62 protein-coding genes, 3 tRNA genes and 1 rRNA gene (1 of these 66 running past the window's edge) are annotated in these 57,671 nt (G+C 36.3%); 30 read left to right on the top strand and 36 right to left on the bottom strand.

What is annotated here, in order from left to right:
* Positions 1-1,486, top strand: the 3' portion of a protein-coding gene (locus CHB58_RS02940) for a hypothetical protein (RefSeq protein WP_089322617.1). 122 nt of this gene lie to the left of the window's left edge; only the last 1,486 of its 1,608 coding nucleotides appear in the window; the start codon falls outside the window, past its left edge; its stop codon occupies positions 1,484-1,486.
* Positions 1,487-1,596: 110 nt separating this feature from the next.
* On the top strand, positions 1,597-2,064 hold the full coding sequence (bcp, locus tag CHB58_RS02935) for a thioredoxin-dependent thiol peroxidase (RefSeq protein ID WP_089322616.1): 468 nt from the start codon (positions 1,597-1,599) through the stop codon (positions 2,062-2,064).
* 59 nt (positions 2,065-2,123) lie between these two features.
* Here the strand turns inward: bcp and CHB58_RS02930 are convergent, their stop codons facing one another.
* From CHB58_RS02930 to CHB58_RS02920, 3 genes are all read right to left on the bottom strand, one after another.
* Complete coding sequence (locus tag CHB58_RS02930; RefSeq protein WP_089322615.1) at positions 2,124-3,338, bottom strand: OmpP1/FadL family transporter; 1,215 nt, start codon at positions 3,336-3,338, stop codon at positions 2,124-2,126.
* A 72-nt stretch (positions 3,339-3,410) separates the two neighbouring features.
* Entirely contained in the window at positions 3,411-6,509 is a 3,099-nt protein-coding gene (locus CHB58_RS02925; protein ID WP_180706414.1) for an FAD-binding and (Fe-S)-binding domain-containing protein, read from the bottom strand.
* Positions 6,510-6,530: 21 nt separating this feature from the next.
* Positions 6,531-6,806: a metal-sensitive transcriptional regulator gene (locus tag CHB58_RS02920; protein ID WP_180706413.1), complete on the bottom strand. Its 276-nt coding sequence runs from the start codon at positions 6,804-6,806 to the stop codon at positions 6,531-6,533.
* A 259-nt stretch (positions 6,807-7,065) separates the two neighbouring features.
* Between CHB58_RS02920 and CHB58_RS02915 the strand changes: the two genes are divergently transcribed.
* Complete coding sequence (locus CHB58_RS02915; protein WP_089322612.1) at positions 7,066-7,419, top strand: NifB/NifX family molybdenum-iron cluster-binding protein; 354 nt, start codon at positions 7,066-7,068, stop codon at positions 7,417-7,419.
* Between the two features lie 29 nt (positions 7,420-7,448).
* Here CHB58_RS02915 and CHB58_RS02910 read toward each other — a convergent pair whose 3' ends face one another.
* From CHB58_RS02910 to CHB58_RS02900, 3 genes are read right to left on the bottom strand one after another with little or no spacing between them, the layout of a single operon-like run.
* Positions 7,449-7,781, bottom strand: a complete 333-nt coding sequence (locus CHB58_RS02910; RefSeq protein ID WP_089322611.1) for a class II SORL domain-containing protein — start codon at positions 7,779-7,781, stop codon at positions 7,449-7,451.
* A 56-nt stretch (positions 7,782-7,837) separates the two neighbouring features.
* Complete coding sequence (locus tag CHB58_RS02905; protein WP_089322610.1) at positions 7,838-8,764, bottom strand: SufB/SufD family protein; 927 nt, start codon at positions 8,762-8,764, stop codon at positions 7,838-7,840.
* Positions 8,764-9,513 (bottom strand): ABC transporter ATP-binding protein, encoded by a 750-nt coding sequence (locus CHB58_RS02900; RefSeq protein ID WP_089322609.1) that lies wholly within the window; start codon positions 9,511-9,513, stop codon positions 8,764-8,766. The genes CHB58_RS02905 and CHB58_RS02900 overlap by 1 nt, the downstream gene beginning before the upstream one ends.
* 191 nt (positions 9,514-9,704) lie before the next feature.
* Here CHB58_RS02900 and CHB58_RS02895 point away from each other — a divergent pair, with 191 nt between their 5' ends.
* From CHB58_RS02895 to CHB58_RS02885, 3 genes are read left to right on the top strand one after another with little or no spacing between them, the layout of a single operon-like run.
* Positions 9,705-11,132, top strand: coding sequence for an NAD-binding protein (locus tag CHB58_RS02895; RefSeq protein ID WP_089322608.1), 1,428 nt, complete (start codon positions 9,705-9,707; stop codon positions 11,130-11,132).
* Positions 11,132-12,304, top strand: coding sequence for a cation:proton antiporter (locus CHB58_RS02890; RefSeq protein ID WP_089322607.1), 1,173 nt, complete (start codon positions 11,132-11,134; stop codon positions 12,302-12,304). Before CHB58_RS02895 ends, CHB58_RS02890 begins: the two co-directional genes overlap by 1 nt.
* Positions 12,285-13,967 carry a radical SAM protein gene (locus CHB58_RS02885; protein WP_089322606.1) on the top strand — a complete coding sequence of 561 codons (1,683 nt, stop codon included), beginning with the start codon at positions 12,285-12,287 and terminating at the stop codon, positions 13,965-13,967. Before CHB58_RS02890 ends, CHB58_RS02885 begins: the two co-directional genes overlap by 20 nt.
* Before the next feature lie 107 nt (positions 13,968-14,074).
* Here CHB58_RS02885 and CHB58_RS02880 read toward each other — a convergent pair whose 3' ends face one another.
* The 13 genes from CHB58_RS02880 to CHB58_RS02825 all read right to left on the bottom strand — a co-directional run bounded on the left by CHB58_RS02880 (position 14,075) and on the right by CHB58_RS02825 (position 26,321).
* A complete protein-coding gene (locus CHB58_RS02880) occupies positions 14,075-14,398 on the bottom strand; it encodes a type II toxin-antitoxin system PemK/MazF family toxin (protein ID WP_089322605.1) in 324 nt (107 codons plus the stop codon).
* On the bottom strand, positions 14,379-14,615 hold the full coding sequence (locus CHB58_RS02875) for an AbrB/MazE/SpoVT family DNA-binding domain-containing protein (RefSeq protein WP_089322604.1): 237 nt from the start codon (positions 14,613-14,615) through the stop codon (positions 14,379-14,381). The genes CHB58_RS02880 and CHB58_RS02875 overlap by 20 nt, the downstream gene beginning before the upstream one ends.
* 132 nt (positions 14,616-14,747) lie before the next feature.
* Positions 14,748-15,056, bottom strand: a complete 309-nt coding sequence (locus CHB58_RS02870; RefSeq protein ID WP_089322603.1) for a nucleotidyltransferase family protein — start codon at positions 15,054-15,056, stop codon at positions 14,748-14,750.
* A gap of 218 nt (positions 15,057-15,274) precedes the next feature.
* Complete coding sequence (locus CHB58_RS02860) at positions 15,275-15,697, bottom strand: PIN domain-containing protein (protein ID WP_089322601.1); 423 nt, start codon at positions 15,695-15,697, stop codon at positions 15,275-15,277.
* Positions 15,694-15,870, bottom strand: coding sequence for a hypothetical protein (locus CHB58_RS09040; protein WP_180706412.1), 177 nt, complete (start codon positions 15,868-15,870; stop codon positions 15,694-15,696). The genes CHB58_RS02860 and CHB58_RS09040 overlap by 4 nt, the downstream gene beginning before the upstream one ends.
* Before the next feature lie 219 nt (positions 15,871-16,089).
* Entirely contained in the window at positions 16,090-16,611 is a 522-nt protein-coding gene (locus tag CHB58_RS02855; RefSeq protein WP_219350060.1) for an SEC-C metal-binding domain-containing protein, read from the bottom strand.
* A 4-nt stretch (positions 16,612-16,615) separates the two neighbouring features.
* Positions 16,616-18,322, bottom strand: coding sequence for a hypothetical protein (locus tag CHB58_RS02850; protein ID WP_089322599.1), 1,707 nt, complete (start codon positions 18,320-18,322; stop codon positions 16,616-16,618).
* Positions 18,323-18,619: 297 nt separating this feature from the next.
* Positions 18,620-18,790 carry a hypothetical protein gene (locus CHB58_RS09035; RefSeq protein WP_180706411.1) on the bottom strand — a complete coding sequence of 57 codons (171 nt, stop codon included), beginning with the start codon at positions 18,788-18,790 and terminating at the stop codon, positions 18,620-18,622.
* Complete coding sequence (locus tag CHB58_RS09030) at positions 18,787-18,948, bottom strand: hypothetical protein (RefSeq protein ID WP_180706410.1); 162 nt, start codon at positions 18,946-18,948, stop codon at positions 18,787-18,789. Before CHB58_RS09030 ends, CHB58_RS09035 begins: the two co-directional genes overlap by 4 nt.
* Positions 18,933-22,628: an Eco57I restriction-modification methylase domain-containing protein gene (locus CHB58_RS02840; protein ID WP_089322597.1), complete on the bottom strand. Its 3,696-nt coding sequence runs from the start codon at positions 22,626-22,628 to the stop codon at positions 18,933-18,935. The genes CHB58_RS09030 and CHB58_RS02840 overlap by 16 nt, the downstream gene beginning before the upstream one ends.
* Positions 22,609-22,884, bottom strand: a complete 276-nt coding sequence (locus CHB58_RS02835; protein ID WP_089322596.1) for a type II toxin-antitoxin system RelE family toxin — start codon at positions 22,882-22,884, stop codon at positions 22,609-22,611. The genes CHB58_RS02840 and CHB58_RS02835 overlap by 20 nt, the downstream gene beginning before the upstream one ends.
* A complete protein-coding gene (locus CHB58_RS02830) occupies positions 22,877-23,110 on the bottom strand; it encodes a ribbon-helix-helix domain-containing protein (RefSeq protein WP_089322595.1) in 234 nt (77 codons plus the stop codon). The genes CHB58_RS02835 and CHB58_RS02830 overlap by 8 nt, the downstream gene beginning before the upstream one ends.
* 85 nt (positions 23,111-23,195) lie before the next feature.
* The gene (locus CHB58_RS02825; RefSeq protein WP_180706409.1) at positions 23,196-26,321 is read right to left on the bottom strand and encodes a helicase-related protein; all 3,126 of its coding nucleotides are present in this window, start codon (positions 26,319-26,321) and stop codon (positions 23,196-23,198) included.
* Between the two features lie 174 nt (positions 26,322-26,495).
* Here CHB58_RS02825 and gpmI point away from each other — a divergent pair, with 174 nt between their 5' ends.
* Genes gpmI through CHB58_RS02810 form a run of 3 tightly spaced genes read left to right on the top strand, consistent with a single transcriptional unit; the run spans position 26,496 to position 29,372 of the window.
* Positions 26,496-28,070, top strand: a complete 1,575-nt coding sequence (gpmI, locus tag CHB58_RS02820; protein ID WP_089322593.1) for a 2,3-bisphosphoglycerate-independent phosphoglycerate mutase — start codon at positions 26,496-26,498, stop codon at positions 28,068-28,070.
* A 1-nt stretch (position 28,071) separates the two neighbouring features.
* A complete protein-coding gene (coaD, locus tag CHB58_RS02815; protein ID WP_089322592.1) occupies positions 28,072-28,566 on the top strand; it encodes a pantetheine-phosphate adenylyltransferase in 495 nt (164 codons plus the stop codon).
* Positions 28,563-29,372, top strand: a complete 810-nt coding sequence (locus tag CHB58_RS02810; protein ID WP_089322591.1) for an MBL fold metallo-hydrolase — start codon at positions 28,563-28,565, stop codon at positions 29,370-29,372. The genes coaD and CHB58_RS02810 overlap by 4 nt, the downstream gene beginning before the upstream one ends.
* A gap of 5 nt (positions 29,373-29,377) precedes the next feature.
* On the opposite strand, the gene CHB58_RS02805 is transcribed toward CHB58_RS02810, so the two are convergent.
* From CHB58_RS02805 to CHB58_RS02730, 16 genes are all read right to left on the bottom strand, one after another.
* Positions 29,378-30,073 carry a glycerophosphodiester phosphodiesterase gene (locus CHB58_RS02805; protein ID WP_089322590.1) on the bottom strand — a complete coding sequence of 232 codons (696 nt, stop codon included), beginning with the start codon at positions 30,071-30,073 and terminating at the stop codon, positions 29,378-29,380.
* A gap of 2 nt (positions 30,074-30,075) precedes the next feature.
* A complete protein-coding gene (locus CHB58_RS02800; protein ID WP_089322589.1) occupies positions 30,076-31,152 on the bottom strand; it encodes an ABC transporter ATP-binding protein in 1,077 nt (358 codons plus the stop codon).
* A 35-nt stretch (positions 31,153-31,187) separates the two neighbouring features.
* On the bottom strand, positions 31,188-32,069 hold the full coding sequence (locus CHB58_RS02795) for a carbohydrate ABC transporter permease (RefSeq protein WP_089322588.1): 882 nt from the start codon (positions 32,067-32,069) through the stop codon (positions 31,188-31,190).
* Positions 32,070-32,085: 16 nt separating this feature from the next.
* Positions 32,086-33,009, bottom strand: coding sequence for a carbohydrate ABC transporter permease (locus CHB58_RS02790; protein WP_089322749.1), 924 nt, complete (start codon positions 33,007-33,009; stop codon positions 32,086-32,088).
* A 22-nt stretch (positions 33,010-33,031) separates the two neighbouring features.
* The gene (locus CHB58_RS02785) at positions 33,032-34,411 is read right to left on the bottom strand and encodes a sugar ABC transporter substrate-binding protein (RefSeq protein ID WP_089322587.1); all 1,380 of its coding nucleotides are present in this window, start codon (positions 34,409-34,411) and stop codon (positions 33,032-33,034) included.
* A 114-nt stretch (positions 34,412-34,525) separates the two neighbouring features.
* Positions 34,526-35,158 (bottom strand): polysaccharide lyase family 7 protein, encoded by a 633-nt coding sequence (locus CHB58_RS02780; protein ID WP_089322586.1) that lies wholly within the window; start codon positions 35,156-35,158, stop codon positions 34,526-34,528.
* 27 nt (positions 35,159-35,185) lie between these two features.
* Positions 35,186-35,452: a hypothetical protein gene (locus tag CHB58_RS02775; protein ID WP_089322585.1), complete on the bottom strand. Its 267-nt coding sequence runs from the start codon at positions 35,450-35,452 to the stop codon at positions 35,186-35,188.
* A 1-nt stretch (position 35,453) separates the two neighbouring features.
* Entirely contained in the window at positions 35,454-36,086 is a 633-nt protein-coding gene (locus tag CHB58_RS02770; RefSeq protein WP_143340993.1) for a hypothetical protein, read from the bottom strand.
* 109 nt (positions 36,087-36,195) lie between these two features.
* The gene (locus CHB58_RS02765; RefSeq protein WP_089322583.1) at positions 36,196-36,990 is read right to left on the bottom strand and encodes an LpxI family protein; all 795 of its coding nucleotides are present in this window, start codon (positions 36,988-36,990) and stop codon (positions 36,196-36,198) included.
* On the bottom strand, positions 36,981-37,409 hold the full coding sequence (nusB, locus tag CHB58_RS02760; protein WP_180706408.1) for a transcription antitermination factor NusB: 429 nt from the start codon (positions 37,407-37,409) through the stop codon (positions 36,981-36,983). Before nusB ends, CHB58_RS02765 begins: the two co-directional genes overlap by 10 nt.
* Positions 37,410-37,417: 8 nt before the next feature.
* Positions 37,418-37,873 (bottom strand): 6,7-dimethyl-8-ribityllumazine synthase, encoded by a 456-nt coding sequence (gene ribH, locus CHB58_RS02755; RefSeq protein ID WP_089322582.1) that lies wholly within the window; start codon positions 37,871-37,873, stop codon positions 37,418-37,420.
* A 12-nt stretch (positions 37,874-37,885) separates the two neighbouring features.
* Positions 37,886-38,833 carry an enoyl-[acyl-carrier-protein] reductase FabK gene (fabK, locus tag CHB58_RS02750; protein WP_089322581.1) on the bottom strand — a complete coding sequence of 316 codons (948 nt, stop codon included), beginning with the start codon at positions 38,831-38,833 and terminating at the stop codon, positions 37,886-37,888.
* A gap of 9 nt (positions 38,834-38,842) precedes the next feature.
* Positions 38,843-39,784, bottom strand: coding sequence for a beta-ketoacyl-ACP synthase III (locus CHB58_RS02745; protein ID WP_089322580.1), 942 nt, complete (start codon positions 39,782-39,784; stop codon positions 38,843-38,845).
* A complete protein-coding gene (gene plsX, locus CHB58_RS02740; RefSeq protein WP_089322579.1) occupies positions 39,774-40,790 on the bottom strand; it encodes a phosphate acyltransferase PlsX in 1,017 nt (338 codons plus the stop codon). Before plsX ends, CHB58_RS02745 begins: the two co-directional genes overlap by 11 nt.
* Positions 40,791-40,792: 2 nt before the next feature.
* The gene (gene rpmF / locus CHB58_RS02735; protein WP_089322578.1) at positions 40,793-40,972 is read right to left on the bottom strand and encodes a 50S ribosomal protein L32; all 180 of its coding nucleotides are present in this window, start codon (positions 40,970-40,972) and stop codon (positions 40,793-40,795) included.
* A 1-nt stretch (position 40,973) separates the two neighbouring features.
* Positions 40,974-41,486, bottom strand: a complete 513-nt coding sequence (locus CHB58_RS02730; RefSeq protein ID WP_089322577.1) for a YceD family protein — start codon at positions 41,484-41,486, stop codon at positions 40,974-40,976.
* 145 nt (positions 41,487-41,631) lie between these two features.
* Between CHB58_RS02730 and CHB58_RS02725 the strand changes: the two genes are divergently transcribed.
* The 21 genes from CHB58_RS02725 (at position 41,632) to CHB58_RS02625 (ending at position 57,557) form a co-directional block, all read left to right on the top strand.
* A complete protein-coding gene (locus tag CHB58_RS02725; protein WP_089322576.1) occupies positions 41,632-42,171 on the top strand; it encodes a hypothetical protein in 540 nt (179 codons plus the stop codon).
* Positions 42,168-43,019 (top strand): peptidylprolyl isomerase family protein, encoded by an 852-nt coding sequence (locus CHB58_RS02720; RefSeq protein WP_089322575.1) that lies wholly within the window; start codon positions 42,168-42,170, stop codon positions 43,017-43,019. Before CHB58_RS02725 ends, CHB58_RS02720 begins: the two co-directional genes overlap by 4 nt.
* Positions 43,020-43,036: 17 nt before the next feature.
* On the top strand, positions 43,037-43,666 hold the full coding sequence (locus CHB58_RS02715; RefSeq protein WP_089322574.1) for a methylenetetrahydrofolate reductase C-terminal domain-containing protein: 630 nt from the start codon (positions 43,037-43,039) through the stop codon (positions 43,664-43,666).
* Entirely contained in the window at positions 43,656-44,543 is an 888-nt protein-coding gene (locus CHB58_RS02710) for a methylenetetrahydrofolate reductase (protein WP_089322573.1), read from the top strand. The genes CHB58_RS02715 and CHB58_RS02710 overlap by 11 nt, the downstream gene beginning before the upstream one ends.
* A 20-nt stretch (positions 44,544-44,563) precedes the next feature.
* Positions 44,564-45,253: a polyprenyl diphosphate synthase gene (gene uppS / locus CHB58_RS02705; RefSeq protein WP_089322572.1), complete on the top strand. Its 690-nt coding sequence runs from the start codon at positions 44,564-44,566 to the stop codon at positions 45,251-45,253.
* A complete protein-coding gene (locus CHB58_RS02700) occupies positions 45,250-46,011 on the top strand; it encodes a phosphatidate cytidylyltransferase (protein ID WP_089322571.1) in 762 nt (253 codons plus the stop codon). Before uppS ends, CHB58_RS02700 begins: the two co-directional genes overlap by 4 nt.
* Positions 46,012-46,053: 42 nt before the next feature.
* Positions 46,054-47,046 carry a hydrogenase expression/formation protein HypE gene (gene hypE, locus CHB58_RS02695; protein ID WP_089322570.1) on the top strand — a complete coding sequence of 331 codons (993 nt, stop codon included), beginning with the start codon at positions 46,054-46,056 and terminating at the stop codon, positions 47,044-47,046.
* Complete coding sequence (locus CHB58_RS02690) at positions 47,046-47,810, top strand: ABC transporter permease (RefSeq protein ID WP_180706407.1); 765 nt, start codon at positions 47,046-47,048, stop codon at positions 47,808-47,810. The genes hypE and CHB58_RS02690 overlap by 1 nt, the downstream gene beginning before the upstream one ends.
* Positions 47,811-47,823: 13 nt before the next feature.
* Positions 47,824-48,147: a DUF7132 family protein gene (locus tag CHB58_RS02685; protein WP_089322568.1), complete on the top strand. Its 324-nt coding sequence runs from the start codon at positions 47,824-47,826 to the stop codon at positions 48,145-48,147.
* Positions 48,148-48,322: 175 nt separating this feature from the next.
* A complete protein-coding gene (locus tag CHB58_RS02680; RefSeq protein WP_089322567.1) occupies positions 48,323-49,360 on the top strand; it encodes an arsenic resistance protein in 1,038 nt (345 codons plus the stop codon).
* Between the two features lie 132 nt (positions 49,361-49,492).
* Positions 49,493-49,587 (top strand) — tRNA-Ser (locus CHB58_RS02675).
* Positions 49,588-49,592: 5 nt separating this feature from the next.
* Positions 49,593-49,668, top strand: a tRNA-Lys gene (locus CHB58_RS02670).
* Positions 49,669-49,678: 10 nt separating this feature from the next.
* Positions 49,679-49,772: transfer RNA gene (locus CHB58_RS02665), tRNA-Ser, on the top strand.
* A gap of 184 nt (positions 49,773-49,956) precedes the next feature.
* Positions 49,957-50,646 (top strand): MIP/aquaporin family protein, encoded by a 690-nt coding sequence (locus CHB58_RS02660; protein ID WP_089322566.1) that lies wholly within the window; start codon positions 49,957-49,959, stop codon positions 50,644-50,646.
* Between the two features lie 61 nt (positions 50,647-50,707).
* On the top strand, positions 50,708-51,841 hold the full coding sequence (locus CHB58_RS02655; RefSeq protein ID WP_089322565.1) for a KamA family radical SAM protein: 1,134 nt from the start codon (positions 50,708-50,710) through the stop codon (positions 51,839-51,841).
* On the top strand, positions 51,838-52,617 hold the full coding sequence (locus CHB58_RS02650) for a helical backbone metal receptor (protein ID WP_089322564.1): 780 nt from the start codon (positions 51,838-51,840) through the stop codon (positions 52,615-52,617). The genes CHB58_RS02655 and CHB58_RS02650 overlap by 4 nt, the downstream gene beginning before the upstream one ends.
* A complete protein-coding gene (locus tag CHB58_RS02645; RefSeq protein ID WP_180706406.1) occupies positions 52,605-53,507 on the top strand; it encodes a FecCD family ABC transporter permease in 903 nt (300 codons plus the stop codon). The genes CHB58_RS02650 and CHB58_RS02645 overlap by 13 nt, the downstream gene beginning before the upstream one ends.
* Positions 53,500-54,198, top strand: a complete 699-nt coding sequence (locus CHB58_RS02640) for an ABC transporter ATP-binding protein (protein ID WP_089322562.1) — start codon at positions 53,500-53,502, stop codon at positions 54,196-54,198. The genes CHB58_RS02645 and CHB58_RS02640 overlap by 8 nt, the downstream gene beginning before the upstream one ends.
* An 11-nt stretch (positions 54,199-54,209) precedes the next feature.
* On the top strand, positions 54,210-55,991 hold the full coding sequence (locus CHB58_RS02635; RefSeq protein ID WP_089322561.1) for a TonB-dependent receptor plug domain-containing protein: 1,782 nt from the start codon (positions 54,210-54,212) through the stop codon (positions 55,989-55,991).
* Positions 55,992-56,005: 14 nt separating this feature from the next.
* Positions 56,006-56,995, top strand: coding sequence for an HpcH/HpaI aldolase/citrate lyase family protein (locus tag CHB58_RS02630; RefSeq protein WP_089322560.1), 990 nt, complete (start codon positions 56,006-56,008; stop codon positions 56,993-56,995).
* Complete coding sequence (locus CHB58_RS02625; RefSeq protein ID WP_089322559.1) at positions 56,985-57,557, top strand: CPBP family intramembrane glutamic endopeptidase; 573 nt, start codon at positions 56,985-56,987, stop codon at positions 57,555-57,557. Before CHB58_RS02630 ends, CHB58_RS02625 begins: the two co-directional genes overlap by 11 nt.
* Before the next feature lie 25 nt (positions 57,558-57,582).
* Here the strand turns inward: CHB58_RS02625 and rrf are convergent.
* Positions 57,583-57,671: ribosomal RNA gene (rrf, locus tag CHB58_RS02620) — 5S ribosomal RNA — on the bottom strand; the annotation flags it as partial.

Here is a 57,671-nt window from a genome sequence, read left to right as displayed (position 1 = left end):
CCATACCGAAGCTTTTAAAGCTCTCGGCATTACAAAGTATGAAGGAGCTAAAAGCTGTCTTCCATGCCACAAAAAGCAAGTTGAAGACGTGTTTCATTCCTACCATTTCCAGATGAGCAGTAAGTTAAACGATGTAACTAACCTTCCCGATGCAAAAGGAGGAGGAAAACATAACTATAACGACTACTGCATGTCCATCTTTTTTAACGGTCATACTATAAACTGGATAGGAAAAGTTACCCTGAAAAAAACCCCTCCTGGCCATGAAAATAAAATCACAGGTAAACTCCTAATGAGCGGATGCTCTATGTGCCATGGCGTAAGCATGGGGAAACCTGGAAATCCAAACATGTCATTTGAGGAAGCAGCAACCGATATTGACTGTCTGGTATGTCATATATCAGGATACGGAGGGGGAAAAGGAGTAAAAAGCGGGCTAAAAGTGCCTGTTAACGAAAACGGTAGATGGAGATACGAATCAAAAATAGATTTAATGAAAGTAGCCTCAAAAATTCAGAAAAGACCTTCTAAAGATGTATGTCTTTTATGCCACGCTTTCAGCGGCGGAGGAGATGGCGTAAAAAGACCTAATCTATTTTCAGGTTTAATGAGTAAAAAAATAACAAGAGAGATTGATGTGCACATGGGTTCTGGAATGGACTGTATTGATTGCCATTCCTTCCAAAACCATAAAGTAGGCACTGTTGGAGTTGACACATTTTCAAGAGAGGCAAAAGCTGTTTCATGCAGTGACTGTCATAAACAGCCTCATAAAGGCATAAAAGGATGGTTTATAGAAAATTTCCACACAGAGCATATAGCATGTCAAACATGTCATATTCCGCTTATTCATAAAAGTGAACTTCACAGAGACTGGAGTAAAATTGAATTTGAAGGAGTAAAATGGGGAGAAGAAAGAGAAATTAAAGAAAACATCATTCCAAGATATGCCTGGTGGAACGGAAAAAGAAAACTATACCTTCCGGCATTAAACGGTAAACTAATTCCGGCGAACCTTGAAGAACCTGATGAAGGTGTTGAAAATGTTATAGGTAAAATCCAGTTTACTCAACCTATTGGCAAAAAAGGAGATGGGAAAATATATCCCTTTAAATACCATTACGCAATAGTTCCATACGATACCAAACGTAATGTTCCAATTCCTATAAAGGTTGGAATTATTTTTGCAACAGGAGATAGAGATAAAGCTATAAAAATGGGAGCCAAAGCTGCTGGACTTGAATGGGATGGAAAAAGCTGGGTGGAAATCTCAAGATACTTCCAGTTAAACCACGGAGTGGCTCCAAAGGAAAAAGCACTTCACTGTCTTGATTGTCATGGACCATGGTGGTCAGAGCATAGATTACCTTTTGTAGAGCTTGGATACGGACATTTCCCCGGAATAGCTTTTGGCCTTGGAATGATTTTTACTCCGGTTATTCTCATTGGTGGAGCATTTTACATATATAAAAGGAAAAAGAACTAATCAAATTCTTTAGAGGGGGGCTCTCTTCCCCCCCTCCCAAATCTCAATTTTTTATCCTTAAAATCTCATATATTTAATTCAGAAATAAATCAATGATATGGAGGAAAACAATGATTGATGTCAGAAAGAACGCACCGGATTTTTGTCTTAAAGATGACGAAGGCAAAAAAAACTGCCTGAAAGACTTTAAAGGAAAATGGTTAGTTTTGTATTTTTATCCAAAAGATAACACGCCGGGATGCACCAAAGAAGCAGAAGAGTTCAGTAAATTGAAAGAGGAGTTTGAAAAACTGAACGCCGTAATCCTTGGTGTAAGTCCCGATTCTGTTGAAAGCCACAAAAAATTTAAAGAGAAAAAAGGATTAACTATTACTCTTTTAAGCGACCCTGAAAAAGAGGTTATAAAAACTTACGGAGCGTGGAAACTGAAAAAACGCTTTGGTAAAGAATACTACGGAGTTGTTAGAACAACCTATCTTATAGATCCTGAAGGAAAAGTTGCACATGTGTGGAAGAACGTTAGGGCTAAAGGACATGCAGAAAAAGTTCTTGAAAAACTGAAAGAACTCCAGTCTTAAATAAAAAAACCCTCCCGAGGGGAGGGTTTCCATAAGAAAAGGAGGAAGGTTCCGCAGGATTAAAAGTTCCAGTGGAATCCCATAGAAATGCTGTTCTGGGCATTTTTAGCTTCATAAGTTGGGGATGCGTTTGCAGTATCTGTAACTTTGAAATCACCTTCAAAGGCACGGACATAAGCTACATTGACCGCGAAGTGCTCACTCACCTTATAACCTGCTCCAAGCGTAATATGTGTCTCCGTTATAGCCGGAAATCCAAGAGCATTCATAACACCAATTCCATATTCATTAGACGAAGCAGCAAGATCAGGAACTGTTATGGTTTGAGCGGCATTTGAAGCAGCAGAAACATCATCTAAAGGACTTTTGGCATAGTTAAAACCAGCCCTTAAACAGAGCTTTTCAGTAGCCTTAAATTCTCCACCAACAGAATAAACAACCTGATCATCCCAGCCAAACTGTTTATATCCATCAGCACCAGACCAGTTAATCCATCTAACATCAAAACCAATTTTTACTCTTTCAGAAGGTCTTACACCAAATCCCGCTGCCACTTCTTGAGGCTGTTCAAGTTTTATATTCTCATAAGTTCCATCTCCGTTAGAATCATAAACCCTTTCATAGGTCATTGAAATAGGTGACATATAAGAAAATCCTGCTGTAAAGAATCCAGAATCATAAGCAATTCCGAAAGTTCCTCCGATTCCAAAATCCTGAGAATAACCCTGTCCCATATCAAGAGAACCCCATGCCATATGAACAGCAGCACCTAAAGAAAGATTTTCATTAAGTTGGTAAGAAAGTGCCGGCATCATTCTCATAAAAGAAAAATTGGTATTCATATTTTGAAACAGAGGAGAACTGGAATTTCTATAATCGGTACCCATACCAGAAACGCCAAAAGCCCCAAGACCAAAAACAAGTTTATCATTCAATCGCTGAGTTATTGAAAATTCAGGAATTACAAAAGTATCAGCTTTACTGGAAACTTCAGTAGTTCCGGCAGGAGTGGTTGCAGAGGCTTTTACATCTGGAAGGAACAAAGTAGCACCGAAACTAACATCAAAACCTGAAGATTTACTCATCCATGCCGGGTTTCTATAAACCTCATCTGTAGAACCAATCGGCAACCCAACACCTATTCCACCCATTGCCCTTGATACTGGTGATACTCCAATCATGTCATCACCGTTTGTGGCATCAGCCTGCGATGAAAGAAGAAAAAGACTTCCAAGACATACAGTAAAAGTCACGGCAAGCAACTTCCTTATCATGATACCCCCCTATAATACAAGTTAAATTTTACGGGTCCCTCCCCGGGAAAGGGACCCGTAAATTGATTTTTGTTAATTAACCTTACCTGTCATAATGTACTTTTCCATATATGGCATGAAATATTTAAGTATCTGTGGAAGATGACCGCTCATATAGTTTTTCATCACTTCCGGCATTAAATCCGGCATCTGTTCTTTTAGAAAATCAGGCATAGGAATTCTCTCTTCCATACCTTTAAGGAATATCGGCAAGAGTTTTGGCATCATCTCATCAAGCATTGAAGGGAAAAGTTTTGGCATCATCGGCTTCATAGCTGCAAACATTGCCTTCCTAACAGGCTGCGGTGCAGACATCATAACCTTCATCATTCCCCTGTAAGGTTCAGGCATCGCATCTATCATCTCAGGAAGATAATCAGCCATAAATCTTGCCATACCCGGCGGATCCATTATCCCTATCATAGCCTCAAATGTTCCCCACAATTCTCTTACCCACGGCTCAGGATCTTTCAGCTTATAGCCTTTAGCTTCGGCAAGAATATAGGCAAGGTCTTTTATTTGCAGGTCAGGAAGTTTACCCTCTTTAACAAGATGGTCTCTATCAACCCTCATCTTAAATTCACAGCACGGACATATTGTTGTCAGGGTATCAGCACCAGCCTCAACCGCCTCGCCAAGCTTTTTGAGACCTATTTTATGAGCCACTTCAGGATTTTTAACAAGTGTACCGGCACCACCGCAGCAAAGAGTCTTATCCCTGTTATGCTTCATCTCAACAAGTTTTATTCCCGGCACGGCTTTAAGAAGTTCTCTCGGTGGTTCTGTTACAGGAACACTTCTTCCAAGTTTACATGTATCATGGTAAGTAATGGTATCAACTCCTTCCGGTTTATTTTCAAATGTAAGTCTTCCATCTTTAACAGCATCAGCAAGAAGCTCTGTAAAATGTTTTATCTCAAACGGATACTCCACCCCCTTCTTCTCAGCTATCTCCTGGTAGTAAATCTTCCATGTTTTATAACAGGATGGGCATGATGTAACAATAGTTTTAATTCCCATCTCTTTTGCAAGTTTTGTATGATGGTCAAACATCCTCTCAACAAGATCTGTCCTTCCAGCTACAACCATAGGAATTCCACAGCACGCTTCCTGCTTGCCAAAATTTGTAAATTTGATGCCAGCATCCTTCATAAGGCGCATGGCACCTATTCCAACATCATTTTCAACAAACGCAGCTGTACAACCTGCAAAGTATAAAACATCAGTCTTCCCTTTATTTTCCTCTATATACTCTTTCAAATCATCAGGAATCCATTTATCTCTATCTTTAGAAGGTCCTGCCCATATATTGTTTTGCTGCCTCAACCCTGCTGCCATAACCTCAAGGGCAGGAAAGGCGGAAAACTTATCCTTAAGGACAAACTTCTCTCTCAGCCTGTCCCACGCATGTAGTATCGGAAGGTCTATCTGACACTCAATATCACAGAAATTACAGAGGGTACACCCAAGGAATATATCCACAAGCTCCTGACTCTCTTCAAGCCTTCCTTCTACAAGCTCTCTAAGAAATATCCATTTACTTCTTGGAGTTGTTGCTTCCCATTTATATCCACCATATTGAGTGCAGTTGTCAACACAGTAACCGCATTGAGTACAGGAATAGGCATACCAGAGAATATCTCCGGGAAATCCTTTTTTATCCTCAAAATGCTCTTTAAAATCACACTTGCTGGCAACATTGTTAGCAAGAGCTTTCATAAAAGGTTCTGTTATATTTCCAAGAGCCATTATTTTAGCCGGTTTACCCGCCTCAATAACTTTATAAGGATTCATTAAAGATTTAGGATCAACTTTCTTTTTAAACTCTTTAAGTTTTTCTACTCTCTCTTTACCAAAAATCTTCTCAGCCTCATGGGCAAAATAGTACCCGGAAGTTATCGGCTTACCGCCAAGAGAATGACCTATTTTAGAAACTGTAATTCCAAGAGCTGAAACAAACTGAAAGTCTTTTTTTCTTATATCATGTGGAATAAAACCAAGAAGAATAACTTTCCCATCTTTAACTGTAAATCCTTCAAAAACAACAGGATGCTTTATCTCCTTCCTTACTCTTTTTAAAAACTCTCCTACACTTTTAACAGGCAGAACCACTTCAGCAGGAACAACAGAAGGACCAAGCCTTTTAGCTTTCATAGGCTTAAATCTCTCTTCCCACTCATGCTCCGCTATCTCCTCAGGCTGAATTTCTCCGTTAAATTTCTTAACCAGTTCATCTATCGCACCCTTAACAATATTTTCTCTTGATTCTGGATATGCCAGAATTAACATGTATTTTTCAGGAAGTTTAGGTCTGTGAACAGGTTCAGGATGACCGTGTGGAGCTGGAGGTGGAAAAACATTCTTTACTTTACACGCATCAGGATTTATAAACGAAACACTCCAGAAAGGTATGCTGTTTTCAAAAATGTAATTTAACGCTCCACCTATACTATCCTCATCGCCAAATGCAATTACAGTAACCTTTTCTTTCTCAAGAGGCTTAACTTTTATAGTAATCTCTGTAATGATACCGGTAATACCTTCAGCATCTGCTATATAATCAAGAAGTTCCTGACCTTCAAAAATCTTAACTTCACCACTTGGAAGAACAACCTTTGCCGAAATAACATTCTCCTTAAACCAGCCATACTCATAACTCCCAATACCTGCACCACCCTGCGCAAGCCATCCTCCAACAGTTGAAGAAGGATAGCTTGACGGATAAAGTCTCAAAGTCAATCCTCTTGCTTGAAGTTCCTCATCAAGCTCCTTCCACACAACAGCAGGTTGAACGGTAGCAGTCAAATTTTCTTTATCAATGGAAATAATCTCCTTCATCCACGCAAGGTCAGCAACAACAGTATCCTCAGCAACAGGTAAAACACCACCGTAACCAGAAGAAGCCTTTGCACGGGGAACCACCCGAAACCCGTATTTCCTTGAAAGTTCTAACAGCTTTTTAGCATCATCTTCAGATAAAACTCTGACAATTCCATCAGGTTCTCTTATTCCCATCATTTTCTTAACAGGCGGAGGAAACTCTCCAAGGTCATGCCCGTAAGCGATTTTATTAAGTTTATCATCGGTAAAATTTTCCTTAAAAGTTTCTTTCAAAGCTTCTATGTAGCTCATACCATCCTCCATTAATTAATCTTATTTAAGTCGTTTCAAAAGTTTTAAGGCTGCTTCAAGCTCCCTCTCCTTTTCAGGAGAAAGGCTTTCATCTTTAAAAACACAATGTTTCAGATAACTTTCCAAAATAACTATCCCAAGGTTCTCCATCGCATTTTTGACTGCAGAAAGCTGAATAAGAACATCCTCACAATTATTTCCCTCTTCTATCATTCTCTGCAGTCCTCTTATCTGTCCCTCTATCCTCTTCAGTCTTTGAATAATTTTTCTTTTTTCCTCTTTGTTCACATCAACCATCATTCCCTCCATATATACCCTACGGGGTATAGTATATGACCTGAAAGATAAAATGTCAAGAATAGACAAATCAAAAAAACAACTATGTATTCTAAAAGATTCTCCAGACTTAGCCCTCAGGATGACCCATAAAATTATTCTATGGTTTTTTTGAAGCCGAAAGACAAAATTTGAAAATAGCCTCAAATTTGAGGAAGGTCAAAGATTGTCCTTAAGAATTAACTAAATTTTTCCAAAACTTACAGATAAGGAGAGTGGAATGAAACTGGCAATACCTGTTGACGAAAGTAGGAAAAAAATATTAAAGGTGTTTGGCACCGCTCCACAGTTTCTAATTTATGATACTGAAACAGAAGAAATTAATTTTCTAAAGAATATCTACGCATGCGGTGGATGTAAAAGTGGATGTGGTGAAGGGAAAAATGCAGCAGACCTTCTTGCAGAAAACAGCATTGACGCACTTTTAACAGCTGAAATAGCTGAAGCACCTTTCTTAAAACTTATTATGAGAAAAATAGCTGTTTATAAACTTCCAGCTGAAATTGAAAACACAGAAGAAGCAATAAGTTATTTTAAAGAAGGAAAAGCAAAAATATCATACAGACATTTTTAAGATAAAAAGGGGGCTTTGCCCCCTTTTTATTACTCAACCTCAACTGTAACTTCTTCGCTGTGCCAGAGACCGTGAAGGTTACAGTAAGCATGTGCTGTTAAAGTAGCTGTTTCCTCAAGCTTCACCTTAAACACAACTTCAGAAGCTGCCTTTTCAGCTTCAAAAGATGCTTTTGCAACTAAAAAGTTCCCTGCCCAGAGAGAAACAAACTCTATCCAGTGTTCTTTTGTGTTTGGATGTGGAATGTCTTTACCAACAACAACTTTCACATCAAACCACTCACCCTTCTTAACTTTTGCCGGTGCCTCAACTACTGGAGTATGCTTTCTCTTTCCTTCCGGTTCTGGTCCAAATACTTTCATTGCTACCTCCTTTAAATCGTTTAGATTATTAATAACAATTCTCATTATACCACAACTTATCTTAACATTCCCTGAACTATAACTTCAACAGCTTCATCTTCTGTTAATCCTCTTGCCATAAGAGTCTCAAGCTGTTTCTTGTCAAGACTACCTATCGCAGCTTCATGGGTGACCTTAGCAGTCTCATTATTCACAACCACAATAGGGACAGCTTTCAGTTTTGCATCATTACTTCTTATAACCTCAGAACAGTCTATATGCCCTCTTGAATAATCACCTAAACCATAAGTTTCACCGTAAAACTCTGCAACTGTATTCCCAAGAGCCATAAGCCTGCTTTTTGCTATAGCACGGGAATATTTCCCTTTAAGATAGATAACATCTGTTACATAGATTTCATCACCATCTTTTCCGGCAATCTTTGCCTCAATATCAACATTCGCATAATCCATAACATCCACTTTATATTTAATGTTAACTTTACCAGCCTTCACAGTGTTTATCTTGAAAAGACTTTTATAAAATCCTCTTTCCTCAACAACACCTTCAGCATACGCATCAATTAAAATATCGGTATCTTCAGAGTGGTAATGAATTTCTGTAACATCAAGAGAAGCATTTTTTGCCACTTTAAATTTCGTCTTACTTCTATGGTTTATTTTTCCACCTTTAAAAGCGCAATGAGAAATAAGTTTTATATCCGCATCCTTACCGACGTTAACTTCTATATTAACAAGCTGGTCACCGGTTCCAAGTTTTGAAAGGCAGAAATGAACCGGTTTGTCAACCTTTACCCCGGGTAAAACTGTAAGAGTTACATCAACTCTATCATCAAAAAGCTGTTTTTCAAGAACTATACCCGGATAGGGAACTTCTCTAATAACATCATGCCCTTCTATTATTACAGAAGGATTTTTGAGAATATCCTTTGGAAGCCCCAGACCAAAAAGATTATCTAAAATACCGTTTTTTGTCCCTTTCATTATCCTTCCTCCTTATGGGTTTCTTTCTGTTCAAAATCAAGAACTTCACACACTTTACACTCTTCAAACTGCTTTTTTATCGTTTCAGGATCTGATGTTTTTATAACTTTTCCATTACAGAGAAGAGAGGCTCTATCGGCAGAAGAGAGAAGTTTTTCGTTGTGTGTTATCATCAAAATCGTAATTCCATCATTTTTCATCTCCTGAAGAACACCCTGAAAATCCTCTATAGACGTAAAATCTATTCCGGAATCTATCTCATCAAGCACTGCAAAATCCGGTTTCATTGCAAGAATACTGGCAAGCTCAACTCTCTTTCTTTCACCTCCAGAAAGTGATTCATCAACAAACCTTTTAAGATATACTTTTGGGTCAAGACCAACAGCTTCAAGGCACTTATCTATATCAAGATCCGGATTATTTTTGCCTGAAATTTTTAGATAATCCTCTATCGTCAATCCTTCAAATCTTGCAGGTTCCTGCCATGCAAGAGTTAAACCCAGCCTTGCCCTTTCATATATGGAAAGTCCATTTATCAGTTTATCTTTAAAAATAATCTCTCCGGAAGTCGGCTCTGAAAGACCGTTAATTCCCATAATCAAAGATGCCAGTGTAGATTTACCTGCACCATTTGGGCCGAGAATAGCATGAAGCTCACCTTTGTTGATTGTAAGATTAACACCCCTTAAAATTTCCTTATCCTCCACTTTCAACTTTACATCATTTAACGCAAGTACCGGTATCTCCATATTTAACCTCCTGATTACCTTTCTGATATTGTAATTTATGAATCAAGCATTGCATGTCAAGCACCATTTAGATATTATTAAAAATGATTTCTATTTTTAAAAACCTTTATATCCTACCTTAAGGACAAGATCAAATATTTTTTATAAAATTATGGAAACTTATATAGGTGTGCAAAAATCAGGGAGATATTGTGAAAATAGTAATCGTTGGTGCCGGCCAGGTCGGGAAAGAGTTGGTAAAAAGAGTAAAAAAAGAGTGGGAGATAACCATAATTGATAACGACGAAAATAAGCTTAAGCAAATCATTGAACTTCTTGACAGTGGGGCTTTGAACAGAACCACCCTAATACAGGGGGATGGAACAAGCAAATTAATTTTAAAAAGGGCAGGATTAGAGGATGCGAAGGTTTTTGTTGCCTGTACAGGAGATGATGAAGCAAACCTTGAAGCGTGCAGAATAGCAAAAGAGGAAAACGTCCCTTCAATCTTTGCAGTATCAAACCATGTAGACCACGATAAATGGTTTGAAAAAGAAGAAATAGAATGTATAAATAAAGCGGTTGCTACAGCTTCTCAACTTGAAAGAAGAATATCATCAGGAGTCGTAGCAGCAACCAACATAGGTCTTGGAAAAGGTGAAATAGTAGAAGTAACCATATTGCCAACATCAATGCTTGTAGGATATCCCGTTACAAAATTCAGCTCAAGAAGATGGAAAATCGCAGCCATTTACAGAGACAATAAATTACTCCTCCCAAGCAAAAAGACCGTAATAAAACCCGGTGACAAAGTTTTAATCATCGGAGAACCAAAAATTCTGAAACATATAGTTGGACTTATCCGCTCAGGTGAAGCTCAGTTTCCCGCTCAATTTGGTTCAGAAGAGATAATTCTTCTAAAAGAAAACAACCACCAAAATATGGTGGCTGTAAAAGATGCTACATTTATGGGGAAAAATACAAAGATAAACCTAATTGCTGTATATACATGCTTTAATGAAGAGAAAGAGCATCTTAAACAGATATTCTCAACAGAAGCACCAGACCAGACACTTAAAATAGAAACTTTACAGTTTTGTGAAAAAGAGTTCATAGAGAAAGCAAAAGACGAAGATGTGGGAATAATAGTTCTTCCTGATATTTATAAGGAATTTCCTCTATTCTTTGGTAAAAGAAGTTTTCCTATTGAAGTTGCTGAAGAAACAGTTACTCCAGTTCTTATAGGAAGAGGAACTGCTCCATATAAAAACATTCTCGTCCCTGTTTCAGGTTCATTTAACGGATACCGAGCTCTTGAAATAGGAATAGAAATCTCTCTCCAGATAGAAGCAAAAATTTCTGTTGTTTACGTAACATCCGATAAAAGCGCTGATGAAGAGAAGATAAGAATCATAAGTGATAAAATAATAAAGTTTGCAAACCTTTATAAGCAGGACATAAAGTTCATTCTCAAAGAGGGAAATCCTGTTACAGAAGTTGCTAAACTCAGTAAAAAGTTTGATCTTGCTATCATAGGAGCAAGAAAAGGTAAAAAAACAAACTGGTTCAATCCTTATCCCCCTTATCATATGGTTCACAGAACAAAATGTTCAACACTACTAACATGTGTAGGTGAATAATGGATAAAAGTCTGGTAGTTTCAATTGTGCTTTTAACAACAGGTATATTTCTTGCACCTTTTATAAGTAACCTTTTAAGAATTCCTGTAGCTGTTGGAGAGGTTATATACGGTATTATATTAGGAAATTCCTTCCTCCAGCTAATTCACCAATCCCAGTGGCTTGATTTTTTATCAAATTTTGGCTTTCTTGTGCTTATGTTTATGGCAGGACTTGAAGTTAAACTTTCAGAAATAAGGGAGCTTTCTGGAAGAGAAAAGTTTGTCGTTTTTACAATACCCATTCTAATATTTACAGTAGCCTTTGCGTTCGGAGGTTTCTTCCATCTTAAACCGATAGTTTCCATAGCGATAGGAGCGGTTTCTGTCGGCATTATCGTTTCTGTTTTAAGAGAAATAGGACAGCTCTCATCTCCTTACGGAAAACTTGTTTTTCTGACAGGCACAGCAGGAGAATTCTTAAGTATCTTTGTTCTTACGATATACTCCATCCTTGTAAAGTTTGGATTCGGAGTAACATTTTTTATCAAAATAGGACAACTTATAGCTTTTTTTATAGTAGCAAGAGTTATTCTTATAATTCTTAAAAGCCTTATGTGGTGGTATCCCGAAGAGATAAAAATCTACTTTGAAAAAAATCCAACTGAAATCGGAGCAAGAATAAGTATAGCTATAATGTTCGCTCTTTCAGCCCTTGCCACTTTAATAGATGTGGAACCGATACTTGGAGCATTTATCGCTGGAATGATATTTTCAACAGTATTCCCGAACACAGAAAAGATAGAGGAAAAGCTCTCAGGAATAAGTTTTGGCTTTTTAATTCCTGTATTTTTTATCTATGTAGGAATTAAATTTAAAATGCCCGGCCTTGATACCCATCTTCTAATGCTTTTAGGACTTCTGATACTTGGCAGTTATCTTGCAAAAATACTCCCTTCTCTGCTTATGATTTTAACAGGAATAAGTTTCAAGCGTGCTGTTTCAGCAGGATTTCTCCTTTCTGCACCGCTGACTCTCGTTATCGTTACAGCTGAAATGGGCAAAGCTCTTAACCTTATAGACCACCACACAGAAGCCGCTCTCATTCTTCTTGCTATAATCACAGGTATCATCTCTCCCGTATTTTTTAACATTCTTAATAAAGGAAGCAAGGTTGAGAATAACCATTCTTGACGGATACGTTGATGAACCAACCTGCCTTGGAGTCCCTCCGTATCTTGCTACATATCCAAGATACATAGCAGGGGCTCTTGTATGTGCAGGAATTCCTGAAGAATCCATAGAATACACAACCATTGACGCTTACAGAACATCGGAAAAAGAAAGAGAAAAGGTTGAAAGTGCAGATATACTGTTTGTGGTTGCAGGTTTAACGGTTCCCGGCAGATACCTCGGAGGAACACCTATAACGGCAAAAGAGATAACCGAAATCGGGAAACTCCCTGTATTCAAAATAATCGGTGGTCCCATACAGTTTGGATTTGCCATGAAAGGAGGGGTGGCTGCAAAATCTCTTGATATATCGGACTACAATATTGTGGTCAGCGGAGATATTGAAGCGTGTGCCGAAATTATTGGAAAGAAGCTTTTAAACGGTGAAACTCTATCTGACGGAAGGATAAAAGCTAAAAGAACAGCCAGAGATATTGACAGATATGCACCGTGCGGTGCTTTTATAGTAAAAAAACACCCGAACTTTCCACATATAATCTGCGAAATAGAAACTTACAGGGGCTGCGAAAGAGAAAAACACTGCTCCTACTGTACCGAAAAATTTTACGGAAATCCGGACTTTAGAACGATTAAAGGTGTTGAAGAAGAGGTTAAAGCTTTTTACAGCTACGGCGTAAAGTATTTTCGCATAGGCAGACAGCCAAACATTTTAGGATTTATGTCAAAAAAGGAAGACGGTGAATTCCCACAGCCAAATCCTGAAGCGATATGTTCACTTTTTAAAAGAGTAAGAGAAGGAAAAGAGATAAAAACCCTCCACATAGACAACGTTAATGCAGGAACCATCTACCGGTTTCCTGAAAAATCAAAAGAAGCTTTAAAATGTATAGCACATTATGACACCGAAGGAGATGTTGCCGCCTTTGGTCTTGAAAGTGCCGATGAAGATGTTATAAAGAGAAACAATCTCAAAGTTGATGTTGATGGAATATTTGAAGCGATAAAGATAGTTAATGAAATCGGAAGGTTTAAAGAGAGAGAAAACGGCCTTTACAAACTTTTACCCGGTGTAAATTTCCTTGTGGGACTTCCGGGAGAAACAAAAGAAACTTTCAGGAAAAATATAGACTTCCTCAAAAAAGTGGTTGACAACGGCCTTCTTTTAAGGCGTATAAACATAAGACAGGTGATGGTTTTCGAAGGAACAGATATTGCCGATATGGTGAAAAAACCGAAAACAAAATTCAAAAAAGAGTTTGAAAAATTCAAGCAGTTTGTAAGGGAAGAGATAGACCTTCCGATGATGAAAGCTGTATTCCCGAAAGGAACAGTTATAAAAGATGTTCTTCTTGAAGCTTATGACGGCGGACACACTCTCGGCAGACAGCTTGCCACCTACCCTGTGCTTATCAGAATCCCCGATAAACTACCCTTAAAACAGATGATAGACATCGTTGTTGTTTCCCACAGAGAACGCTCTCTAATAGGGCTGCCCTTTCCCTTTAACCTTAACACTGCTTCACTAAAGCTTATCTCCTTCCTTCCGGGAATTTCAAAAAAAGCTGCATCTGACATTATCCTGAAAAGACCGTTCAAAAGCACAGCCGAAGCACTTAAACTTTTCCCGGCTCTTGAAAAAGTGAAAGATATGATTACTGTTTAAATTTTAAGTTTGGCTTATAAACAGGTAAAGAACTGTAAATTTTAAGAGATTCTTCGGGCTGCGCCCTCAGAATGACAGAAAAAGCCGTTTTTGCAACTAAATTTACTCTAATAGAATAAAAGCAATTGAATCTTTTCCAAAACCCTTTCCAAAGTATCTTCAGAAACCCTTGCTATAAACGATACCTTCCTAATATTCCAATCCAAATTACGAATCTGATCTGCAAGAATAACACCTCTTACAGGACAATTAGCCGGTAGAGAAACTTCAATCGGACAGAATAAACCTAAGTTCGTCTTTTCATTATAAAGTTTGGGAGATAAGCATATAGCAGGTCTTTTTCCGGCTTGTTCATGCCCTGCTTGTGGTGAAAAGTATAACCATAAAATATCCCCTCTTTCAGGAATGTACTTACCACTCTTCTTCTCCACTCTTTTCACCCCAATCAATTTCACTATGTAGATTCTCAGGAGTTACCTGTTTTAACAACTCTTCTAACTGCCTCCTTTTGTTAGGAATAATTACCAGCTTGTTATCTTCAAGTTTTAACTCCACTTCCGTATCAGGACAAAGACCAATTTCTTTAGCAAACGCTGAGGGAATTCTTACAGCCAGACTGTTTCCCCATTTTTGAACCTTAGTAAGCATCTTCTTTCTCCATATTGATTTATGTATAAAATACCATGGAGTAAACAAGGGATTTTTTTCAGAAAACTACATAAGCACTAAAAATTCACATTCCTGAAGAATGTGCTTTAGGTATGCTTCTGCTTCCTTCAACTACAATACCTCAACTTCCTCAATATACGGCTTTATATAAGGGCTTATACCCTCTTCTGTAACTAAATCTACCTTTACTCCGGTTATACCCTCCAGGTACTCTTTAAGGTCAATAAACTCAAGCAGGGTAGGAGTCTCTTCGAAGGAAACCATTAAGTCAAGGTCACTCTCTTCCTTCTGATTACCCCTAACGTAGGAACCGAAAACCTTAAGATGTTTAACCCTATACGTTTCTCTGAGCTCCTCCTGGTGTTCCTTTAAAATTTGAATTATCTCTTGAAGAGTTTTTCCTGTCCTTCTGACCTTCAACTTTACGTAACCTCTTCTTTAATAGTGTCTAAGGTTTTTATGCATGCTTTCCATTCCATATAGTCATCCCAAGCCTCAAAATTTTCAGGTGATGACTTTAGCTCTCTTTCAAATTCCTCAAAAGTTTTTCCATACTTGGTTTCAAATAGTCTTACACATTCAGAAGCCCGGTGCAACTTGTAGAGAAGTTCTGCCTTATAAATGTTTATTGCTGACTATTAAAGGTATTTTGATTCTCCTCTAAAAGGATTAACTATATGTAAATTTTCCGAAATTTTTTGATTATGTTGCATATCTTCTGTATACAGTATTTCACAATTATTCTCCAGAGCTGATGCAATTATTAGACTGTCATAATAGCTGTACCTGTATCTTCTTTTTACTTCATGAGCTTTTAGAACTGTGCTTAATGTTACAGGAACTACTTCAAGAAGCTCAGTAATTTCTAAAATAACCGAAACAACTTCATCTTCACTCTTCCTGAATTTCTTATACAAAACGTTTGATAATTCATTTAAAACCTGAACAGAAGTAATACTATTGTTTTCAACAATTATCTTTTGCGATACGACCGCTTTTTCTGGTTCATCCTCAGAATAAGCGTAGATAAGAACATTCGTATCAACAAAAACTTTTTTCATCTACTTTCTGCCTCTTCCCTATTAAACTTGAAATCTTTAGTCTTTAGCCTGACACTTTTAAACTTACCAGTTAAATTTACCTGTTTGATGAGCTTTCTTATAGCTTCTTCCAAGGTTTTAGCTTTTATTTGTAAATTTACCTTTTCGTCAAGTTCTATGACTATCTTTCCCATTTTCTTGTTCCTCCAACGGTAAAATATTTCGTTCCTACAGACACGTCTTTCGTCAGAAAAGGGAACTACCACTATATCATAATTTATGCCTTACAAAACCGTTCCGTGCTCCTTAAACCAGAAATTTGGTGAGGTGAATCCCTAACTTTGCAATCTTGCGGATTGCTTATAATGGCTTATGAAGAATTTTTGACACAATTTTATAAAGGGCAATATATATTAGCAGATTCTTTCTGTTAACTTTACTAACTTTATAATCTCCAAAATTTCTTTTTTGTGACACTTTTTCAGCACCTTTCCGGAACCACAAGGACATGGTTTGTTCCAATTAATCAGATAAGATTTTTTTCTAAACTTGCAACCGAATTCCAGAAGTTTGGCAGCAATTTTTCTTTTTATAAAGAGTCTTTCTGTAAGAAAATCTAGAATTCCTCTTTTCCCATGGCTATACTCACCAGATAACCACATTCCTGTCTTTTCGTAATACAGCCGATTGGCAAAAAATGGCTCTACAAATTTTTCCATGAAATTTAATATACTGGGAACACGCATTAATTCTTCTGTTATTATGGAAGGGATAGTTAAACAGCAACGTCCCTCTTTATCTATATGTCTATCCATATCTCTGGGGATATCTCCTCCTATCTCTTTTACAACAGGCACACTTCGCGGGAAATTTCTATTAAATTCAATTTCAACTTCGAAACAGTCAATATTATTGATATTAATGAGGCCTTTCAATTCATTAACTAAAGTTTATTATTTCTTCATATCTTACTCTTTTTAAGATATCTGGAAAGCCAAGAAAAGAAATTCGAATATTCTTTTCTTTAAAAAAGTTCTTAAGGAAGTCGATATTTAATTCCAAACTATCTTTTACCTTTTCTACCTCACTAAATTTATACCACACTTTATCTTGGAAAGAGGAATTATAAATAATCACGGTGATTTTCTTTTTCTTTCTGTCCTTTATTTCAGGAGAAATAGAAAGAAGTTGCAAAAGATAGTTATTTAACAGGTCATCTTGTGGAAAGGAGTAACCTATTACTACTATATGGTCAGCTTTTATAAACTCTGTAAAAGCCTTTAATTTCGTTTTCTTTAGAAAGTCAGGTTCATCAAGTTTGAATATAGTTTGAACTGACAAAGGAATATCTTCAAAATAAGTAGGATGTTCACAAATTGGACAGAAAAGCATATCGGGTTTTCCTGACTTATAAGGTACATAGAAGTATCTCCCTTTGTACTTGCTTACCACTTTTTTGAAATCTCTTGGATCAGGTATTAAATCGGACAGGAATATGTCTTGAACACCTTTTAGTGTATAAATATCAGTATCTCTTATGCGTGTGGGCATTATAAAAAATGCCTGATGACAATGAGGACACATGCGAAGATTAAAGAGACCATGAACTGCATGTAGTTTCGTTAGCCTATATACAACATTGGATAGAAATTTTGTTTTCTCAGTATAACTTCTTTTTGTTAAATAGTTTACTTGAGACGCCATATCATCAGTTGCCAAATGATAACCTTTAGAAGAATTTTTAGATTCAGAAAGATAAATAATTGGACCAGAAACACCAATGTCAGTATAAAACTGTAGGATTAAATCGTATTCGAGTGCTCTATTTTCTTCTTCATAATTGATATTTCTGTTAACTTTGAACAGAATAAAAGGGAGAAAAGGATCCCAATTAAAGGTGAGAAACCTAACAGGTAAAGTGAACCAGTCTCTGTTAGTTAACTTTTCTAAAGAATCGTCAGGGATATTTCTATATTCGCTTAAAATATCTTTGAAAAAGAAGTAGTACTTCTTCGCAACTTTGGCCTCAACTGGTTTCTGTAGAAGCAACTTAAAGATTTTGAAAAAGAAATACCTATAGAAGTTAAAAGCTCCTGAAACATTATAAGAACGCATATAAGTTATCAGATTCTTATTATTCCTGTGGATGAAGTTATCTTGTATAGGAAGTGCAATACCATAAGCCTGTGCCTTTGAAAGCAAGGTAAGAAATTCAACTAATGAAGGTTTTTCATTATGCAACTTCTTCTGATTCTTATAGAGGCTATAAAGATTTTTAAAAGCAATCCAGTCTATCCTTTCAGGCATCATTTTTAAGTAATGAAAAAATGCTTTTCCATCTCCATCAGGAAAAGAATCAATATAAGCTCTAACAATTTTTCTTATTGCTCTCTCTTGTAAATCCTCAACATCTCTAATGGAACGAGATTTTTTATCTGTATCTAAAAGAATATGGAAGACATCCTTCAAATGGGATATATCAAGATTACTGATTCTTTCTCTGGATAGTTTCTCTTGAAGTCTTGTTAATCTTTCCTCCAAAGGAGAATCATCACACATAATATCAATAGCTTCTCCAATTCTTTCTGTCGTTAATAACCCAAGATTAACGGAAAAGCCAGAACCTATGATGAAGAGAGTTTTCATATTATCCCATCCAAAGTACACTTTTAAGATCTTTATCTAAATCATCTTTAGAGGTTATTCTTATTATCACTCTACTATCAGGACTATCAAGATTTTCTGGTTTCCAAGAAAAAATTAGAGAAATATTACTGTTGCGTGGGATATTAAAGATATTTTTAGATTTAAAAGGGATCTTGAAAGAAACATATCTATTGTTTTTCATAAAAAGAAAATTTTTGTGGATCTTTATTTCTCCAGATCTCCATTCCTTTTTATTGTGCTCTTTTTTATTAGTATTAGTAACTTCGACCCTTCCAACTACTCTAAAAAAATAAACATCCTTATCTTCCTTAATTTCCATCCAGCTTTTTTTGGAAAGCTGACAATTATGTATATCTCACCCCTATCTTCATTAGGAACTTCAAATCCTAATAATTTCCCTTTAACAAAAACTTCTGCTTGATATTCTTTTTCTGTGTTTTGAGTCATTTATCCACCTCCAAATTAGAAATTTCTATCCCATAAAGCTCATAAACCATTCTATCAAGCTCTTTTTGGATTTCTGAAAGAAGTTTTTCTGTCTCTTCTTTTGAAATTTCCCCTGCAAACTTTTTTTCTATGACAGCTTTCTCTAACCTATACCCCACTTCTCCTTCCTCTCCATGGTAGAAACAATAGGATCATGGAGTTTCATTAGAATGATTCTGTTTCTTATTGGACTTTTAGAACTATTTAATTCATAGTAAAATTTCAAGATGTCTTCTAGTGAAAATCCAGTTTTAAAGCTATTCAAAGTTTCAAACAAAAGATTCCTTATGCGATACTCATTATTCATAACATCACTGAAGTATATTTCATAAATTAGTGCATCCACTATTTCAACGAAAAAGTCATAAACATGCTTTTCAAAAGTTCCAGTTATTGCTTTCTTAATACAACAAATAATGTCAAACAATTTTGAAATCTCATCTTGCTCTTTAACAATCTTTATTGGAAATGCCATAAGAGGTTCTTTGTCAACTTGTAGCTGTTCTCCCTTCCGTTTTCCAAAGTGATAAAACCACCAGTAGGCAAGCTTAGAGTTAAAAATTAAAGTAAGATACTTAAGATTCACATCTCTTAAAGCTTCACTGCGAGGCTTGATCACGAAGAAGGTTTGAGATACATAGCAGTCAAAGTCAGTATAGGTAAAATGAGGTCTTTTGGTCATCCTACGGGATATTATTTTTTCACCTTTGAAAAAGTATTCTTCTCTCGCTCTATGTAAACCGTATGGTTTAAAGTCAGAAGTTATAACTCTTTTAAATTTGTCTAAATGCTTCTTAATATTAGGATATTCCTGGATTTGCTTTATTTTTTCTGTTGTAGTGTAAATAATCCAGTATCTATTCTTAGAATTTCTACAGTAAACATCTAATTCTTCTGTAGTGTAGTACGGTCTAATAATCTCTTTAAATTCTTTCTCTGTTAGATTTAATCTTTCAAGTTCTTCCTGCGACAGGACAAATATTCCATCTCCTAAATTAACACCATCACCTAAAATTTTTAAATGCTTTTTAGTAACAAAATCTTGAGGCATTACAATTCCTTGAGCTAAATCTTTGTCTTTAAGGTAAATAGCTCCTTTCTCCATTTCCTTTAAAATTGTTTCAAATAATCCCCCTAATGGAACTATGTAGTCTTTTTTATCAAAAACATATTTTGTCTTAAACTTTAAAACCAATTTCTCGTGATCATCTTCAATTTTTCCTGAAAGTACTTTCTCAATAATCTTTAGTGATTTTTCAACGTTAGGTTCTCTTAATAGGAACTTTATATAGAGAGTATTCCAACCTTTTTTAGGTTTCCCAAGGAAAATTATTGCATTATGTTGTCCAGTTGCTGACTCAAATAGTCTAAGTTCATTGAAATCTATAAGTTCCAGGATATCTGTATTTTTCTTTATAGATTCTCTTAGCTTACTTGCTCCAGCTCCCTGGAAATAATAGTTGGTTGTAATAAACGAAATAATGGAGTTTCTGTTAGATAATCTATGAATAGCTTTCTGCAAAAAGAAATGGAAATAGTCCATTTTCCCTTGACCATATTTCTTCCCAAAAGAAGTCAATCTCACCCGTTTAAGCAAATCTTTATGTCCAGCTTCTCCAACGTATGGAGGATTAGCTACTACAATGTCAAAACCTTCTTTTTCAAAGAAAACTTCTGGAAAATTAAGTTCCCAAAGGAAATAATCTCTATATTTTTTTCTTAAATTTTCTCTGAAGTTTTGAATGGCTTCTAACCTTACATAGCAATTTACAAGTTGTTTTTTAAATTTATTCTGTTCTAATTTCTTAATGTTTGAGAAAGATAACCTTTGCTGAATACCTTCAGCTTCTCTCTTGTACTTCTTTTCTAAATCAAGAAGTTTAGTCTCTATAATTTCCATTTCTATTCTTTCTATTTCATCTTTTAATTTTCTTTTTGCTGTTGGATTCCAAGTATTGAAAAGTCTTTCATGAAGTTCTTCTAACTCTTTTAGTTTATCGTTAATAACTTTAATCTGAAGAGAAAGTGTTATTTTTTCAGGTTTATCAGCTTTAAAGAGTATTTGTTGCTCAGGATTCAAGAGTTGTTTTTTAATTAACAACTCTCCAAAGTCAAGAGGAATGGAAACATCTCCCAAAACTATTTCTTCAACGAGAGAATCCCCCTGCATCAGTTTATAGTCAAGGTTTGGCAATGGCTCTATTTCTTCCAATTCGTGGTGAACTATTAGAGACAACCAAAATCTCAACCTTGCAATATCAACGGCAGAAGGATCTTTATCCACTCCATAAATGCAATTCTGGATAAGTTCTTTTTTTAATTTGTACTCATCTATGTCCTCTTCTAAAATTCTAATCAGTCTAACCATTTCTAAGAGTAAACCCATAGGAAAAGCACCACTTCCAACGGCAGGATCAACAATTTTCAAATTCTTTATTGCCGATACGATTTCTTTTTTCTTGTTAACTATTTCTTCTCCCGCTTTCGGAAACTTATCTTTTAACCCATCAAGATCTTCAAGAATAAGCAAAGCTTCAATATACTCAGCAGGAACCTTTATTTTTCTATTCAAATAATAAATCAGGCTCTTTCTTGCCATGTAGTAAACAATTTCTCTTGGAGTATAAAAAGCTCCGGTTCCCTTCCTATAGTTCTCCTCCAAAAGGTTTTCAAAGATTTTACCGAGCATTTCAGGGTCAACTGCAACTTCTTTTTCGTAAGGTTCATCCTCTTTAATAGTAAAGTTAAAGCGTTCAAGGACATTGAATAACTCTTCAAATAAGTCGTTATCTATTACAATATAGAGATCCTCTGAATAATCTCTTTCAAATAATCCACCATTTAAGAAAGGTATTTGACAATCCAACTCTTCTCTATAAAAATCTCCTGGTCTTTGAGGTAGTGTATTAAGAGCTTTAAAAAATAGAATTTCTAATAAATCTCTATAATAATTCTTCCCTTCTTTTTTAAGTTTGTAAAACCTGGTTACTAAGAACTTTTTATCCCCAGATTTAACAGAACTTCCCTTTTCTGCTCCTAACCAACCTTTTTTCTGAACAAAGTAGAGAAATAGAATTCTTCCTATAAGCCTTTTGGTAAAAGCTCTAACTTCTACTTTTAGTTCTTCATCTGGAAGATCGTATGAAGGATCTCTTCTGAAAATATGCTTATTGTTTTCGTATATTCTTTTCCACATTTTTTCAAAGACTTTTTTTAGCTCTTCGTAAAACTCTTTGGTAACAGGTTCTACACTGAATGTGTTTTCTATACTATCAATATCAGGGTCAGGATTTTCTTTTAACGTAGAAAGCTGTTTATAGGCTGTATGGGAAGGTTCTCCTTCACCCAATAGAAAAGAATATCTCTTATAGGATGTTAGTTTTTGAACAGGTTTTCCTTCTTCATTAAAGTGATAAACCGCTCTAACAAAGGAAAGTCTCCAGTTCTCAAACCCGGAAACGTAAAAGGCTACTATGGCAGCTTCAGCGTTGTATTCCTCTATAATCCTTGCTACGAAGTCTCTTTGGGTTTTCCTTGCTCTTTCAAGAGTTGACCCTCTGCCAAGTTCAACTGTTAGGAAGAGAACTTTATTACTTTCTTTATCTTCATATTCTCCGAGAACTTCTGCTTTTTTAATAAGCTCCTTAAATCTCTCAGGACATTCTAAATCTGTTATTTCAAATCGTTCTTCAAAATCTGCCGATTCAAAAACAGTTCTCAAGAATTTTTCAAAGTTTGATTTATTGAATGGATTTTCTATTAGCGTTTTTACTGCTGTATCATAAATCTCTATAGACATCTTTCCGTTTCCCCACTCTCAACATCAGAATAACAATCTCTTCGTTTTTAACTTCAAAAATAGCTCTTATTTTTCTGGCAATTACAAACCTGTAAAATTTACCGCTTCCTTTGAGTTTTCTAACTTTCTTTGTCTGTTTAAGAAGTTCAAAATTTTCTGCGAGGTATTTCAACTTTTCGGCAATAAAAATTCTCTCATCAATGGTAAATTTTTCAAGGTCTTTTTTAGCAACTTCGGAGAATAAAAGTTTATACATCTATCCCAAGTCCCCTAAAAACCTCTTTTGCCTCATAAACTTTCATTCTACCTTCTTTTATTTCTTTACTTATTTTTTCAGCAACAGCCACATCTAAATAGTCAAAATAAAAATCAAGAGCTTTTTCTACAATCTCCTTCTGAGATATTCCAAGTATTTTTGAAACAGTAGAAAGCTCTTCAGCAAGCATTTTGTCCATACTAATCAACTTTTTGGTAATAGCCATAAATCCTCCCTGTTATCCGATATATCTAATTTTATATCCCACTTTCCGTTTCTGCAACGCAAAAATCTTAAAGTAGTTATATAATTCACCTTCCAAAATATTGAGACAATATCACTTCCACATTTGAATCATCGTAAGAATTTTCTGTTTGTTTTTCTTTAAAGGAAATTTTTTCTAAAAATTCTCTCAGAATTTCAATTTTTACCTCAGGTTCGCTGTTTTCTTTAAACTTCTTGCTTAAGTCCTTTAAAGTCCTTTTAGGTATGCTTCCTGTATCTATAAAGCCAAGCACTTTTATAACCTGCTTTTTCGTTTCTTTATCTTTGAAATAGTTTTTAAGAGCTTTTAGTTCTTTTATAAGATACTTCTCAGCTCTTGACGCTGTTTTTCTGGATTTCTCTTTACTTTTTTCTTCATTTAAGGAAATGTTAAAAGCACTTATATTTTTCTCTAACAGAGAATAATAATTTTCAAGCGGAATTGTAAGGTTTTTCTCTTCTGGTCCAACTTCCAGCAACTCAATTGCTTTTAAAAAGTCTATTTCCTGAGATTGCTTATCTTCATAAGCAACATAAATCTTTTTAAGATTTCCTTTTTTAAAAAGCGTTATCAGTAATTCTCTTTTAAATCTCCTTCCAGAGCGGGCTTTTTTAGGAAGACTTTTTATCTTTTCAAACAGCTCAGGATTATTTTCCCGGATTTCTCTAAGCAGCTTAATATACCGGAAGAATGATTCATCTTCTTCATCTTCTTTTATAGTGTTTATCCTTTCAAACAAACCATGGGCATCAACCTCTTCCTCTTCTGTTAAATATTTCGCATCCTCCCCGAGAGCCTGATGAAAAGCTTGAAGCTTCGCTATTGCTGCCGCTTCAAGTCCCAGCTCTTTCTCTGCAACGCTTATAGGGAAAAAGTTATAAACATAAATCTCTTTAAATCTTGTGCCTACTCTGTTAATTCTTCCTACCCTCTGTAAAACTTTTGTTGGATTCCACGGAATATCGTAATTAACTATAATGTTTGAACGGTGAAGGTTTATCCCTTCTGCAAGAACATCCGTTGTAATAAGAATTTTTACATCATCCCTTTTAACTTTTGCATTTGGATCAAAGTTTTCAATGATTTTCTTTCTCACCGAAGGATTTGACTTAGAAGAGAAAACCAAAACACAATCTCCAAAGCTTTCTTTTAATCTATTCCCGAGATATTCAGCTGTATCGGAAAATTCGGTAAATATTAGAAGTTTTTTCGCTTTAGATAGAGTGGAATCTTCATACTCAAGCAGATTTAAAAATTTTTCCAACTTTGGGTCATCTTCTACTTTATACCATTCGTTTTGTAATTCTCTTATTGCTTCTGTATCAGCCTTGAGATTTTCATAAAACTCTGGACGCAGCTCCTCTTTGCTGTAACTCTGGACAGTGCCTTGCTCAACAAGTTTAAAGATTTCATCAAAATTATCATCGTCAATTAATTCATAAACATCAACTTCCTTACTTATATAAATTTCGCCTTTCTTTTCATACATATTTAAAAACTGCTCATGGGATTTTAAAAATCTATCAAGACTTTTCTTAAATGCTTCAAAACTACTTTCAAGACGCTTTAACAGAAGCGTTTTCATTAAACCGGACAGATTCATCTGAGAAATAAATATCGGGTCATTTTCTTTAAGTTTGGTTTTAAGGTAGAGAGCAGGACGATACCTTGCGTATGAAAGACTTTTTATTATTTCTATAGTTTTATTGTATAAACTATCAAGTTTTTTATCCAGTTCGTAGTAAACTTTTACAGGGTCTCTGGATTTTGGGAAGGAAACACCCTGAGCGTTCAGGTCATCTTTAAAAAATTTCTCCACTTCCTTTCTTGTTCGTCTTACCATAACGTATCTTAAAATTCTGGTTCTAATCTCCTGACCGCACTCTTTAAGAACCTCTTTAAACTTCTCAGGATTTTTTTTCCTGTCAACTTGCTTTATTTTAGTTTCCAGAGCACTGAAAAACTCTTCAAGATTTGTAACGCCGGGAATGGTGGATTTATACCTATTCTGGAAAAGAAGCAACTGGCTTTTAATATCGGATGGCTTGTTGTTATAGGGTGTTGCTGTTAAAAGAATTACCTTTTTTCCTCTACATATTTTGTGCAAAGTCTCATAACTTTTTGTTTCCTCATTTCTGAATCTGTGAGCTTCATCTACAATAACTATGGAATAGTCTTTAAAATACTCAACATCTAAATTTCTTAAACGCCCGGATGAAATCACCTTAGCTGCCACATTAAACTCTCTTAACGTATCCTCCCAGTATTCGGTCAAATGAGGAGGAGCAAACACCAATACTTTTTCCCTCAATTTAGCCACTAACATTGAAGCTATAAAGGTCTTTCCAAGACCTACCACATCTGAAAGAAATACACCGCCATGCTTTTTAATTTTGGATTCTGCATCAACAACAGCTTCCAGCTGATATTTAAGTTTTTTAAATCCTTTAGGAAGAAATAAAAATTCATCCTCTTTATCAAAATCGATCTGCTCTCCAAAAAACTCATAAAGAAATTTTAAATAAAGCTCATAAGGAGAAAGGGTATCGTTAAGATAAGTTTTCTCCTTAACTGTTTTTATAATATCTTCTGAAATATCCTTGCAATCTTCCCACAGTTTTTCAAATCTACTAATGGCAAATTCAACATCAGCCCTATTTTTTAGTTCCACATTGAATTCCAGATTCTCTTTAAGACCTGAAATTGTGAAATTTGAAGACCCTGTAATTACTCTTCCAACATCTATCCCACTTCTACTTCTAAAAATATAAAGCTTGGCATGAAGAGGTGAATGTGGATACTGTTTTATTTCCAACTTACCACTTTGTATCCACTCTAAAAATTTTCTTATAGCTTTCTCTTTTTCAAAGGAATCATTTTCATCGTTTGAAAGTTCCTCAACTACGTTTTCAAGATAGCTATTCTTTGATTCTTCTATACTTTTTGCTTTTTCCACAAGATCAAATACTTCTTTACCCGCCTGCATCCCAACAATAATTCTTATTTTATCTACATTCTCAAGCTCTTCTTGAAGTTGATATAAGCCGGACAGGTAAAAATATCCCACAATAATATTCAATTCCTTAGTATCTTTAAATAAAGTTTTAAATCTGTCTATAAGCTTTCTTCCATCCTCATTAGTAAAAAATGTCAAATCGTTATGTTCGGGCATTTCAATTCCCCCAATAAAAAGCAAATTCCTAAATCGTATCGCCATTTTACCACTCACATTATATCTTAAGCTGTTGAACATTTCCCCCATAATGTAGGATAATCCATCCTGCAAACTTCTAAGAAAAGCATAAATTTAAAGCTAAATGCAAAATATTCTCAACAAGGAGAGAGAATGAACGAAAAATTTGTGGCTCTCATAATACTTGATGGCTTTGGATACAGCCCCGTTAAGGATGGAAACGCTATAGCACAGGCAAACACACCTTTCTGGGATTATCTTTGGTCAACATATCCGAAGGCTCTTCTTCTCGCATCAGGAGAAGCGGTAGGATTGCCAGATGGTCAGATGGGAAATTCAGAAGTGGGACACATGAATATAGGAGCTGGAAGAATTGTTTATCAAGATATTGTGAGAATAACAAAAGCTATAAAATCTGGCGAATTTTTTGATAATTCTGTCCTTAAAAAGCTTATGGTAAACGCTAAAAATAGAAAACTTCACCTTGTAGGACTTCTATCTGACGGAGGAGTTCACAGCCATATTGAACACCTTTTTGCTCTTATTGATATGGCAAAGAAAGAAGGTGTTAAAGAAGTTTATATCCATCCGATTCTTGACGGAAGAGACACGCCCCCAAAATCAGCAGAAAAATACCTGAAACAGCTGATAGAAAAGCTAAAAGAGACCGGAACGGGAAAAATTGCAACATTTGGCGGAAGATATTATTACATGGATAGAGACAAACGGTGGGATAGAACAGAAAAAGCCTACAACGCAATGGTCTTAGGAGAAGGAAACATTACATCAGATCCTTTAAAAGCCCTTGAGGAAGCCTATGAAAGGGGAGAGACAGATGAATTTGTTACCCCTTATGTTGTTGATAAAAACGGTATCATTGAAGACGGAGATTCTGTCTTTTTCTTTAATTTCAGAGCAGACAGAATGAGACAGATAGTTTCAGCATTGGGACTTGATGACTTTAATGGATTTGAGAGGAAAAAGACCGTAAAACCGCTAATAGCTACAATGACAATGTATGAACAAACTTTCCCCTTTGACGTAGCCTTTCCACCGCAGGAGCTTAAAAATGTTCTTGGTGAAGTTATTTCAAGTAAGGGATTCAGCCAGCTAAGAATAGCAGAAACAGAGAAATACGCTCATGTTACATACTTTTTCAACGGCGGCAGGGAAGAACCTTTTCCAAAAGAGGACAGAGTTTTAATACCATCACCAAAGGTTGCCACTTATGACCTGAAGCCTGAAATGAGTGCTGAAGAGGTTACTGAAAAATTTATAGAAAAGCTTGAAACCAACGATTACAGACTTTTAGTCTTAAACTTTGCAAATCCTGACATGGTGGGACATACAGGTATAATGGAAGCTGCCGTAAAAGCCGTTGAAACGGTTGATAGATGCCTTTCAAAAGTCGTAAAAGCGGTGCTTAAAAAAGGCGGTGCATGTATAATAACGGCAGACCACGGAAATGTTGAACAGATGATAAACAGAGAAACAGGCCAACCGCAAACTGCACATACCACAAATCCGGTGCCGTTTGTGGTGGTAAGAAACACCTGCAGAGTTTATAAAATAGAAAGAAGGAAAAGTAAAGAGGTTGAGATACCGGAAGAGTTTGGAGGAGTTAAAGTGGCAGGAATACTTGCTGATATTGCTCCAACCATTCTTGCACTACTCGGCGAAGAGAAACCTGAAGAGATGACAGGTGAAAACCTTGTTATAGAGGAATAAAATGATAAGAAAAGCCATATATCCCGGAACTTTTGACCCTGTAACATTGGGACATCTTGATATTGTAAAAAGAGGACTTGAAATATTTCCCGAGCTTATTGTAGGAATAGCGGAAAATCCGAAGAAAAAACCGATGTTTACAATAGAAGAAAGAAAAGAGATGTTTAAAGAAAGCCTTAAAGAGATAGGATTAAACGGCAGGGTAAAGGTAAAAACTTTCAACTCTCTCCTTGTTGAATTTGCAAAAAAGGAAGGAGCAGTCGCGATAATAAGAGGTATAAGAATTATCTCTGATATGGATCACGAGTTTACAATGGCTTCCATAAACAGGAAACTATATCCTGAAATAGAAACTGTTTTTTTAATGCCTTCAGATGAATTTGCGTATCTCTCCTCTTCAGTTGTTAGAGAACTTGCTTTTTACGGCGGAGATGTTGACCAGTTTGTAACAAAGTGCGTAAAAGAGAAACTCCTTGAAAAGATGGGTAGAAAGTGATCCTTTCAAGGGAAACGGTTAAAAATCGTATCGTTTTTCTTGGAACAGCAGGAGCAAGATATGCTGCCTTCGGCCTTATCAGACAGGCGGGCGGTATATGGATAGATGTAGAAGGAACAAACATCCATATAGACCCGGGGCCCGGTGCCTTAATCTATTCACATAAAAAGGGGTTAAACCCTCACTGGCTATCCTATCTTATAATCTCTCACCGCCACCTTGACCACTGTGCCGACATAAACCACATGATAGAAGCAATCACCCTTGGGGGGAAAAGGAAAAAAGGGATACTTCTCTGCCCTGAAGATGCTGTATCGGAAGATCCTGTAGTTTTAGAATACACAAGAAACAACCTTGAAAAAACTATCATAATTAAAGAAGGCCTCGAAATTCCATTTGAAAGCGGAAAAATAAAATTTCCAATAAAACACATTCACGGCGTTGATACTTTCGGCGTTGTAGTTGAAAACAGCAAAAAGAACATATCCATCGGCTACATAGCTGACACAAAGTATTTTGATAAATTGATAGACGCATATAAAACCTCAAACATACTGATAATCAACACAACATTAAAAAATCCAAAGCCCCTCATCCCTCATCTTTCAGTTCCCGACGCAGAAAAACTTATAAAAGAGATAAAACCTGAACTTGCAATTCTTACCCACTTTGGAAGAACAATGGTATCAAACAAACCGTGGGAAATAGCCAAAGAACTTTCAGAAAAAACCGACATAAACACAATAGCCGCATGGGATAACATGATTGTTGATACAGAAAATTTTAAAATTGTGAGACAAAAGTAAAAATATCAACATGAATTTTCTATAATTTTCCTCAGTTTAACAGGATAGTTTGTCGTTATAGAGAAAACTTCCATTCTTATAGCTTTTTCCATATCATTTTCAGCGTCCACAGTCCAGACAGAAACAGGAAAAAACCTTTTGTGAAAAAATTTAACAAACTCAGGGAAACAATATTTGTAATTCATATTTATTCCACAAGCCCCACTGGATATAAGTATTGAATAAAGACCTTTTAAAGACTCTTTACCAGAAAAACTAAACATCGGAACATTTAGAAAAACTCTGAAGTCAGGAAAAAGCTTTTTAAACTTCACAACTCGGTCATACTCACAGCCCGTGGCAAACACTCTATCAAAAAAATCAAATCTTCTAACCATCTCTACCATGGGAACAATTGCATCATCTGTTTTAACATCAAGGTTTACAATAACATCTTCGTCTTTCAAAAATTCAAAAACTTCTTCAAGAAAAATCCCATTAAAGAACCCCCCTTTTCTAAACTTTTCAAAAGAAATCTCTGAAATCTTCTTCTTTTCCCCATTTACCAATATATCTTCATCGTGAAACACTATCGGAACAGCATCTCCAGTAATCCTAACATCTACTTCAACAACGTCTGCTCCTGATTCAACAGCCACCTTGATGGCTTCAAAACTATTTTGAACAGTATTCTCACAACCGTTATGAGCCGTTATAAGCATCCTCACCTCTTTAAAAGAGAAACTCCAGTATCAGGGTCAAAGAAATGGAAACCGCTCTCTTTAAATTCCAGGAAAAGGCCATCTCCTTCTTTAACATTTAACTCAGCAGGAACAAGAACCTGAATCTCTTTATCTCCAATCTTACAAAGAACCAAAAGCTCTTTCCCGAAAAACTCAACAAAAACAACCTTTGCCGGTATTTTTCCATCTTTAACTATTTTTACATCATAAGGACGAATCCCAAATTTCACCTTTCTTTTTTTTACCCGAGGCTTTCTGATTTCCGGAACTTCAACAGAAAATCCTTCCGAAAGACAAAGATACAATTCACCTTTATCCTCAAATAACTCCGCATCAATAATATTCATAGGAGGATTACCTATAAAATTGGCAACAAAAATATTCTCCGGCTCATCGTGAAGCTTATTAGGAGTTGTAAAGGTTTGTAAAACTCCATCCTTCATCACAGCTATTCTGTCAGCCATAGTCATCGCTTCTTCCTGATCATGAGTTACATAAATACTTGTTATTCCGAACTCTCTTTGTATCTCTTTTATAAACCTTCTCATACTTATTCTGAGCCTTGCATCAAGATTGGAAAGAGGCTCATCAAACAGAAGGACTTTCGGTTTTTTAATCAAAGCTCTACCAAGAGCAACTCTCTGCTGCTGGCCACCGGAAAGCTCACCGGGCTTCCTGTTCAAGAGATGCTCTATCTGGAGCAGTTTCGCTATTTTTTTACACTCTTCTTCCATTTCAGATTTAGGCACTTTTTTAAGCTTTAAAGGAAAAGTTATATTCTCATAAACCGTCATATGAGGATAGAGAGCATAACTTTGAAACACCATCCCTGTATTCCTATCCCTGGGTTCAAGGTCATTAACAACTTTTCCGTCAAATTTAATAAAACCCTCTGTAGGTTTATAAATCCCGGCTATCATCAACATTGTGGTTGTCTTTCCACAGCCTGAAGGCCCAAGCAGCGCAACGAACTCTCCATCACCAATATGGAAATTTAGGTCTTTCACAGCATAAACATCTCCAAACTTTTTTGTTAAATGTTCAAGGGCAATTTTCATATTAAAACTCCGGCTTCAAATAGTTTTCAAATAAATCAGGAAGAGCCCTTCACTCCACCTGAAAAAATATTAAGCATATATTTCTGAGTAAAAATAAAAAAGATTAAAACAGGGAGAAGCTGAAAAAGACCAACAGCAGCAAGCGTTCCATAATTAACCGGTGCACTATCTGAAAGAAGAGAGTTAAGATAGGTTGCTACTGTTGCCGTGGATGCTGAAGTCATAAAAGAGTACGGAATCAAAAAAGAGCTCCAGCCTTCGATAAAAGAGAAAATCGCAAGGGCAGCTATGCCCGGCTTTATCTGCGGAAGAATTATCTGCCATAAAATCCTGAACCTTGAACATCCATCTATAAGGGCAGCCATCTCCATATCCCAGGAAACATTGTCAAAAAAACCTTTCATAAGCCAGACGCCCAGAGGAAGCTGAAGAGCTATACTAACAAGAATCACACCACCGAGAGTATCATACCCAAATCCCCCGATAACAGGCAGACCATTTCCGATGATAGGTATTTTTGATATCCATCTTAAAACGAAATAGATAGCTATCAAAAGAGTAACACTCGGAAAAGCGTGAAGCATCAAAGAAAGGGAAAGAATAGTTCTTCTACCGGAAAAATTCATTCTTGAAAGAGCATAGCCAGCAAGTGCTGAAACAATAATAACTCCAGCAGTAAGCCCTATAGCAAGAATAAGTGTATTTAAAGTTACAAGCCAAATCGTTTTATCAGCAAGAAATTTCCAGTTTGAAAGGGTTAATCCTCCAATGTGTCCCTGTGAATCAACAGGAATCAGTCCAAACGTCCTTATAGAAAAGGTTGAAATAAAAAGCCAGATAAATCCTAAAATTATCGGCAGTGAAATAAGAAACAGAAAAACAACTGTTAAAAATTTAAAAATTCTTGAACCTACCATCAATTCATCCTTATATTTAAAGAGTCTCTATTTTTGGCCGTTTAACAAGCTCTTTAAACTTGAAAAACCGCATATAAATAATGCTGAAAATAACACCAACAATAACAAGAACCGCTGAAAGTGCCATTCCAAAACCCCACTGGAAGTTTCCCCAGTAATTACTGAGAGCTTTATGGTAAGCCCACAGGGCCCAAACTTCTGTTCCAAACTCCCCATTTGTCAGAATTAAAATCTGCTCAAATGATGTTAAAAGAGAAAGAGTCTGATAGGTTAAAACAAAAAGTAAAGGCCACTTAAGATATGGAACTATCACATAACGAATCCGTTGAAAAATCGTAGCTCCATCAATTAAAGAAGCATTCATTATATCTTTCGGAATTGACTCTATAGCCGAGGTGAAAATTATCATTCCAAATGATGCCCCAACAAAACCATTTACCAGAACAATCATCAGAAAAGGAACCACAGCAAGCCAGTTTTGAGGTTGTAAACCGAGAGGCTTTATAAAGAGCTGGTTTATAACACCATAAGGAGCATCGGCCACAAGAAACTGCCACATCATTATGTAAACAACTACCGGTGTTATCCTTGGAAGAAGCCATAAAGACCGGAAAAAGTAACCCCATTTCCGCGAAATGTGAGTAGTAGCAAGGGCAAGGATAAAAGCAAGACCAACATTAAAGAAAAGAAGAGTACAAACAACATATTTCACAGTAATCCAGAAATGCTGTACAGTTTCAGGATTTTTAAAGATAAACTCATAATTTTTAAATTCCACCCAGTGCCAGTTAGAAAAACCGGTATAGGAACTCATATTGGTGAAAGAGATCAAAAAGGTTATTATCACAGGGATAAAATAGAAAACAACAACAAGGAAAAGAAACGGAACGATAAAGTGAAGTTTTAGTATAGCTCTCACTCTATTCACCAACCCGCCCATTTCTCTTCCTCTATGTAAAAACTTATTTAATTTCAACAGCGTCACCAAGTTCAAACTTTATCTGCTGAATAGCACTTTTGGCAGCCTCTTCAGGGGTCATTCTACCGTTCTCAGCCGCAACCATCCCGTTCCAGAGAATATCAAAGAGAGCACCGTACATAGGATGATTTGGCTGATAGTAGTTGTAGTTAAGCATATAACTCACACTTGAAAGAAACTTGTTGTTTTTATAAGGAGGATAATTAAGCTGGGATTTTAAAATTCCGAGGTGAGTACTGCTTATAGCATGCTTTGTATTAATCTCCTTTGTTGTCATTTTCTCCAGAAGCATCAGAACATACTTATCGTTCTCTCTCGGTCTCTTTGAAGCTTTATGGGAAGTAATCATATAAACAAGCGGATGAGAAAGCGTTCCACCATGCTTACCTCTAACACCAGATGGTTGAAGGGCATAACCAACATGAGCAAAAAGATATTTTTCTCCCCCAAGGTCTTTAACATAGTTCTTGGCCCAATCTGCCCACTGCCAGATACCACCGTTCCAGAAAAGCACCTTATCGTGAGAAACCGTATCATGCCATACTTTCCACGGCGTTCCTATGTAGTTCCTGGGAGTAATCCCTGAAGTTACACATCTACGCTGAAAAGCATACCATTTCTCAAGGGCATCCTTAACAACAACAAGCTTGTCCGTTTTCGGATCATAAAGATACCCACCGTAAGAGAAATAGTACTGAATGAAATCGCCCCCCTTACGAGGTCTGTGCCAGTATCCGTACCCTTTCTTAACAACACCTTTTCTAATAGCTTCCTCAGCAACTTTTATCATATCATCAAGGGTAAACTCTCCATTTTTTATCTTTTCAGGAAGTTCAGCAATCTCTTTGTCAGTCCAGCCAAGCTCTTTAAGTTTTGTTTTACTGAAAAATAAAGGTCTTGCTTCAGTATCCTGAGGTACAGCCCACACCTTTCCGTGCCACTGACACGGTTTCCAGAGACTATCTATAACATCTGCAAACTCAGGAGCAAGACTTTTAACCTGATAAACACTATTTGCTACAGGCATTATGTAGCCACTATGGGCCCATACAGCTATATCCTCATGCCCTGAAAGGACTATATCAGGAGCTTTTCCTGCTGCTGCAGCAAGAGTAAATTTTTTCTTGTAATTTCCCCATGAACTACTATCAAGATAAGCCTTTACAACAACCTTTACATCTTTCCCTTCTCTTCTAAGCTCTTCATTTAGCTTTTTAGCAGCCTCATAAGCTGCATCAGCCCTCATATGTTCAAGTTTATTTCCCTCTGCCCATACAGTAATTTCTACAATTTTTGTTTTTGCAAAAGCTTTAACATTGAAAACCAACCCGGCTGAAAGTGCTAACAACAAAAATCTCCTCATGATCTCCTCCAAAATTTAAAATAAACACAGATTGAATTTTAGAAAGTTAGTCATTAAGAAAATGTTAAGAAAAAACAAAAATGAAAAGCCTTGAGAAAAAGCAAAATTTTAGGTTTAAAACTCCTTTATATTTCTAAAAACAACTTTTGCACAATTTTTCTGCTGTAAGTAAACACCAAGTTTAAAATAATTCTCATATTTTTCAAAATAGCTAACATCCTTTACGATTTCCAATTTCCCATTAAACCAAATTTTAATCTTATTTTTTAAAACTTCTATTTTTATTTTAAAAAATCCATCAGGTCTCCTGGCAATATTTATCTTTTCATAAGTTTTACCGCAGGAATCATCAAGGATAACAGCCCATATGTGATCTTTAACTCCACCATAGTCTTTCATCCAGACCAATCTTAAAAGAGGTTTATTTATCCTATCCTTTCGGCCATCCACATGAATCTGCATGAATGTAAATTCTTTTTCAGAATCTAATGGAAATAACCTGACATCAGCTTCAAGAATTTTCGTTTTCTTGGTTGAAACTTTCCATTCATCTAAAAATCTAACCTCAGTCCTTTTATGAAACCCACACATAAAAAACACATAACTTTGTTTCTGTTTATAAAAATACTGATTTTTAACCTTTTCACACTCCTGTTTTTGACAAAACCAGTGAGACGTTCCAATTTGAAGAACCGCATTATTGAACAAAAGGAAAGGTAAAACTCCTAAAGCCATCCGCTTGTTCATCAAAAAACCATCGTTATCTTAAATTGTTTAAAACAAAATTGCAGTTTGACTGCTTCTGCTGGGTATCGGCGGGGCAATGGGGAGTTTTTCTATTTCGGTGAGTTTTTTGAGTTCTTCCTCTGTAGGCGGCTGCATTTCTTCAAGGGGTGTATGTGTAAGGTAATACAGGTCAAAGTGGTGCTTGAGTGCGTCAAGCACAGTCCTTGTCCCGTCGTCCCTTATTATGGTTGGGTCGTATTTGGGTTGCGGTGAATTAACACCAAAATTTTCACCAAGTCCTTTTCTCTCTGCCATCTTAATAACCTCTTGATTTTAGTTCAAATTCATACTCTATCCCTCTAAGCCTTGTATCTATTCCATCAAGCAGTTTTGAGTTGTAGTCCACCTTGTCTCTTGTTTCTCTTGCTTCGTCTATGATAGCAGTATATATATGGTCTTGCCTTTTTCCAAGAACATTAAGTCCCCTTATAATTTCATCAAGCCCTTCAACAGTTACATTTCTTGCGTCTATCACTTCCTCTATTATCTTTTCTCTGTCTTTTTCCATCTGTTTTAGCACTCTGTCTATCTCTTCGTGTATCTGCTGGAAAATGAATTCTTTTACCTTGTCGGGGTCGGAAAGAATCTCAGAAAGTTGCTCTCGTATAATTTTTTCTATCCTCGGCACAATTTCCCTTTCGATATCTTCAACAACTTCCGTTGAAAGATTATGTTTCCGTGCAACTTTTTGTAAAACTTCCTTAAAACTGCCTTTATCTGATTCTTTAAGCAAAGCACTAGAAGAAGTTTTATCAAGTTGCTCTGAACTTTTAGACTCAGAATCCCTCTTAGAAGCAACCTTTTCAGAACGGAATTTAGATAACTCCGATTCTATTCTATCAAGCCTAACTGAAAATTCTTCAAGTTTTTCAAGAATTTTAGAAGCCATTAAATTCTCTTGCATATCTTTTCCCTCACTTTTTAATAAAATTTGGTTTAAATTTATTTTATCACCCCAAAAAATTTCTTCAACTATTTTCAATTGCTAATTTCAATTGCTAAACCGCAATTACCGTCAGTCCTTTTTTACGAGCAACTTCTTTAAAGTTTTCTATCTCTGGAATGTAAGTTTTCCCGGCTTCTATGCAGAGAGCTTTTCCGCCATACCTTGCTATTGTCTCAAGCGTATTGATGCCAACAGTTGGAACATCTATTCTCATATCCTGTTTTTTTCTTGCCGCCTTACAAACAACAAAACCCTCACCTGCCAATTCTCCGGCTCTTTCAATACATTTATCTGTTCCCTCTATCCCCTCAACTGCAATAACTATTCCATTTTTCACCACAACAGTCTGTCCTATATCAAGGGTAGCAATCTCTTTAGCCATTTTAAACCCGAAAGTTATATCCTTTTCAATATCTGAAGTTATTTTACCGCAGATAACACCTTTTTCAGGCAGTATATGGGATAGAAATCGTTCAGGATTTATAACTTCAACACCAACATTTTCTATCTCTTCTATTATTCCGCCGATAATCCCTTCCGCCCTTTTATCTTTCAGTTTAAGCATAAAAGTAACCGCTTTAAAATCAAGATTTTTGAAAGAAAGTGCCTCTTTATGCTCTACTTTTCCTAAAATGGCAATTTCAGAAAGTCTCTCCTTTTTAAGAAAAGATAAAAATTTTCCCAATTTAAAAGGTTTTATTTCATAAACTTTATCAGCAACAGAATAAATATCTTTATCGGTAATACCCTGAATTGCAAAAAGAACAGTTTGATAACCTTTACTTCTGGCACTTTTTAGAAATTCGGCAGGAAGCTTTCCGCTCCCTGCAAGAAGGCCTATTCGCATCTTTCCTTTGAGATCCTGTCAAGAATGGCGTTTATAAATTTTGGAGATCTCTCATCCTCACCGTAATCTTTGGCTATCTCTACAGCATCGTTTATAATTGCAGCCTGCGGAGAAAATGAACCGTTCAAAAGCTCTTCTGTTGCAACTCTTAAAATAGCTCTATCAAGAGGAAGAAGCCTCTCAACTTTCCATCCTTTCTTTAAGTATTTAGCTATAGTCTTATCTATGTTTTCAAGATTTCTCAATGTTCTTTCAAAAAGCTCCTGCGCCGCTTTAAAAACTTCTAAGGATGAAACTTCAGCCTCTTCTCTGTAAAGCTCTTTTACTTCTTCTGGAGAAAAATTCCCTATATCATACTGATAAAGCATCAAAACAGCATGTGTTCTTGCTTCCCTTTTCTGTTTGTTTGTCAAATCCATGAAATCCCCTAAGCTTTAAAGAGATTAACCATCTCTATGGCAGACAGAGCCGCTTCCCATCCCTTATTTCCTGCTTTTGTTCCAGCTCTATCTATCGCCTGCTCAACGGTATCGGTAGTTAAAACACCAAAAGCTATAGGTTTTTCAATATCAAGCATAACCTTTGCTATCCCTTTACTCACTTCAGCAGCGACATAATCAAAGTGAGGAGTTTCTCCCCTTATAACAGCCCCAAGGGCAATAACTGCATCATAATCCTTTTTTGCAACCCTTTTCACAGCAAGTGGAAGCTCAAAAGAACCGGGAACCTTATAAATATCTATCAGGGATTCATCCCCACCATGCCTCACTATACAATCAACCGCTCCCTCAACAAGTCTATCTGTAATAAATGAGTTAAACCTGCTAACAACTATCGCAAACTTTAAACCATCAGCTTTAAGTTTTCCTTCAAAAACTTTCATCTTTTTTATCCTCTAACCGTTAAATCTCTCACACAAAGTAGAAATAACCTTTTGTGCGCCTTCCATAACATCTTTTATTATCTCTTCCACAGTTTCCTCTTTATTCACATAGCCGACAACCTGACCTGCCATTACAGAACCCCATTCAATATCACCCTGCTCTGCGGCAAGCCTTAATCTACCTCTTCCAAGCTCTTCAAGCTCTTCTTTCGGAGCACCGGAAAACTCAAGCTCTTCAAATTTTTTGGTAAGCTTATTCTCTATCAGTCTAACAGGATGACCTGTTGTAATACCCGTAACAGTAACCTGATTAAATCTGGCTTTAAAGATTTTTTCTTTATATTTTGGATGTACATTACACTCTTTAGCAGCCAAGAATCTTGTTCCCATCTGGATACCTTCAGCACCAAGGGCAAATGCAGCAGCCGCCTGCTCACCAAGAGCAATACCACCAGCCGCTATAACAGGAATTGAAACCGCCTTTACTATTGCAGGTATCAAAACCATAGTTGTTAACTTCCCTATATGTCCGCCTGCTTCCATCCCCTCTGCAATAACAGCATCACACCCTATTCTTTCCATCCTTTTTGCAAGAGCATCACTTGCTACAACAGGAATAACTTTTATCCCTTTTTCTTTAAATGCAGGAATATATTTACCGGGATTCCCCGCTCCTGTCGTAACAACAGGCACTTCCTCATCAAGACAAACATCTATAATCTCTTCAGCATTTGGCATCATAAGCATTATATTAACACCAAAAGGCTTATCTGTAAGCTCTTTACACTTCCTTATCTCTTCTCTTAACTCATCTGCTGTCCTATTCCCCCCGGCTATAATCCCGAGTCCTCCAGCATTTGAAACGGCAGCGGCAAGTTCACCATCAGCTATCCACGCCATTCCACCCTGAAGAACAGGATATTTAATGCCAAGAAGTTCACAAATTCTCGTATTTATCATGCCACCCTCCTAAAGTCTAACTATACAGGAACCCCAGGTGAAACCTCCGCCAAAGGCAACCATAAGCACAAGGTCTCCCTTACCAACTCTACCTTCTCTAACAGCTTCATCAAGAGCTATCGGAATAGAAGCTGCACTTGTATTACCGTATTTATCAAGGTTAATGAATATTTTATCATTTTTAATTCCAAGTCTTTTTGCTACCGCATCTATAATTCTGTAGTTTGCCTGGTGAGGAACAAGTAGTTTTATCTCATCAGGAGAAATTCCAGTTTTTTCAAGGACATTTTTTGCAGATTCAGCCATAGTTCTAACAGCGATTTTAAAAACCTCGTTACCTTTCATAAAAAGATACCAGGGATACTCACCATTTGAACCTACACTTTCAACCTTAAGTAAATCCTTATAAGAACCATCAGCTCCTATATCAAATCCTAAAATCCCCTCTTCTTCTCCCTTTTCAAGAACAACTGCTCCAGCACCATCACCGAAAAGGATACATGTACTTCTATCCTTCCAGTCTATTATTTTTGAAAATCTCTCCGCCCCGATAACAACAGCTTTTTCTATCTCTTTTGTTCTCATTATTGAATCTGCAACATAAAGGGCGTATATAAACCCTGTACAGGCAGCTGACACATCAAATGCAACTGCTCTTTTATTTTTTAAATTACTCTGAACAAGACAGGCAGTTGAAGGGAAAAACATATCAGGAGTTGCTGTAGCGGTTATAAAAAGGTCAATATCTTCTCCGGTTTCTCTTCCGAGAGCAGAAATAACCGCCTTTGTGGCAAGTTCTGAAGTTGTTTCACTTTCAGCAATTCTTCTCTCTTTTATACCTGTGCGAGTGGTTATCCACTCATCTGAAGTTTCAACCATCTTTTCAAGGTCAAAGTTGGTAAGAACCTTTTCAGGAACATAAGACCCGGTAGAAACTATTTTAATCCCCATTTATCTTCCCATACTTTTGAATGTTTTCCTCTATATGCTCAACCACATGAGTATCAGCAAATTCAGCACCAACTCTAATAGCATTTTTCATCGCCTTTGCGTTGGAACTTCCATGGGCTATTATAACAGGCTTCTTAACTCCAAGAAGCGGAGCACCACCCCACTCAGCATAGTCTATCCGTTTTTTAAACCCTTTTATAGCAGGTATAAGGGTTACCGCTCCAATCCGTGAAATAAAGTGTTTCTCTATCTCTTCTTTTAAAATCTTTGCAAGAATTTTGGCAACACTTTCACTGAGCTTTAAACAAACATTTCCGACAAATCCATCACACACAATAACATCAAAATCACCTGTGTAAATATCTCTTCCTTCAGCATTACCGATAAAATTCAAACCTTTCTCTTTCGCTTTCTTAAGAAGCTTAAAAGCTTCCTTTGTTAACTCATTACCTTTCGTGTCTTCCTCTCCGATACTTAAAAGGCCAACTCTCGGATTTTCCTCTTTAAGAACATACCTTGCATAAGCCTCACCCATAATAGCAAACTGCAACAAATGGATCGGTTTACAGTCAACGTTTGCTCCAACATCAAGAAGAAAGGTCTGCGCTTTTAGATTGGGAAGAATTGCTGAAATGGCAGGTCTATCAACCCCTTTAATTCTTCCTAAAGTAAAAAGAGAAACGGCCATTACCGCTCCAGTGTTTCCAGCGCTTACAAAAGCGTCTCCTTCACCTTCTTTCAAAAGCTTTGCACCAACATGAATGGAAGAACCTTTCTTTTTTTTCACAACATCGGAAGGCTGGTCTTCCATGGTTACAACATCATCAGCGTTGACAATCTCTATCCTTCCTGCGGGGTAGGAATACTTATCAAGCTCTCTTTTTAAAACCGATTCCTGCCCCACAAGAAGAACAGACAACCCAAACTCCTTTACCGCCTGAACAGCTCCTAAAACAGGAACATGGGGAGCGTTATCACCCCCCATGGCATCAAGGATTATTCTCATGATTACTCTTCTACCTCAATAACCTGCTTTCCGTTGTAATACCCACAATGCTTGCAGACCCTGTGGGGAAGCTTTGGCTGATAACAGCTTGGGCAAACAGATATTGCCGGTTTTTTAGCCTTCCAGTGGGTTCTTCTTTTATCTCTTCTTGTGCTTGAAACTCTTCTCTTTGGAACCGCCATCTCACTTCTCCTTTCTTTCAAGTTTTTCTTTTAAACTTTTAAGCTTACTCCACCTATCGTCCTTTTCCTCCACTTCCTCTATCTCTTTATACTCTACAACCTCACACTTCTCATCACACAGAGGCTTAAGTGGAAGATTCAAAAAAATCTGTTCTCTTACAACATCTGAAAGGTCAAGCACATCTTCATCTGAAAACTTAACGTCAAGTTCCCCCTGCTTTATCTGCCCTTCCGTAATTTCAGAAGTTGGCATAAGATCATAGGAAAAATCAACATTAAGCTTCTCTTCAAAGTCCCTATCACATCTACTGCATTTCAAAGTTAATGTACCCTTTATATTACCTTTAACACTATATCCGACAGCCCTTTTGCTTATCTCAATATGGAGCTTAAAAGGTGAACTTTTAACAACCTCCTCTTCAGGAAGGTCAAGCACCTTTTCGCTAAACTCTGTATCTACCTTTAAAGGTTCTTTAACCGTTATTTCTCTCAAATTTATAAATCGCTTCTTCATGACTTCTCTCTTTAAACTGAACTGGTCTGTGGTATGATAGCAAAATTACAACGGGTAAAGTTATGCATTTTCTCTTTACATTGCAATTGACCTGAAAAAATTTTTTAATACCTTTAAGAAAACCAAACTTAAGCTGGAGGATTTGATGAAAAAGCTCTTAACCGCTGCAGCAATTATAGCAGTTACAACTGCACCTGCTATAGCCAAACCTAAAGTGCTTGCAAAAGTTGACAACGTCGTTATCACATCGGAAGATCTAAATGCTCTTCTTGAAACGCTACCTCCCCAATACGACAAAAATGACCCGAAAATCAAAAAGGAATTGCTCAATTACCTTATAGAACAGGAAATTCTTGTTCAAGAAGCTAAAAAAAGGGGAATAGATAAAGACCCAGAAGTTAAAAGACAGATAGACAATGCTGTAAAACAGATTCTTGCTACCGCTCTTTTAAACAAGAACATCTCCCAGAAAGAGTTTGAAGTGACAGATAAAGAGCTTAAGGGATATTACGAGAAGAGAAAAAATGAGCTGAAAGGGATGGATGGAAAACCTGTTCCTTTTGACCAGATAAAAGCATTTCTTAAAGCACAATTAATAAAAGAAAAACAGCAAAAAGCTGTTGAAAAGTATATAAACTCTATAAAGAAGAACCATAAAGTTGAAATAACAGGAGATATAAAATGAAGCGGTTAATCCCGTTTCTCCTCCCCTTCTTTTTTATAGGAACAGCCTTAGCTAAAACCACCGGAAAAGTCGTTGACTATATCATTGAAACTGTCAACGGCATTCCTATCCTCTACAGCGATGTAAAAAGGTATCAAACTGAGAACAAAGTGGATGAAAAAATCGCTCTTGAAGAACTTACCCAGAAAGCGCTTCTTCTATCCGAAGCTAAGAAAAAAAGGATTACCATCCCGGAAACTGCTTTAAACGCCGCCCTTGAAAACCTTGCAAAAGCAAACGGTTATAAATCCGTTGAAGAGTTCAAAAAAGCCGTGGAAAAAGCAGGTATTCCTTTCAGAGAAATAAAAAGGAAGATAAAAGAACAATTGATAATTCAGAGACTCATAGATATTGAAGTAAAAAGAAAACTATCTATATCTCCCGTTGAAATTGACCGTGTGTGCAGCAAGAAGTCAGAACCTACAAGAGAAGTTTACTATGTTAAAACAGAAAACACTACCATCGCCAACAGGATATTCCATCTCCTTGAGAAAGGAGAAGCTTTTGAAAATGCAACAAAGATATGCACACAGGAACAAGAATGTGAAAAAGGATTTCTCGGAAACGTAAAGAAAGGTTCTCTTCTTGAAAAGATTGATAAAGCGATATGGCAGGCAAAAATAAAAGAACCTGTCAGAATAGAATTGAACAACAGCACCTACATTCTATACGTGACAAGTGAAAAATATAAAAACTGTGACAGAAAAAAGATAGAAAATCGTCTCCTTGCAACGAAATACAAAGAAGCACTTAAAGAGTATCTTGAAAAGCTAAAGAAAACTGCAATCATAGAAAAATTCAACCTCTAAACTCCGGAGCATTCAAAATGGTTGTTGTAAAGCTTAAACCGTTTAACGAAATTTTGAAAACTCTCAACGGTTACAGAAAAGTGACACTGATGGGATGCGAATTGGGTTCTGGTAGATGTATGCAGGGAGGACTGAAAGAAGCAAAAGAGGTAGCCCAGTTTCTTGAAAACAATGGTAAAGAGATAGTAGAAGTTTTAACCCTTGGGGGCACATGCATAGTTGAAAGAGTAAGAAAATTAAAGTTTAAAAATACAGATATAATCGTATCCCTTGCCTGTGGAGCCGGAACTCAGGTTCTTTCCGAAGAAACAGAAATCCCTGTAGTAACAGGAGTTTCAACTCTTTTTATCGGTTCTGACAGCCACAGGGAAGTTTTTAAAGAATACTGTATAGCCTGCGGAGATTGCATAATCTCTACCACCGGAAGCATCTGCCCCGTGGCAAGATGTCCAAAATCCCTCAAATACGGCCCCTGCGGAGGAGCAATAGGCGGAATGTGTGAAGTTAACAACGACGTTGAATGTATCTGGTTTACCATAGAGAGAAAGTTAAAAAAGATAAACAAAGAATTACATCTTTTTAAAGATATTGAATTTACAGACTTTTCCATTTCAAACCATCCAAGGCGGTTTGAAAATGAAATTTAGCGAGAAACTGAAAAACGGAAAATTCATAATAACTGCAGAAGTAGCTCCTCCCCGCGGAACAGACCCGGAAAAGATTCTAAAAGGAATAAAACCGCTCAAAGGCTACATAGATGCCTTTAATGTCACAGACAACCAGCGGTCAATGGTAAGAGCATCTGCTGTTGCAATGTCAAAGATTCTCCTTGATAGAGGATTTGAGCCGATATGTCAGTTTACTGCAAGGGACAGAAACAAAATAGCTCTTCAATCCGATCTTCTCGGTGCATACATGCTGGGAATAAGAAACATCTCCATTATGACGGGAGACTTTACAACTTTAGGAGACGAAAAAAGGGCAAAACCTGTATTTGATGTAGATTCATTGCAAATGCTAAAGATGGTAAAAACACTTCAGGAGGGGTTTCTGATAAACGGAAAAGAACTAAACGGAAAGCCTGAATTTACTGTCGGAGCAGTATTTAACCCGTTTGCAGGACCTGAAAATCTACAGATTGCAAAGTTAAAAAAGAAAGTTGAACTTGGAGCAAAATTCATCCAGACTCAGCCTGTCTATGATATAAAAACCGCAAAAAGAACTCACGAAATCATAGAAGAGACCGGAGCGGTGCCTATTATAGGCCTTTTACCGATAAAATCCCTAAAAATGGCAAACTTTATAAGAAAACTTAACCCGGAATCTGTACCTGCCCCATTTATTGAAAAACTTGAAAAAGTTAAAGATCCTTACACCTACGGCTGGGAATACACTCTTGAACTTGCCCACGCAATAGCAGAATTTGGAAAAGGGATTCATTTCATGTTAGTAGGTAAAACTCAGGAACTTGCAAAATTCATAGATTACTTAAAGAACGACAGTCCTTATAACCACAAATTCTAATCAGGGAGAAACTTGAGAATATGAAAAACATTCCTGTCCACGTTGGAATAATAATGGACGGCAACGGCAGATGGGCAGTAAGAAAAGGATTGCCAAGGATAGAAGGACACAGGGTGGGAGCAGAAGTAACCGTAGAGATAGTGAAAGCTGCAAAGAGGATAGGAGTAAAGTATCTTTCCCTGTACGCCTTTTCCACAGAGAACTGGAAAAGACCAAAGGAAGAAGTGGAATTTCTTTTTAATCTTATGTATGAATACGTTAAATCCAAACTGCAGCTTTTCCTTGATGAGGACGTAAAATTCAAAGCTATTGGAAGATTGTGGCAGCTTCCTGAGTATCTAAAAAAGGGATTTGCGGAAATAGAGGAAAAAACCTCTCACTGCAAAAGTATGACTGCCGTTTTTACTGTAAACTACGGAGGAAGACAGGAGATAGTTGATGCAGTAAATAGAGCAATAAAAGAAGGAGTAAAAGAGATTACGGAAGAGACAATTAAAAATTATCTTTATATGCCCGAACTCCCCGACCTTGACCTTTTAATAAGAACAAGTGGAGAGTTGAGAATATCAAACTTCCTGCTGTGGCAATCCGCATACACAGAGCTCTGGTTTACAGACACCTTATGGCCTGACTTTACACCGGAAGAGTTTAAAAAGGCTATAGAAGACTACTCCCGTCGGGAAAGAAGATTTGGAGGTCTTGGTAGTTGAAAGATAGAGTTATCGGTGCCATTCTCGTCGTAGCCTATGCCCTGCTCCTTTTAAAATCTCAGGGATTGATCTATTTTATCCTTGTGCTCACCCTGGGCCTTGAAATAATCGGAGAACTTCTTGAAATTACAGGTTTATCCGAACACAGACTTATCCCCTACACCGTATTCAGCTTATCCGCAGTACTTTTCTACAATATGCACACAAAAGTCTTTCTGATACCTATGATTCTTCTCTCTCTCTTTTTCTATTTTATAGTGATGGAAAAGAAAGAACCGGAAAGGTTTTTCCCTTTTTCTCTATTCTTTATCTATGTATTTATAGGTATAGCAAGTATAACCCTTTTTAATAAAAAACTGCTTCTGCTTTTAGTATCAATTGTTTGGGCTGTTGATACACTTGCATACTTTACCGGAATGTTTTTTGGAAAACATAAACTTGCTCCATCCCTGAGCCCGAAAAAAACCGTGGAAGGTGCAATTGGAGGTTCAATCGGCGGAACAATAGTGGCAACTTTTGTGGCAGTTAAACTAAACATAGTATATCCTGAAATAAAAACTTTCATCTTCATTTTCTTCCTGACAGTCGTAAGTCAGATAGGAGACCTTCTTGAAAGTTATATTAAAAGGATTTTTGGAGTAAAAGATTCAGGAAATATAATTCCCGGACACGGTGGTGTATTTGATAGACTTGATAGCTCCATAGCTGTTGCTCCTTTCCTTCTTCTGCTTCTTCCCAATTCCTCATTACTGTTTTGAATGTAGTGCTAAAACTAACAATTAAAATTTCCGGAGAAGATGATGGAAAAGATAGAAATTGCACACGGAAGCGGAGGAAGTTTAACAAAAGAACTTATAGAAAACATCTTTTTAAAATATCTGGACTTTGAAGAGCTGAAATCTTTACAAGATTCGGCATACATCAGAATAAACTCCAGTAAAATTGCAATGACAACAGACTCCTACGTTGTTAAACCTTACAAGTTTCCAGGTGGAAATACAGGTAAATTATCTGTCTGCGGAACTGTAAACGACCTTACAGTCAGCGGGGCAGTTCCAAAATTCCTTTCCCTTGGACTTATAGTTGAAGAAGGACTGCCGATAAAAGAGCTTGAAGAGATTATTAAAACCATAGCCGAAACGGCAAAATCGGCAGGTGTAAGCGTAGTAACTGGAGATACAAAAGTGGTGGAACAGGGAAAATGTGACAGAATATATATAAACACAGCAGGTATCGGTGAAATTAAAAGAACTTTTTCATCAGAAAAAGTAAAACCGGGAGATTTAATTATAGTTACAGGAACTGTAGGAGACCACGGAATAGCTATATCCCTTGCAAGGGAAGAGTTTGATATGGAAATCCCTGTTGAAAGTGACTGCGCCCCTTTAAACTCACTTCTTGTTCCTCTCTTTGATATTGAAGGTGTAAAGTGGATGAGAGATCCAACACGAGGAGGGGTTGCAACCGTTGCAGTGGAGCTATCTGAAATGGCAGATTGTGGAATAACCCTTTTTGAAGATAAAATTCCTGTAAAAGAGTCTGTTAACTTCGTATGTGATATGCTCGGATATGATCCTCTCTATCTTGCCAACGAAGGAAAAGCTTTAATAGTAGTTGACAAAAAAGACGCAGAAAAGGTGCTTAAAAAATTGAAAGAACATCCACTTGGAAAGGAAAGTGCAATCATAGGAGAAATAACAGATAGATTCAAAGGAGTAAGGCTAAAGACAAAAATAGGTGGAGAAAGGATACTTGATCTTCTTGAAGATGACCCTCTACCAAGGATATGCTGATGATAGAAAGTGAAGTTATAAAGTATCTTGTCCTATCCTATATATTTGTTTTAATTGTTATCATTTTTGATAAGAAAATGGAAATAGGCCTGTGGAAGGAACTTGCAATAAACTCTGTTCTTTCCCTCCTTCAGCTTGTTGGAATCGGAGCAATTCTTATTTTCCTTCTCAAGTTTAACTCCACACTGATGACCCTTTCCATCATTTTAGTCATGATTTTTAACGCTTCATGGATAGCCCTCAGCAGATTTAAACTGAAATCCTACGACAAAAAAAAGATTCTCGGACTAATCTTTATAACCATTCTTTTTGTTACTATTGCTGTTGTAGGACCGCTGCTTGCTGTTGGATTTGTAAACTTCAAACCCACAAAGATAATTCCTATGTGCGGAATAATCGTTGCAGGCGGAATGCGTTCCTTATCCCTTGCCTTTAACTTTTACAAAACCAGATTAAGAGACCTTGAGGACTTTATCGTATCCCTTGCAGCAATCGGTGCATCAGACATGAAAATTTTCAGCATAATATTTAAAGATATTTTAAAAAACGCCACCATACCTATGAGAGATATGATGAAAGCCGCCGGTATTGTCCACATTCCGGGAATAATGGTAGGTCTTTTAATGGCAGGAACTTTCCCTTTAAAAGCGGCAGTAATTCAGTTCACCGTGTTATCTTCAATGCTCTTTGAATATGCTCTTGTCACCACCATATTTATGCTACTATGGATAAAACTCTTCGGATTAAAACTTGAACTTGATTGAAAAGGAGGAAACAGTGAAAGTAATAGAATCAAAAGAAGTCAGAATTCAAAAAGTAATCACAAAAACAGGAGTTGAACTTTTAAAAATAAGCGTCTCTCCATCCCACTTTTTTCTTGAACAAAATCCAGAAAAGAAGAGTAAGTACGGAGTTGCCTATAAAGAGATTAAAAAAGTTTATCCCGATTTCTACATGTTCTGGGAAATAAAAAACGACCAATATACAGGCAGACTGCTTACAGGAAGCTTCCTGGAAAAGGAAGACATAGATAAATTTATAGACTCAATAATCTCCGACAGAGAGTATAAAACTTATAAAGATGAACGGGATGAATTTTAATAAAAATTAAACAACAAAAATTCAAAAAAGCAAATAAAGCTTGACTTTCAAGGATTTTAATCTTTTAAACACCACTTCAAAGTAGAAATTGCATCTCCTTTTTTTTCTTGACATTCATCGTAAAATTCCAATATTTAAATTCAAGATTGAATTACATAATTTTGGAGGAAGAACAATGAAACTGGCATTGAAATACCTCAAATTCATTAAAGAGAACGTACCCTATTTCATTATTGCCGCAATTGTTGCAGGTCTTATAAACGTTTACATAACAGGAGGATGGAAAATACCCAAAATTCTCATTTTATCCGTAATGATGTTCCTTGTAATACTGCCTGTTATGATAAACCTCAAAATAGACGAAGTTTTAAAACATTTAAAGGAACCAAAAGTTCTATTTTTAAGCCTTTTAATAAACTTTACTGTATCCCCTTTCATTGCTTATATATTAGGGAAACTATTTTTCCATAATCATCCAGAACTGTTTATAGCTCTAATGACCCTATCATTCATCCCCACAAGCGCAATGACAGCAGCATGGACAAATCTTGCAGGTGGAAAAATTGAAACTGCAATGTTTCTCATTCCATCCAATCTTTTATTTTCAGCATTTGTAGCAGTGCCTTTCATTCTACCCCATTTAATAAGCAGCAAAATGGAAATCAGCTCATTAACATTTATAAAGAGCATCCTTATCGTTTTCTTCATCCCAATGATTATTGGAATAGTAATCAGAAAATTTCTCATCAAAAGTTTTGGAATAGAAAAATTTAACAAAGAAATTAAACCTGAACTTTCAGGAATAAGCAGTGTAGGAATTGTTATCCTCTCTTTTCTTGTTTTATCACTTAGCAGAACAAAACTTTTATTCACTCACCCAGAAATTATACCATTGATAGTATTTCCATTAATCATTTACTACACAACGATGATAATAATAAGCACTATTTATGCAAATCTTCTTGTCAAAAAGAACATATTAAAACCAGAAGAAGCAATAGTAGTAGCTTTTGCCTCTGCAGTAAGGCATTTAAATATAACCCTTGCTGTTATTTTAATAACATTTCCTGTAGAAAAAGCAACACTTATGGTTCTATTTGTAATTTTAGGATTTATAATTCAAATACCTTTGCTTGGTTTCTATGTTAAACATTACGCAAAAAAGTTTGTTACCCAAAAAAACAATCAAAAGCAATTTGCAACAGTTCTATAAATTTTGTATTTCAAAAACCAAAGCTTCTGATAATAAGACTTAAAGATTATTAAGATAACCACCATATATTGAAATCGAGCAAAAGGTTGACAATTACACATCAAAACCCTATTTTACTATTCGCACCTTTTTGGAGGGGTGGCCGAGTCTGGCTGAAGGCGGGTGACTTGAAATCACCTGAGGGCCTAACCAGCCCTCCGGGGGTTCGAATCCCTCCCCCTCCGCCATACACGAGCCGCTAGCTCAGTTGGTAGAGCAACGGACTTTTAATCCGTAGGTCCCAGGTTCGAGTCCTGGGCGGCTCACCACTTTGAAAAAGGAGAGGTGGCCGAGCTGGCTGAAGGCGGCGCCCTGCTAAGGCGTTGTACCGGGATAACCGGTACCGCGGGTTCGAATCCCGCCCTCTCCGCCATCTTTCACCAGCTCTCTCCCTTAAAATCTCTAAACATATAAGAACCACTTTTGTAGTTTTAACAGCAACTCCCCACTAAAAACCTCAACACTTTTATAAAAACATCCACCACCTAATACTTGCATATCTAAAAACTCTCTGGAATAATGCTACTTCCAATTTCAAGAAAGCGGGAGTTTTAACAGTGAAGAAAGAGATCGTTTCAGAATTTATAAGTACATTTATTCTCGTTTTTACCGGCTGCTCAGCAATTGTAACTGACAAACTTTACAACAATCTCGGAGCTTTAGGCATCTCTCTCGTTTTTGGAATGAGCGTAACTTTACTAATAATTGCATTTGGAAAGATAAGTGGAGCTCACATGAATCCGGCAGTAACAATATCTCTTGCTGTCTCAAAAAACATAGAAAAGAAAAAAGTAATACCTTACATAATATCTCAAATATTAGGTGCCATAACAGGCGCGTTATTAATATCCTTCCTATTTTCAGAAACTGGCAAAAATGCAAAAGAGCTTGCTTATCTTGGAGCCACTCTCCCTTCAGGTTCAAGTTCGCAATCATTTATTCTGGAAATACTACTCACATTTATTCTTATGATAGTTATCTATATGAGTGCTGTTAATCCAAAAGGAAATAAACATCTGGCACCATTTGCAATAGGATTTACCGTTGCTATAGATGCTCTTTTTGGAGGAGCTATCAGCGGTGCCAGTATGAATCCAGCAAGAAGCATTGGTCCGGCAATTATTTCAGGAAACATCAACTATTTATGGATTTACATAACCGCTCCTATAATTGGATCATTAATAGCTGCCGGAATCTATAAAATCTTTAAAGAATCTGAAGTTGACTTATCCTGCTGTAAAAACTAAATTTTTAGAAAGCTTCCCACATTTCAAACCTCAATGTAAAACCTGAAAGGAGTGACATATCATGAAAATACCGGGATACTCCTCAATAAAAGAAATAGAAAAAGCTTTCAATATTTCCATACCGGAAAATGAAAAAATAAAACTTGAAAAAGTGATAAAAAAACACCCGATGTTCGTACCAGATTACTACGCAAAGCTTATAAACTGGAACGACCCTAAAGACCCTATAAAACAGATTATTTTTCCTTCAATAGATGAACTTGACCTTACCGGTTCTTATGATACAAGTGGAGAAAAGGATAATACTGTTCTAACAGGACTACAGCATAAGTATGGAGAAACCGCTCTACTACTTGCAACAAATAGATGCGCAGGTTACTGCAGACACTGCTTCAGAAAAAGACTTGTAGGAATTTCAACAGATGAAACTGTAAAACTTTTTGAAAAAGCGGTTGAATACATAAAAGAGCACAAGGAAATTACAAATGTACTAATATCAGGTGGAGACCCTCTCGTTCTTCCAACAGAAATTATAGAACACTTCTTATCAGAACTTTCAAAAATTGAACATCTTAAATTCATCCGTATCGGAAGCAGGACTCCTGTATTCTACCCTATGAGAATAATAAATGACGAAAAACTACTCAATATTTTATCAAAACACTCAACTACTAAAAAACGAATATATCTCGTAACCCACTTTAATCACCCAAGAGAAATCACAGAAGAAGCAAAAAAAGCAGTTGACTGTCTGATAAGACACGGTGTAATAGTAAGCAATCAGGCTGTGTTGCTAAAAGGCGTTAATGATAACCCGGAAACAATAACAACACTTATGAAGGAACTTACAGCAGCAGGCGTTGTTCCATACTATCTTTTCCAGTGCAGGCCTGTAAAGAGAGTAAAAAAACATTTTCAAGTACCTTTAAAGAAAGGATACCAGATAGTTGAAAAAGCAAAACAGAAACTTGACGGTCACGCAAAACGTTTCAAATACATAATGTCTCACAAAACAGGTAAAATAGAAATCGTTGGCATTATAGGAGATGAAATTTATCTTAAATATCATCAAGCAAAACAGCCATCAAAAGTCGGGAAACTGTTTAAAAGGAAACTTACTCCTGATGCCGGATGGCTTGATGACCTTGAACCTGCAAAAAGTAAGTCCGAAATTGTAGAAGCTGCGCTCAAATGAAATTAAAACTTTTTTGGTTGATTTTCTTTCTTTTCTTTTTAATCAAAAACTCCTCTGCAGAGATAAAAAAAGTTATCTCTCTTTCCCCGGCAACTACAGAAATAATTTTTTTCACAGAAAGCGGAGATAAACTCATAGCTGACACAATCTACTGCACAATACCTGAAAAGGCAAAAGAGAAAGAAAAAATAGGAGGGATAATAAACCCAAACGTTGAAAAGATAGTATCTCTAAAGCCTGACATTGTGGTAGGAACATCCCTCACACCAAAACAGGTAATCTCTCTTATTAAAAAATTCAAAATCCCTGTAAAAATTTTCACAATAGAAACGGTAAAAGATATAGAGAACGCTACCATTTCCATAGGAAACCTCTTAGGAAAAGATGGAAAAAAATACGGTAAAAAATTCTATAAAAGCTACACAGAAGAGATCAGAAAACTTAAAACCTGTTTTAAAGGAAAAAAAACACTTATCATATTTTCCACAAATCCAATATATACAGCTGGGAACTCAACATACCTCGGAGAAATAATAAAAGACGCCGGAGGAATAAATCTTGCAGGAAACGGTAAATATAAAATAGTTTCTCCCGAATACATAATCTCTAAAAAACCGGACTTTATAATATTCACATCCATGATAAATGGCAGAGAGAAACTTTTCAAAAATTTCCAAATAAAAACTATCAAAATCAAATCGGACTATCTCTTAAAACCGGGACCTTATATAATAGAGGGAATAAAAGAATTGAGGAAGGCTGTTTGCGAAAAATAGTATCAGGAATATTTATAACTTCTCTTTTGGCTGCTTTCTACATATTATATGGATCTCCTTCAGAGGAGATAATAAAAAACATAAGAATCCCCGAAGCTCTTCTGACACTTTCAGCCGGAAGTATCCTTGCGGTGTCAGGAGTGATTTATCAAAACGTTCTCTCAAATCCCCTTGCAGACCCTTATATCCTTGGTATCTCAGCAGGAAGTGGACTGGGAGCCGTCATAGCCTTTTTAACCGATAAAAATCCTTCCTCTTTTGCGATGATAGGAGGAATCCTGATTATTAGCATAATAACATTTGCTGCAAAGATTTTAAACAGCAAAGTAAAACTTATACTTTTTGGCGTAGGAATAAACGCTCTTTTATCAGCTCTTATAGTTTTCCTTTCTGCAGTTGGAAGTAATGAAAAACTACCATCTGTACTTTTCTTCCTTATGGGATTTATTCCTATCACATCACTTAAAACTGCTTTCCTACTATTTTTAAGCTCCACTCTACTCCTTTTTATTTTGATACCATTTTCAAAAAAAGCCGACGCTCTATCTCTCGGAGACAGCTTCGCCTATTTTGCAGGATTAACACCTGAAAAGGAAAGGGTAATCCTTATAACAATTACCTCTTTTTTTGTTGCTCTTACCATTTCATTTACGGGTATCATAGGTTTTATAGGCATTGTTATTCCTCACATAGGGAGATTTCTTAAAATTTTGAGAACAAAACCCCTTCTAATCTTTTCATTTTTCACAGGAGGAAATGCTCTTTTAATAGCAAAAGCTATTTTAAAGTTTCTCTTCCCAACATTAGAAGTGCCGGTTGGGGTAATAGTATCTCTGGCAGGAGCACCTCTTTTCATAACCATTCTTGTAAGGAGCAACAGACTTGCTTGAAGTTATAAATCTGTCATTTAAGAATATAGTGAAAAACGTTTCCTTTAAGATTTCAGAAGGTACAATAACAGGAATCATCGGAAAGAACGGTAGCGGCAAAACCACTTTATTAAAATGTCTATCAGGTTTTTTAAAATACAGTGGAGAAATTTATATAGACGGAAAAAACCTTAGAAACCTATCGGTCAAAGATAGAACATCTGTAATCAATTACCTTCCCCAAGAGTTTCCAGCAACGGAACTAACACCTTTTGATATTCTAAAGATAGAATCTGAACTTAAAAACATCCCCGAAAAAAGAGTAAAGCTCATTTTAGAAAAATACTCTTTAGTGAAATTCAAATATCAGCCGTTCTATACACTAAGCGGTGGTGAAAAAGTAAGAGTTTTTCTTGCAAGAATTGAACTTATTAACCCTTCCATTATCCTTCTTGATGAACCAAGTGCCTTTCTTGATATAGAAACCACTTATACATTAAAAAAGTTTATTTCCATCATGAAAAAAACAAAAAAGACCGTCCTTGTAGTATCAAACGACCTTAATTTCATTCTCAACATATCAGATGAGCTTATTGGAATAAAAGAAGGAAAGATATTTATTTATAACCACAATATTGAAAGCTTCATTAAGCTTATTTACAATGTTCCTGCAAAAATTGAAAAAGTAAATGAGAAGCTTATAGTTTTCTAAATGGAGGTTTTATGAGAAAGCTTATATTAGCCACACTTTCCTTTGTTCTTCCAACTGCAGCTCTTGCAACAGAAAATGCTACTGTAGAAGTAACAGCAACCCGCATTCCAGAAAAAGCTTTAACCACTGAAAGTATAATAATTGACAAAGATAAAATAGAAAGAAACAGTATAAAAACTATTGCTGATATCTTCTTTGAAGAACCCCAAATTACTATATCAAACAACGGCTGGGGACAGATATCAAACGTATATATTCGCGGACTTGGTAGTAAATATATCCTGTTTTTAATAAACGGTGCACCTATCTTAAACGACCCATCAACTCCAGAAGGTACACCTGACATAGACTTCCTTGATTTCTCTTCCTTTACAAAAATAGAAGTACTTAAAGGTGTTCAGGGAGCTTTATACGGATCTGAAGCTGTAGGAGGTGTGATCAACTTCATAACCGAACCGGAAAACAAAACCACTTTAAAAATTGAAGGTGGTTCCTACGACACTCTTAAAGAAACACTAAAAACCGGTGTAAGAGATAAAAAGAGTGCTTTCAGTATGACCTTTGAAAACTTCCATTCAAACGGCTACGACACCACAGGAGACGGTGACAGAGAAAGTAGCAGTTATCACCTCATAAATTTTAACCTAAAACTAATTCCAAAACCTTCAGTAAAAATAAAACAGTTCTTCTCTTTTAAAACAGGAAGAAATGAATACGATAACGGAGAAGTCAACTATCAACAAATTCTAACCACCATTAACTCTAAAATATTGACTTCCGACCGTTCAATCCTTGAAACTGTTGCAGGATATGGAAGCACGAAAAGAGATTACAGCTACGGCACCTATACAGGAGAAACCGGTTATCTATCAGTCTTTAAAAAAATCTTCTTTAAAAACATCACAATGTCTCCAGGGGTTGATTTTAAAGAATCAAAAGCTAATTCACCATCAACCGGAGAAAAAACTATAAACACAAAAGCCATATTCCTAAACACCTCTTTTAAAACAGAAAATTTATCCCTTTCTCCATCAATAAGAGCTGAAAAATACTCATCGTTTGGAACTTACACTACTGCCAAATTGTCTGGAAGTTTTAAAGTTGAAAAAGAAACTTTTATAAAGTTTCAGCTTGGAAACGGACTAAAAGCACCAACAATAGAACAACTTTACTCCTATTATCCACCGATGTTTGGCTGGCCGGCAACATACGGAAATCCAGACCTTGAACCAGAAAAAAGTAAAGGAATAAGTGCAGGATTATTAAAGGTGTTCAATAAAGACAATTCTGTTGAAGTAAGTTATTTTTACAATAAGATAGATAACCAGATAGTGTGGACTTATGATGCTTCACTTGGTTATAACACATACAAAAATCTTAACAACTCAAAAGTGGAAGGAATTGAAACCTCCATTAAACTATCACTAACGGAAAAAACCCAGATTAACACATCATACACCTACACAAACGGCAGATGGAGCAACGGAACAAACACTTATAAAATCCCTAAGGTTCCTGAAAACATGATAAAAACCAATTTAAATTTCAAACCATCTAAAAATTTATCTCTAAATGTTGAAAACATATACTACTCAAAAAGATTTGACGACCAATATAACAATCGTATCCTTCCAGCATTTTCAATATTTAACACATCTGTTTCATATAAGGCTTCTGAAAAAATAACAATATCTGGTAAGATATTGAATATCACAAACAAAAAGTATCAACTCTCTTACGGATACAATCAACCGGGAAGAAGTTATTTTATAAGTATAGAAGCAGCTTTCTAAGGGAGAAGAGAAATATGGACTTTCAAAATTTTTTCAAAATAGCAGAAGAATCTTTAAAAACAGGCAATCCTGAAATTTTAAACACTTTTGAACCTAAAAAGGAGATATTACGAGAACCTGTAAAGAAACTATTTATCCGTTCAGCCATTCTTGTTTCAGGAGACAAGATAAAACATCTAAAAAAAATTGTTGAAAGAGATGTGGATATAATTATTTTTAATCTTGAAGACGGGGTCTCCGATAAAAACAAACCTATTGCAAGAAAAATTCTCAAAATATTCTTATCAAACATAAATCCAGAAAATAAACAGATAGTTGTAAGACTTAATCCGATAGACTCTTCTTTCTTCTTTGATGATATATGCGAAATTTTACCAGCTATTCCACACGGAATAAGACTTAGTAAAGTTGAAACACCTGAAGATGTTATCGCTCTTGATAAAATCATCACAGCTTTTGAGAAAAAGATAGGTATTAGAGAAAACACAATCAAAATTCATCTTTCTATTGAAACAGGTAAAAGTATTCAAAACTTAAAAGAAATTTTACAATCCTCAAAAAGAATTGAAACAGCGTATCTTGGAATACTTGATCTTTTCAGCGATCTGAAGCTTCCTCAATCAGCAATCAAAACTTCCCCCACAGCCAAATTTTTAAAAGCCAACTTTGTAACAACTTGCCGTAGCTATAACGTCTATCCGGTAGCGCCAGCATACCAGAACTACAAAGACCTTGAAGGATTTGAAAAAGAATGTATGGAAGATAAAATTATCGGATTTAGTGGAAAATCCTGTATCTCCATAAAACAGACAGAAATTGCCAACCTCATTTTTTCTCCCTCAGAAGAAGAGATAGAAAAAGCCAGAAAAATTGTTGAACTTTACAAAAAAGCAGAAGAGAAAGGAGAAGGCGGCATAACCTTTAATGGACTTTTCATAGACCAGCCAATATACAAAGACGCTCTTAACATCCTGAAACTATCAGGAACTCTAAATGAAATATGAAAGGACACTTGTCATTTATCTGTTTAGTTTACTTTTAATAATAATTGGCAGCTTTTCCAGATACAGTTACATCATCAATTTTCTTTCCCTTACAATTTTACCCATATTTATATATGATAAAATGTTTAAAACACAAATAAAGCTAAATTTTAAATGCAAAGATATAAAACTTTCACTTATAACCTTACTGTCAACTCTTGGAGCATACACATTAGTGTTTTTCATTTTCAAAGATGGAAAATTTAATATACCGCAAAGTATAGGTAAACTTTCTCTATTTCAAGCATTTTACGTAGCAATTCCAGAAGAGATATTTTTCAGGGGAATTCTCCTTGGAAGTATAAAAAAGAAAAACAGTTCAATAATTAGCAAAGAGAATGTATTGATTTCTATTTTGTTTGGAATCACCCATGTGATAACCTATAAAAACCCAATAATGCTTAAAGTTATATTCCCTTCCCTGATACTTGGGTTTTTATTTGAAAAAACAGAATCTTTATGCCCCCCAATTATCGTTCATTTTTCATATAACATAATTTATACTATTATCCCCATCTTCTAAACAAATTGAAAACCAAAATAAAAAAGCCTGGCACCGCCCTACTTTCCCACCCCGTCTCCAGGGCAGTATCATCGGCGCTGGCGGGCTTAACTTCCGTGTTCGGAATGGGAACGG

It is taken from the genome of Desulfurobacterium atlanticum, assembly GCF_900188395.1.
Classification (GTDB): Bacteria; Aquificota; Aquificia; order Desulfurobacteriales; family Desulfurobacteriaceae; genus Desulfurobacterium_A; species Desulfurobacterium_A atlanticum.
This window is presented reverse-complemented; position numbering and strand designations above follow the sequence as displayed.

Bases quoted from the DNA above. Each gene is read 5' to 3' on its own strand.
- bcp (WP_089322616.1), top strand. From the start codon at position 1,597: ATGATTGATGTCAGAAAGAACGCACCGGATTTTTGTCTTAAAGATGAC.
- CHB58_RS02930 (WP_089322615.1), bottom strand. From the start codon at position 3,338: ATGATAAGGAAGTTGCTTGCCGTGACTTTTACTGTATGTCTTGGAAGT.
- CHB58_RS02925 (WP_180706414.1), bottom strand. From the start codon at position 6,509: ATGAGCTACATAGAAGCTTTGAAAGAAACTTTTAAGGAAAATTTTACC.
- CHB58_RS02920 (WP_180706413.1), bottom strand. From the start codon at position 6,806: ATGGTTGATGTGAACAAAGAGGAAAAAAGAAAAATTATTCAAAGACTG.
- CHB58_RS02915 (WP_089322612.1), top strand. From the start codon at position 7,066: ATGAAACTGGCAATACCTGTTGACGAAAGTAGGAAAAAAATATTAAAG.
- CHB58_RS02910 (WP_089322611.1), bottom strand. From the start codon at position 7,781: ATGAAAGTATTTGGACCAGAACCGGAAGGAAAGAGAAAGCATACTCCA.
- CHB58_RS02905 (WP_089322610.1), bottom strand. From the start codon at position 8,764: ATGAAAGGGACAAAAAACGGTATTTTAGATAATCTTTTTGGTCTGGGG.
- CHB58_RS02900 (WP_089322609.1), bottom strand. From the start codon at position 9,513: ATGGAGATACCGGTACTTGCGTTAAATGATGTAAAGTTGAAAGTGGAG.
- CHB58_RS02890 (WP_089322607.1), top strand. From the start codon at position 11,132: ATGGATAAAAGTCTGGTAGTTTCAATTGTGCTTTTAACAACAGGTATA.
- CHB58_RS02875 (WP_089322604.1), bottom strand. From the start codon at position 14,615: ATGCTTACTAAGGTTCAAAAATGGGGAAACAGTCTGGCTGTAAGAATT.
- CHB58_RS02860 (WP_089322601.1), bottom strand. From the start codon at position 15,697: ATGAAAAAAGTTTTTGTTGATACGAATGTTCTTATCTACGCTTATTCT.
- CHB58_RS09040 (WP_180706412.1), bottom strand. From the start codon at position 15,870: ATGGGAAAGATAGTCATAGAACTTGACGAAAAGGTAAATTTACAAATA.
- CHB58_RS02850 (WP_089322599.1), bottom strand. From the start codon at position 18,322: ATGAAAACTCTCTTCATCATAGGTTCTGGCTTTTCCGTTAATCTTGGG.
- CHB58_RS09035 (WP_180706411.1), bottom strand. From the start codon at position 18,790: ATGACTCAAAACACAGAAAAAGAATATCAAGCAGAAGTTTTTGTTAAA.
- CHB58_RS02840 (WP_089322597.1), bottom strand. From the start codon at position 22,628: ATGTCTATAGAGATTTATGATACAGCAGTAAAAACGCTAATAGAAAAT.
- CHB58_RS02835 (WP_089322596.1), bottom strand. From the start codon at position 22,884: ATGTATAAACTTTTATTCTCCGAAGTTGCTAAAAAAGACCTTGAAAAA.
- CHB58_RS02830 (WP_089322595.1), bottom strand. From the start codon at position 23,110: ATGGCTATTACCAAAAAGTTGATTAGTATGGACAAAATGCTTGCTGAA.
- CHB58_RS02825 (WP_180706409.1), bottom strand. From the start codon at position 26,321: ATGCCCGAACATAACGATTTGACATTTTTTACTAATGAGGATGGAAGA.
- gpmI (WP_089322593.1), top strand. From the start codon at position 26,496: ATGAACGAAAAATTTGTGGCTCTCATAATACTTGATGGCTTTGGATAC.
- coaD (WP_089322592.1), top strand. From the start codon at position 28,072: ATGATAAGAAAAGCCATATATCCCGGAACTTTTGACCCTGTAACATTG.
- CHB58_RS02805 (WP_089322590.1), bottom strand. From the start codon at position 30,073: ATGCTTATAACGGCTCATAACGGTTGTGAGAATACTGTTCAAAATAGT.
- CHB58_RS02800 (WP_089322589.1), bottom strand. From the start codon at position 31,152: ATGAAAATTGCCCTTGAACATTTAACAAAAAAGTTTGGAGATGTTTAT.
- CHB58_RS02795 (WP_089322588.1), bottom strand. From the start codon at position 32,069: ATGGTAGGTTCAAGAATTTTTAAATTTTTAACAGTTGTTTTTCTGTTT.
- CHB58_RS02790 (WP_089322749.1), bottom strand. From the start codon at position 33,009: ATGGGCGGGTTGGTGAATAGAGTGAGAGCTATACTAAAACTTCACTTT.
- CHB58_RS02785 (WP_089322587.1), bottom strand. From the start codon at position 34,411: ATGAGGAGATTTTTGTTGTTAGCACTTTCAGCCGGGTTGGTTTTCAAT.
- CHB58_RS02780 (WP_089322586.1), bottom strand. From the start codon at position 35,158: ATGAACAAGCGGATGGCTTTAGGAGTTTTACCTTTCCTTTTGTTCAAT.
- CHB58_RS02775 (WP_089322585.1), bottom strand. From the start codon at position 35,452: ATGGCAGAGAGAAAAGGACTTGGTGAAAATTTTGGTGTTAATTCACCG.
- CHB58_RS02770 (WP_143340993.1), bottom strand. From the start codon at position 36,086: ATGGCTTCTAAAATTCTTGAAAAACTTGAAGAATTTTCAGTTAGGCTT.
- CHB58_RS02765 (WP_089322583.1), bottom strand. From the start codon at position 36,990: ATGCGAATAGGCCTTCTTGCAGGGAGCGGAAAGCTTCCTGCCGAATTT.
- nusB (WP_180706408.1), bottom strand. From the start codon at position 37,409: ATGGATTTGACAAACAAACAGAAAAGGGAAGCAAGAACACATGCTGTT.
- ribH (WP_089322582.1), bottom strand. From the start codon at position 37,873: ATGAAAGTTTTTGAAGGAAAACTTAAAGCTGATGGTTTAAAGTTTGCG.
- fabK (WP_089322581.1), bottom strand. From the start codon at position 38,833: ATGATAAATACGAGAATTTGTGAACTTCTTGGCATTAAATATCCTGTT.
- CHB58_RS02745 (WP_089322580.1), bottom strand. From the start codon at position 39,784: ATGGGGATTAAAATAGTTTCTACCGGGTCTTATGTTCCTGAAAAGGTT.
- plsX (WP_089322579.1), bottom strand. From the start codon at position 40,790: ATGAGAATAATCCTTGATGCCATGGGGGGTGATAACGCTCCCCATGTT.
- rpmF (WP_089322578.1), bottom strand. From the start codon at position 40,972: ATGGCGGTTCCAAAGAGAAGAGTTTCAAGCACAAGAAGAGATAAAAGA.
- CHB58_RS02730 (WP_089322577.1), bottom strand. From the start codon at position 41,486: ATGAAGAAGCGATTTATAAATTTGAGAGAAATAACGGTTAAAGAACCT.
- CHB58_RS02725 (WP_089322576.1), top strand. From the start codon at position 41,632: ATGAAAAAGCTCTTAACCGCTGCAGCAATTATAGCAGTTACAACTGCA.
- CHB58_RS02720 (WP_089322575.1), top strand. From the start codon at position 42,168: ATGAAGCGGTTAATCCCGTTTCTCCTCCCCTTCTTTTTTATAGGAACA.
- CHB58_RS02715 (WP_089322574.1), top strand. From the start codon at position 43,037: ATGGTTGTTGTAAAGCTTAAACCGTTTAACGAAATTTTGAAAACTCTC.
- CHB58_RS02710 (WP_089322573.1), top strand. From the start codon at position 43,656: ATGAAATTTAGCGAGAAACTGAAAAACGGAAAATTCATAATAACTGCA.
- uppS (WP_089322572.1), top strand. From the start codon at position 44,564: ATGAAAAACATTCCTGTCCACGTTGGAATAATAATGGACGGCAACGGC.
- hypE (WP_089322570.1), top strand. From the start codon at position 46,054: ATGGAAAAGATAGAAATTGCACACGGAAGCGGAGGAAGTTTAACAAAA.
- CHB58_RS02690 (WP_180706407.1), top strand. From the start codon at position 47,046: ATGATAGAAAGTGAAGTTATAAAGTATCTTGTCCTATCCTATATATTT.
- CHB58_RS02680 (WP_089322567.1), top strand. From the start codon at position 48,323: ATGAAACTGGCATTGAAATACCTCAAATTCATTAAAGAGAACGTACCC.
- CHB58_RS02655 (WP_089322565.1), top strand. From the start codon at position 50,708: ATGAAAATACCGGGATACTCCTCAATAAAAGAAATAGAAAAAGCTTTC.
- CHB58_RS02650 (WP_089322564.1), top strand. From the start codon at position 51,838: ATGAAATTAAAACTTTTTTGGTTGATTTTCTTTCTTTTCTTTTTAATC.
- CHB58_RS02635 (WP_089322561.1), top strand. From the start codon at position 54,210: ATGAGAAAGCTTATATTAGCCACACTTTCCTTTGTTCTTCCAACTGCA.
- CHB58_RS02630 (WP_089322560.1), top strand. From the start codon at position 56,006: ATGGACTTTCAAAATTTTTTCAAAATAGCAGAAGAATCTTTAAAAACA.
- CHB58_RS02625 (WP_089322559.1), top strand. From the start codon at position 56,985: ATGAAATATGAAAGGACACTTGTCATTTATCTGTTTAGTTTACTTTTA.